This is a genomic window from Halalkalibacter sp. AB-rgal2 (assembly GCF_041821005.1).
Taxonomy (GTDB): Bacteria; Bacillota; Bacilli; order Bacillales; family Bacillaceae_D; genus Halalkalibacter.
Genome location: NZ_JBGUAV010000009.1, coordinates 1 through 57,671, shown reverse-complemented (window position 1 = coordinate 57,671; position 57,671 = coordinate 1). Strand labels below are relative to the sequence as shown.

Annotated in this window: 60 protein-coding genes and 1 riboswitch (1 of these 61 running past the window's edge); of the genes, 17 read left to right on the top strand and 43 right to left on the bottom strand. The window is 37.3% G+C overall.

Annotation, left to right across the window (positions count from 1 at the left end):
- Both ACERJO_RS09435 and ACERJO_RS09430 read right to left on the bottom strand, forming a co-directional pair.
- On the bottom strand, positions 1–829 hold the 5' portion of the coding sequence (locus ACERJO_RS09435; RefSeq protein ID WP_247106746.1) for a cache domain-containing sensor histidine kinase. The gene continues 923 nt to the left of window position 1, outside the view; only the first 829 of its 1,752 coding nucleotides appear in the window; the start codon lies at positions 827–829; the stop codon falls past the left edge of the window.
- A 13-nt stretch (positions 830–842) separates the two neighbouring features.
- Positions 843–2,426: a response regulator transcription factor gene (locus ACERJO_RS09430; protein ID WP_247106747.1), complete on the bottom strand. Its 1,584-nt coding sequence runs from the start codon at positions 2,424–2,426 to the stop codon at positions 843–845.
- 449 nt (positions 2,427–2,875) lie between these two features.
- On the opposite strand from ACERJO_RS09430, the gene hpaB reads away from it, so the two are divergent.
- On the top strand, positions 2,876–4,321 hold the full coding sequence (gene hpaB / locus ACERJO_RS09425) for a 4-hydroxyphenylacetate 3-monooxygenase, oxygenase component (protein ID WP_247106748.1): 1,446 nt from the start codon (positions 2,876–2,878) through the stop codon (positions 4,319–4,321).
- A gap of 132 nt (positions 4,322–4,453) precedes the next feature.
- On the opposite strand, the gene ACERJO_RS09420 is transcribed toward hpaB, so the two are convergent.
- Entirely contained in the window at positions 4,454–5,209 is a 756-nt protein-coding gene (locus ACERJO_RS09420) for a Cof-type HAD-IIB family hydrolase (RefSeq protein ID WP_373647324.1), read from the bottom strand.
- 126 nt (positions 5,210–5,335) lie between these two features.
- Between ACERJO_RS09420 and ACERJO_RS09415 the strand changes: the two genes are divergently transcribed.
- Positions 5,336–6,391 (top strand): lactonase family protein, encoded by a 1,056-nt coding sequence (locus ACERJO_RS09415; protein ID WP_247106750.1) that lies wholly within the window; start codon positions 5,336–5,338, stop codon positions 6,389–6,391.
- Between the two features lie 64 nt (positions 6,392–6,455).
- Here the strand turns inward: ACERJO_RS09415 and asnB (ACERJO_RS09410) are convergent, their stop codons facing one another.
- From asnB (ACERJO_RS09410) to ACERJO_RS09340, 15 genes are all read right to left on the bottom strand, one after another.
- Entirely contained in the window at positions 6,456–8,342 is a 1,887-nt protein-coding gene (gene asnB, locus ACERJO_RS09410) for an asparagine synthase (glutamine-hydrolyzing) (RefSeq protein ID WP_373647377.1), read from the bottom strand.
- 187 nt (positions 8,343–8,529) lie between these two features.
- On the bottom strand, positions 8,530–8,661 hold the full coding sequence (locus tag ACERJO_RS09405; RefSeq protein WP_247106751.1) for a YjcZ family sporulation protein: 132 nt from the start codon (positions 8,659–8,661) through the stop codon (positions 8,530–8,532).
- A gap of 154 nt (positions 8,662–8,815) precedes the next feature.
- The gene (locus tag ACERJO_RS09400; protein WP_373647323.1) at positions 8,816–9,706 is read right to left on the bottom strand and encodes an NAD(P)/FAD-dependent oxidoreductase; all 891 of its coding nucleotides are present in this window, start codon (positions 9,704–9,706) and stop codon (positions 8,816–8,818) included.
- Positions 9,707–9,933: 227 nt separating this feature from the next.
- Complete coding sequence (locus ACERJO_RS09395) at positions 9,934–10,368, bottom strand: peptidylprolyl isomerase (protein WP_247106753.1); 435 nt, start codon at positions 10,366–10,368, stop codon at positions 9,934–9,936.
- Between the two features lie 139 nt (positions 10,369–10,507).
- Complete coding sequence (gene lysA, locus ACERJO_RS09390; protein WP_247106754.1) at positions 10,508–11,827, bottom strand: diaminopimelate decarboxylase; 1,320 nt, start codon at positions 11,825–11,827, stop codon at positions 10,508–10,510.
- A 308-nt stretch (positions 11,828–12,135) separates the two neighbouring features.
- Positions 12,136–13,620, bottom strand: a complete 1,485-nt coding sequence (locus ACERJO_RS09385; protein WP_247106755.1) for a spore germination protein — start codon at positions 13,618–13,620, stop codon at positions 12,136–12,138.
- The gene (spoVAEA, locus tag ACERJO_RS09380) at positions 13,574–14,182 is read right to left on the bottom strand and encodes a stage V sporulation protein SpoVABEA (RefSeq protein ID WP_247106756.1); all 609 of its coding nucleotides are present in this window, start codon (positions 14,180–14,182) and stop codon (positions 13,574–13,576) included. The genes ACERJO_RS09385 and spoVAEA overlap by 47 nt, the downstream gene beginning before the upstream one ends.
- A 6-nt stretch (positions 14,183–14,188) precedes the next feature.
- Positions 14,189–14,542, bottom strand: a complete 354-nt coding sequence (gene spoVAE / locus ACERJO_RS09375; protein WP_247106757.1) for a stage V sporulation protein AE — start codon at positions 14,540–14,542, stop codon at positions 14,189–14,191.
- Position 14,543: 1 nt separating this feature from the next.
- The gene (gene spoVAD / locus ACERJO_RS09370) at positions 14,544–15,548 is read right to left on the bottom strand and encodes a stage V sporulation protein AD (RefSeq protein WP_247106758.1); all 1,005 of its coding nucleotides are present in this window, start codon (positions 15,546–15,548) and stop codon (positions 14,544–14,546) included.
- Between the two features lie 13 nt (positions 15,549–15,561).
- Positions 15,562–16,023, bottom strand: coding sequence for a stage V sporulation protein AC (spoVAC, locus tag ACERJO_RS09365; protein ID WP_373647322.1), 462 nt, complete (start codon positions 16,021–16,023; stop codon positions 15,562–15,564).
- Positions 16,024–16,259: 236 nt separating this feature from the next.
- Positions 16,260–18,167: an asparagine synthase (glutamine-hydrolyzing) gene (gene asnB, locus ACERJO_RS09360; protein WP_373647321.1), complete on the bottom strand. Its 1,908-nt coding sequence runs from the start codon at positions 18,165–18,167 to the stop codon at positions 16,260–16,262.
- 151 nt (positions 18,168–18,318) lie between these two features.
- On the bottom strand, positions 18,319–18,852 hold the full coding sequence (locus ACERJO_RS09355; RefSeq protein ID WP_247106761.1) for a 1,2-dihydroxy-3-keto-5-methylthiopentene dioxygenase: 534 nt from the start codon (positions 18,850–18,852) through the stop codon (positions 18,319–18,321).
- Positions 18,839–19,480 carry a methylthioribulose 1-phosphate dehydratase gene (locus ACERJO_RS09350; RefSeq protein WP_247106775.1) on the bottom strand — a complete coding sequence of 214 codons (642 nt, stop codon included), beginning with the start codon at positions 19,478–19,480 and terminating at the stop codon, positions 18,839–18,841. The genes ACERJO_RS09355 and ACERJO_RS09350 overlap by 14 nt, the downstream gene beginning before the upstream one ends.
- Positions 19,474–20,121: a 2-hydroxy-3-keto-5-methylthiopentenyl-1-phosphate phosphatase gene (locus tag ACERJO_RS09345; RefSeq protein WP_247106762.1), complete on the bottom strand. Its 648-nt coding sequence runs from the start codon at positions 20,119–20,121 to the stop codon at positions 19,474–19,476. Before ACERJO_RS09345 ends, ACERJO_RS09350 begins: the two co-directional genes overlap by 7 nt.
- Positions 20,122–20,126: 5 nt before the next feature.
- The gene (locus ACERJO_RS09340) at positions 20,127–21,314 is read right to left on the bottom strand and encodes a 2,3-diketo-5-methylthiopentyl-1-phosphate enolase (RefSeq protein ID WP_373647320.1); all 1,188 of its coding nucleotides are present in this window, start codon (positions 21,312–21,314) and stop codon (positions 20,127–20,129) included.
- 165 nt (positions 21,315–21,479) lie between these two features.
- Positions 21,480–21,586, top strand: a riboswitch (SAM riboswitch).
- 75 nt (positions 21,587–21,661) lie between these two features.
- Between ACERJO_RS09340 and mtnK the strand changes: the two genes are divergently transcribed.
- Both mtnK and mtnA read left to right on the top strand, forming a co-directional pair.
- Entirely contained in the window at positions 21,662–22,873 is a 1,212-nt protein-coding gene (mtnK, locus tag ACERJO_RS09335; RefSeq protein ID WP_373647319.1) for an S-methyl-5-thioribose kinase, read from the top strand.
- The gene (mtnA, locus tag ACERJO_RS09330) at positions 22,870–23,916 is read left to right on the top strand and encodes an S-methyl-5-thioribose-1-phosphate isomerase (protein ID WP_247106765.1); all 1,047 of its coding nucleotides are present in this window, start codon (positions 22,870–22,872) and stop codon (positions 23,914–23,916) included. Before mtnK ends, mtnA begins: the two co-directional genes overlap by 4 nt.
- 142 nt (positions 23,917–24,058) lie before the next feature.
- Here mtnA and sigF read toward each other — a convergent pair whose 3' ends face one another.
- The 5 genes from sigF to ACERJO_RS09305 form a co-directional block, all read right to left on the bottom strand.
- Complete coding sequence (gene sigF / locus ACERJO_RS09325; protein ID WP_247106766.1) at positions 24,059–24,826, bottom strand: RNA polymerase sporulation sigma factor SigF; 768 nt, start codon at positions 24,824–24,826, stop codon at positions 24,059–24,061.
- 12 nt (positions 24,827–24,838) lie between these two features.
- Positions 24,839–25,279, bottom strand: coding sequence for an anti-sigma F factor (gene spoIIAB / locus ACERJO_RS09320; RefSeq protein WP_247106767.1), 441 nt, complete (start codon positions 25,277–25,279; stop codon positions 24,839–24,841).
- Positions 25,280–25,630, bottom strand: coding sequence for an anti-sigma F factor antagonist (gene spoIIAA / locus ACERJO_RS09315; RefSeq protein ID WP_247106776.1), 351 nt, complete (start codon positions 25,628–25,630; stop codon positions 25,280–25,282).
- A 132-nt stretch (positions 25,631–25,762) separates the two neighbouring features.
- Positions 25,763–26,926 carry a D-alanyl-D-alanine carboxypeptidase family protein gene (locus ACERJO_RS09310; RefSeq protein WP_247106768.1) on the bottom strand — a complete coding sequence of 388 codons (1,164 nt, stop codon included), beginning with the start codon at positions 26,924–26,926 and terminating at the stop codon, positions 25,763–25,765.
- A 195-nt stretch (positions 26,927–27,121) separates the two neighbouring features.
- The gene (locus tag ACERJO_RS09305) at positions 27,122–27,322 is read right to left on the bottom strand and encodes an alpha/beta-type small acid-soluble spore protein (RefSeq protein ID WP_373647318.1); all 201 of its coding nucleotides are present in this window, start codon (positions 27,320–27,322) and stop codon (positions 27,122–27,124) included.
- Between the two features lie 183 nt (positions 27,323–27,505).
- On the opposite strand from ACERJO_RS09305, the gene ACERJO_RS09300 reads away from it, so the two are divergent.
- Together ACERJO_RS09300 and ACERJO_RS09295 are read left to right on the top strand one after the other, a co-directional pair.
- Positions 27,506–27,685, top strand: coding sequence for an H-type small acid-soluble spore protein (locus ACERJO_RS09300; RefSeq protein WP_247106770.1), 180 nt, complete (start codon positions 27,506–27,508; stop codon positions 27,683–27,685).
- A 295-nt stretch (positions 27,686–27,980) separates the two neighbouring features.
- Positions 27,981–29,543: an MDR family MFS transporter gene (locus ACERJO_RS09295; RefSeq protein WP_373647317.1), complete on the top strand. Its 1,563-nt coding sequence runs from the start codon at positions 27,981–27,983 to the stop codon at positions 29,541–29,543.
- 33 nt (positions 29,544–29,576) lie between these two features.
- Here the strand turns inward: ACERJO_RS09295 and ACERJO_RS09290 are convergent, their stop codons facing one another.
- The 4 genes from ACERJO_RS09290 to xylA all read right to left on the bottom strand — a co-directional run bounded on the left by ACERJO_RS09290 (position 29,577) and on the right by xylA (position 33,996).
- On the bottom strand, positions 29,577–29,726 hold the full coding sequence (locus ACERJO_RS09290) for a YycC family protein (RefSeq protein ID WP_247107451.1): 150 nt from the start codon (positions 29,724–29,726) through the stop codon (positions 29,577–29,579).
- A gap of 360 nt (positions 29,727–30,086) precedes the next feature.
- Positions 30,087–31,079, bottom strand: coding sequence for a Gfo/Idh/MocA family protein (locus ACERJO_RS09285; RefSeq protein ID WP_247107450.1), 993 nt, complete (start codon positions 31,077–31,079; stop codon positions 30,087–30,089).
- Between the two features lie 24 nt (positions 31,080–31,103).
- Positions 31,104–32,603 (bottom strand): xylulokinase, encoded by a 1,500-nt coding sequence (xylB, locus tag ACERJO_RS09280; RefSeq protein ID WP_373647316.1) that lies wholly within the window; start codon positions 32,601–32,603, stop codon positions 31,104–31,106.
- A 79-nt stretch (positions 32,604–32,682) separates the two neighbouring features.
- A complete protein-coding gene (gene xylA / locus ACERJO_RS09275) occupies positions 32,683–33,996 on the bottom strand; it encodes a xylose isomerase (RefSeq protein WP_373647315.1) in 1,314 nt (437 codons plus the stop codon).
- A 340-nt stretch (positions 33,997–34,336) separates the two neighbouring features.
- On the opposite strand from xylA, the gene ACERJO_RS09270 reads away from it, so the two are divergent.
- Together ACERJO_RS09270 and ACERJO_RS09265 are read left to right on the top strand one after the other, a co-directional pair.
- The gene (locus tag ACERJO_RS09270) at positions 34,337–35,515 is read left to right on the top strand and encodes an ROK family protein (RefSeq protein ID WP_306421258.1); all 1,179 of its coding nucleotides are present in this window, start codon (positions 34,337–34,339) and stop codon (positions 35,513–35,515) included.
- Between the two features lie 86 nt (positions 35,516–35,601).
- Positions 35,602–36,744, top strand: a complete 1,143-nt coding sequence (locus ACERJO_RS09265; RefSeq protein WP_373647314.1) for an acyl-CoA dehydrogenase family protein — start codon at positions 35,602–35,604, stop codon at positions 36,742–36,744.
- A 188-nt stretch (positions 36,745–36,932) separates the two neighbouring features.
- Here ACERJO_RS09265 and ACERJO_RS09260 read toward each other — a convergent pair whose 3' ends face one another.
- The 10 genes from ACERJO_RS09260 to ACERJO_RS09215 all read right to left on the bottom strand — a co-directional run bounded on the left by ACERJO_RS09260 (position 36,933) and on the right by ACERJO_RS09215 (position 45,588).
- Complete coding sequence (locus tag ACERJO_RS09260; RefSeq protein WP_373647313.1) at positions 36,933–38,234, bottom strand: pyrimidine-nucleoside phosphorylase; 1,302 nt, start codon at positions 38,232–38,234, stop codon at positions 36,933–36,935.
- 20 nt (positions 38,235–38,254) lie between these two features.
- On the bottom strand, positions 38,255–39,082 hold the full coding sequence (locus ACERJO_RS09255) for a purine-nucleoside phosphorylase (protein ID WP_247107444.1): 828 nt from the start codon (positions 39,080–39,082) through the stop codon (positions 38,255–38,257).
- 13 nt (positions 39,083–39,095) lie between these two features.
- Positions 39,096–39,911, bottom strand: coding sequence for a purine-nucleoside phosphorylase (locus tag ACERJO_RS09250; protein WP_373647312.1), 816 nt, complete (start codon positions 39,909–39,911; stop codon positions 39,096–39,098).
- A gap of 33 nt (positions 39,912–39,944) precedes the next feature.
- Positions 39,945–41,126: a phosphopentomutase gene (gene deoB / locus ACERJO_RS09245; RefSeq protein WP_373647311.1), complete on the bottom strand. Its 1,182-nt coding sequence runs from the start codon at positions 41,124–41,126 to the stop codon at positions 39,945–39,947.
- A 169-nt stretch (positions 41,127–41,295) separates the two neighbouring features.
- Entirely contained in the window at positions 41,296–42,186 is an 891-nt protein-coding gene (xerD, locus tag ACERJO_RS09240; RefSeq protein WP_373647310.1) for a site-specific tyrosine recombinase XerD, read from the bottom strand.
- A gap of 29 nt (positions 42,187–42,215) precedes the next feature.
- Positions 42,216–42,443, bottom strand: coding sequence for a YqzK family protein (locus ACERJO_RS09235; protein WP_247107440.1), 228 nt, complete (start codon positions 42,441–42,443; stop codon positions 42,216–42,218).
- A gap of 136 nt (positions 42,444–42,579) precedes the next feature.
- Entirely contained in the window at positions 42,580–43,053 is a 474-nt protein-coding gene (gene fur / locus ACERJO_RS09230; RefSeq protein ID WP_247107439.1) for a ferric iron uptake transcriptional regulator, read from the bottom strand.
- A 122-nt stretch (positions 43,054–43,175) separates the two neighbouring features.
- Positions 43,176–43,817, bottom strand: a complete 642-nt coding sequence (spoIIM, locus tag ACERJO_RS09225) for a stage II sporulation protein M (RefSeq protein ID WP_373647309.1) — start codon at positions 43,815–43,817, stop codon at positions 43,176–43,178.
- A 68-nt stretch (positions 43,818–43,885) separates the two neighbouring features.
- Positions 43,886–45,040 carry an endonuclease Q family protein gene (locus ACERJO_RS09220; protein WP_373647308.1) on the bottom strand — a complete coding sequence of 385 codons (1,155 nt, stop codon included), beginning with the start codon at positions 45,038–45,040 and terminating at the stop codon, positions 43,886–43,888.
- A 5-nt stretch (positions 45,041–45,045) separates the two neighbouring features.
- On the bottom strand, positions 45,046–45,588 hold the full coding sequence (locus ACERJO_RS09215) for an NUDIX hydrolase (protein ID WP_373647307.1): 543 nt from the start codon (positions 45,586–45,588) through the stop codon (positions 45,046–45,048).
- Positions 45,589–45,648: 60 nt separating this feature from the next.
- Between ACERJO_RS09215 and mciZ the strand changes: the two genes are divergently transcribed.
- Positions 45,649–45,864, top strand: a complete 216-nt coding sequence (gene mciZ / locus ACERJO_RS09210) for a Z-ring formation inhibitor MciZ (RefSeq protein WP_308446108.1) — start codon at positions 45,649–45,651, stop codon at positions 45,862–45,864.
- Here mciZ and ACERJO_RS09205 read toward each other — a convergent pair.
- The gene (locus tag ACERJO_RS09205) at positions 45,780–46,853 is read right to left on the bottom strand and encodes a DUF3866 family protein (RefSeq protein ID WP_373647376.1); all 1,074 of its coding nucleotides are present in this window, start codon (positions 46,851–46,853) and stop codon (positions 45,780–45,782) included. The genes mciZ and ACERJO_RS09205 overlap by 85 nt on opposite strands.
- A 70-nt stretch (positions 46,854–46,923) precedes the next feature.
- Positions 46,924–47,442 (bottom strand): TlpA disulfide reductase family protein, encoded by a 519-nt coding sequence (locus ACERJO_RS09200; protein WP_373647306.1) that lies wholly within the window; start codon positions 47,440–47,442, stop codon positions 46,924–46,926.
- Positions 47,443–47,605: 163 nt separating this feature from the next.
- Here ACERJO_RS09200 and uppP point away from each other — a divergent pair, with 163 nt between their 5' ends.
- The gene (uppP, locus tag ACERJO_RS09195) at positions 47,606–48,439 is read left to right on the top strand and encodes an undecaprenyl-diphosphatase UppP (protein WP_373647305.1); all 834 of its coding nucleotides are present in this window, start codon (positions 47,606–47,608) and stop codon (positions 48,437–48,439) included.
- Positions 48,440–48,575: 136 nt separating this feature from the next.
- On the opposite strand, the gene ACERJO_RS09190 is transcribed toward uppP, so the two are convergent.
- A complete protein-coding gene (locus ACERJO_RS09190) occupies positions 48,576–49,220 on the bottom strand; it encodes an SDR family oxidoreductase (protein ID WP_373647304.1) in 645 nt (214 codons plus the stop codon).
- 55 nt (positions 49,221–49,275) lie between these two features.
- Positions 49,276–50,223 (bottom strand): CobW family GTP-binding protein, encoded by a 948-nt coding sequence (locus tag ACERJO_RS09185; protein WP_373647303.1) that lies wholly within the window; start codon positions 50,221–50,223, stop codon positions 49,276–49,278.
- Between the two features lie 159 nt (positions 50,224–50,382).
- On the opposite strand from ACERJO_RS09185, the gene ACERJO_RS09180 reads away from it, so the two are divergent.
- The 4 genes from ACERJO_RS09180 to ACERJO_RS09165 all read left to right on the top strand — a co-directional run bounded on the left by ACERJO_RS09180 (position 50,383) and on the right by ACERJO_RS09165 (position 53,968).
- Positions 50,383–50,778 (top strand): GntR family transcriptional regulator, encoded by a 396-nt coding sequence (locus ACERJO_RS09180; RefSeq protein WP_247107432.1) that lies wholly within the window; start codon positions 50,383–50,385, stop codon positions 50,776–50,778.
- Positions 50,765–51,664 (top strand): ABC transporter ATP-binding protein, encoded by a 900-nt coding sequence (locus ACERJO_RS09175; protein WP_247107431.1) that lies wholly within the window; start codon positions 50,765–50,767, stop codon positions 51,662–51,664. The genes ACERJO_RS09180 and ACERJO_RS09175 overlap by 14 nt, the downstream gene beginning before the upstream one ends.
- Entirely contained in the window at positions 51,639–53,621 is a 1,983-nt protein-coding gene (locus ACERJO_RS09170) for an ABC transporter permease (protein ID WP_373647302.1), read from the top strand. Before ACERJO_RS09175 ends, ACERJO_RS09170 begins: the two co-directional genes overlap by 26 nt.
- Positions 53,622–53,698: 77 nt before the next feature.
- On the top strand, positions 53,699–53,968 hold the full coding sequence (locus tag ACERJO_RS09165; RefSeq protein ID WP_373647301.1) for a DUF2651 family protein: 270 nt from the start codon (positions 53,699–53,701) through the stop codon (positions 53,966–53,968).
- A gap of 45 nt (positions 53,969–54,013) precedes the next feature.
- Here the strand turns inward: ACERJO_RS09165 and ACERJO_RS09160 are convergent, their stop codons facing one another.
- Positions 54,014–54,562 (bottom strand): DUF2179 domain-containing protein, encoded by a 549-nt coding sequence (locus ACERJO_RS09160; protein WP_373647300.1) that lies wholly within the window; start codon positions 54,560–54,562, stop codon positions 54,014–54,016.
- A 202-nt stretch (positions 54,563–54,764) separates the two neighbouring features.
- Between ACERJO_RS09160 and ACERJO_RS09155 the strand changes: the two genes are divergently transcribed.
- Positions 54,765–55,799, top strand: a complete 1,035-nt coding sequence (locus ACERJO_RS09155) for a permease (protein WP_373647299.1) — start codon at positions 54,765–54,767, stop codon at positions 55,797–55,799.
- 14 nt (positions 55,800–55,813) lie between these two features.
- Entirely contained in the window at positions 55,814–56,770 is a 957-nt protein-coding gene (locus tag ACERJO_RS09150) for a TIGR03943 family putative permease subunit (protein WP_373647298.1), read from the top strand.
- Between the two features lie 60 nt (positions 56,771–56,830).
- Here ACERJO_RS09150 and ACERJO_RS09145 read toward each other — a convergent pair whose 3' ends face one another.
- Positions 56,831–57,340 (bottom strand): PTS sugar transporter subunit IIA, encoded by a 510-nt coding sequence (locus ACERJO_RS09145; RefSeq protein WP_373647297.1) that lies wholly within the window; start codon positions 57,338–57,340, stop codon positions 56,831–56,833.
- A 163-nt stretch (positions 57,341–57,503) separates the two neighbouring features.
- Between ACERJO_RS09145 and ACERJO_RS09140 the strand changes: the two genes are divergently transcribed.
- Entirely contained in the window at positions 57,504–57,587 is an 84-nt protein-coding gene (locus ACERJO_RS09140) for a YjcZ family sporulation protein (RefSeq protein ID WP_247107453.1), read from the top strand.
- The last annotated feature ends 84 nt before the right edge of the window (positions 57,588–57,671 follow it).

Sequence of the window (57,671 nt, the reverse complement as noted above, 5' to 3'; positions counted from 1 at the left end):
CCTCCTCAAGCGCTACACTTTCAGAAACCACACCAATGACTTGCCAATTTTCCATATAATGATCATGGTACGTTTCAGAAAAAAGCAACGAATCCGCTGAAACATACTTTTCCGAGAAAATACGATTGTCTGTTTCAATTTCATTTAACTCCGTACTGTAAAGGATTTCATTTTGCTTATTAACTAAATACACGTCTCCTTGAAACGTTGCATTTTCAAACGCTTTTCTGATCATTTCTGTATTTAAGTCTATTTTAACAATTTTGACTTTTGTATTACTGTGAAAGTGATTAAGTATCCTTACAATACTAAAAACATTCGTTTCAGGGCTATTTTCGTCAACTGTTCGTATAACTCTAGGCATATAAGATGTCGACTGTAACACGTCATGAATCCATTCCTTAGTAGCAGCACTTTCAGTTACGTTCCGTACACCACCTGCATACAAAACCGTTGGATTATCAGTATATAATAATATATTCTGGATGGAATTATATAGAGCACTGTACTTATAATTTCGCCAGACATTATCATAATCCTGAACATACTCAACGATCGATTCATAATCTTTTTCAAGGAAGTCATGTAATAGCTTATCCGTATATAATGTCGACGAAATACCTATAGCATCATTCACAACTCGTTCAAAGCTATCAGCCATATGCTCTACTGCTAATGTTAAATCTGCCTCCTTTTGCTTCTTCACATTACTAATTGTCACATGATAAAAAATAATATTCGTTAATAATATTGGAATAAAAACGGAGAAAAAATAAATGATTAACAATTTATTTTTTAAGTTAATATTATTCAGATGAAATTTCTTCATGGATAACCCTCTTTTATTTCGTATCACTTTCTTTAAGAATTTGATTTCGATATTCAGTAGGTGTCATTTTCTTAATTTTCTCAAACTGTGTTACAAAATAATCTGGACTTTGGAAACCAACCTTCTCAGCAATTTCATACACCCGTAAATTCGTTTGTCGTAATAGCCTCTTTGCTTCCTCTATCCTCACTTCTAGTAAATATTCCTTGAAATACATTCCGTAAGCTTTCTTAAATAATTGTCCCATATAAACTGGATTCATAAAAAACTGAGTCGCTATACTTTTTAAACTAATATTTTTATGGAAATTGGCTTCAATGTATTTTTTGACCTTTTGAATATCGCCCTTTCCATTCTGCTTTCTTAACTCTATTAAATAATTGGATGTTTCTACGACAAAATGAATAAACATTTCCTTTAGTTGTTCAAAAGTAAGTGAGTAGTGATGCCACCTTAACATGAATGGTAATTTTGTTAATTCACTCTCATCACCTTCCATGCTTCGAATTGTTTTTATCACACTATGAATACATCTATTAATCGATGTCTTAATCGCTTCTGGAGCAAATAACTTTGACTGAAACTCTTCAAACATGATATCGACCGCTGATAGAGCCTCACCTTGATTGTTCTCCTCAATTGCTGCCAATAGAGTGTGATAAATCGACGTCTCCATTTCAGTATGATTAATCGCTTTCTCTTCTATGTCTTTGAAAAAAAGTGGACGATGATTTAATATCGTATATTTATATTGCATCGTAACATTGGCTGTTTCAAATGAAATCGATACATTTTCAAGATTTTCTACTCGTTGTCCAATATAAAGTGATATCGCTTTCTCTAAACGTCGTTCCAATAATTCTTGTAATTTTTCAATAAAAATATCGAGTGAGTTCATGCAACGATAAAATAAAGCATCAGAAATCACCATTCCATAGCTATGACGTTGATGATTCCTTATAGGTAAAGGTATCTTATCTGATAATAGCTCTCCTATGACATGCTCGATTTTAATTTGTTCATTTTGAAACCATATATCTTCTTCCTCTTCAAGCGATGCTGTATTTACTTCTACAATTAAATAATAAAAACAACTTGCTTTTTGTGACTGTAAAATATCATGAAAGTCATGGACATATTCGCTTTTTCCACTTATTAATTCTTCTAATTTCGTTGAAATTTGTACTTTTTCATTATTTTGTTTCATCACTTTCTCTTCTTTTAGTGTTGTTGCTAGCTGCTTTAATGTATCTTCTAATTCTTCCTTTTCTATTGGTTTTAAAATGAAATCATATACCCCATACCGAACTGCTTTTTGTGCATATTTAAAATCACTATATCCACTTAGTATAATAAATTTTGTATTTAATCGTTTTTCTTCAATAACTGATCGTATCAATTCTAATCCATCCAAAACAGGCATTCTTATATCTGTTATAACAACATCTGGTTCGTATTCTTCTATTTTTTGTAGTGCTCCTTCACCATTATCTGCTTCTGCACATACTTCATACCCACAGTCCTCCCAATTAATAAGGTTCTTTAAACCAATTCTTACAAACTGCTCATCATCTACTAAAATGACTTTATTTAGCATTTTTTTGACCCCTTTCACGCAGGAAGACTTAAAACAACTATGTCTCTATTGTATTACTTTTCAGGCTGATTGAAAACGATTCCATAAATAATGTTACAGCATCCAGTTTCCTTAAATGGAAGCAAAACCTCCTATGAAGCAAGGCTCCTTAAGAGGTTTTATCATTTTCTTAACTATTTAGTGACAATTTCTTCAAATGTAATCGTTTGCAAGCGAAGAGTAATCATAAAAAAATATGTACAAATTATTATAATCAATTTAAAGGGTTTTCGAACTATAAAAACTTTAGTATTAACCTAATTAAATTAACAAATTTTCAACTTAACTATGGAAACATGGGTCATTTCAAGGAAATTGATTGCATGTGTTAGTGGTTAACAACATATAAATAGCTGAATCCTTTTTGTCTAAATATAATAAAGCACATCAAAAGTAAAGGTGTGGGTAAAATGACTCTCTTATCAGGTAAACAATTTATTAACCGCTTAGATCAAATGAATAATGACGTTTGGGTTGCAGGTGAAAGAATCCTAGGGAAAATCTCAGAACATCCAGCATTTAAAGGAATTTTAGGAACTAAAGAACACATCTATAATATGTATCACGATGAAGCGTACCAGGCGAAATTGACCTACTTCAACAATGGTATATACAATAAAATATCTTTTCAGACACCAAAAACGATTGACGATTTACAAAAAAGAAGGCAAGCAACTCAATTAATCGCTCGAACAAATGGAGGAACGATCGGCCGTTCTCCTGATTATATTCACACTGCTATTATGACATTAAGTCAGTCCAAGTCTTTCTTTGATACTCGATTTCAAAAAAACCTTTCTTCTGCATTAGAACGTGCAATCGAAAATGACCTATCATATACTCATTCATTCGTAAATCCACAAACAAATAGATCAACACACTATACTGAATACTTAAATGATTTAAAAGAGGAAGAGATTGTTGCAGCTCGAATGCTGCATGAAACAGAGGAAGGGATTATCATTCATGGAGCTAGATTGCTTGCAACACAGGGTGGTATAACGGATGAGATTCTCGTACTCCCTGCAGCAAGTACAATAATGGAACCGTGGTATGCATTTGCGTTCACCATTTCTTCCAACACAAAAGGCGTGCGTTTTTATTGTCGAGAGCCTTACTCGACTTCAACAAATAACAATTCATATAACTATCCACTTAGCTCAAGGTTTGATGAAATTGATACGGTCGTTGTCTTTGATCATGTTCTGATCCCTTGGGATCGTATATTCTTTTACAATGATTGCGAACGAGCTAAAACAGTTTTTCAACAAACGGATCTCAATATGATGCTTCTTTTCCAAGCAGTATCTCGACAAATTATTAAAACTGAATTTTTACTAGGAATCAGTGAAGCACTAGCTTCGTCTATAGCCATTACCCAATACCAGCATATCCAAGAAAAAATAAGCGAAATAATTGTAACGTTAGAAATCATGAAAGCTCTACTCTTTCGTGCTGAACAAAAAGCATCGCCTAATGCTTATGGCATGATGGTACCATTAGCAACTCCACTTATGACCGCTTCAACATTTTATCAAAAAATGTACCCTAAAATGACTGACTTCCTCCAGCAAATAGGAGCAAGCGGACTGATTTCTCTTCCTACTGAGGCTGATTTCGAACTAGATCCAACGTTATCCCTTGAGCATTATTTACGTTCTCAAACATCGGATGGAAAAAAGAAGGTTCAGCTTTCAAGATTAGCGTGGGACTTAACGATGAGTGCCTTTGGTTCAAGACAAACGCAATATGAAAGGTACTTTTTTGGAGACCCTATACGACTCGCTTCGGCGCTTTATCAAGCCTATCCAAAAGAACCATTCACTAATCATATTCATCATTTTTTAAAAGAATAGTTAAAAGTCAAAATACAAGCGTAAAGGCACTGAAAAAGTTTGGTTTTAACCTTTTTAAGTGCCTTTACCTTTTTCATATTTTAAGTGAAGAATAAGGTTGGCTTTTCTATTACTAAACTTTTTTAAACTTTTCTACAAGCACCACGTTTGAATCGCTTTCGCAACACCATCTTCTTCATGACTTGATGAAATCCAATTTGCAGCTTCCTTTACTACCTCTTGTGCATTTCCCATAGCCACACCCATTCTAGCCTCTTGAATCATCGCTAAATCATTAATACTATCACCTATTGCCATAACATTTTCCAAAGTGAACCCTAACTTATGACACACAAATTCTATAGCCTTTGCCTTGTTAACACCGATTGCATTAATTTCTAAATTAGTCGGGCTGGAATTTGTAATTTCTAGCGTACCTAATTTTGATAAATCTTCATATATTAGTTCTCTGATTCTATCATCTTCAATGTCAAACCCAAATTTCATCCATTCATGGGAATGAATATCTTCTGCCGGAAATACCTCGCGCCACACATTATCTACTGAAGCGGCCCAACAATATGTTTGGTGCTTCTCCTTTAAACGCCACATATATTCAACTAAATCTGAATCGAGGGTTTTTCGTTCAATGAGCTCAAGTGAATCGTCCCAAACCTCACTTCCATTAACCGTAATTAAATAAGAATTTAATGATAAATTTTCAATTAATGGATCCAGAGTCATTCTCGTTCTTCCTGTGTTAATGACTACATGAATCCCTTGATCTTGCGCAGCCTTGATTGCATTTCGGTTTTCATTAGAGATTTGATGCTCCTTATTCAATAGTGTTCCATCCATATCAATTGCAATTAATTTAATATTTACTTCTTTCTCAGCCTTCTCTGCCATGTTAAACCTCCACATTCCAATTGTTATCTACAACAGATACATTTATTGTAGAATAGGATCAATTATTAGGCAAATTCAAGTTGTAAATGGTATAGTAAAAGTAGAATTTCTAAGGAGGATGATATTGTGTCAAACGAGACAACCTTTGTAGCATACGTTGGTACATACACAAATGGAGAGAGCAAAGGAATTTATCGCTTATCGCTTAATCCTAAGGAAGCAACTATTCAAAATTTACAAGTTGCTGCTGAAATAGAAGGCCCAACATACTTAACGCTAAGTTCAACGAATTCACATCTATATGCAGTTGGAAAAGAAGGAGAACAAGGCGGAGTTGTAGCATATTCGATTAATGAGGATCATTCATTAACAGAGTTGAACCGACAGTTAAGTGTTGGGAGCTCTCCTTGTCATGTTCAATTAAATGAAAAAGATGACTTATTATTTTCTGCAAATTATCATAAAGGACAAGCAGATGTTTACCCTATTCTATCAGATGGTTCTTTACAGCCTTCCTATTCTACAGTAACTCATGAAGGTCACGGACCTAACGAAGCTAGACAAGAAAAGGCACATGCTCATTTTGCTGGTTTAACTCCTGATGGAAAATATGTCACCGTCGTTGACTTAGGAACAGATACAATTGCTTTATACAAATTACGTAACCAAACGTTAGAATTACATAAAGAAATGAGTGTTAAACCTGGATCTGGACCTAGACACATTCGTTTCTCAAACGATGGAAAATTTGCATACGTAAATGCTGAGTTAAGCTCAGAGCTCATTGTATTTTCATACGATAGCGAGCAAGGGTTACTAGAAGAAATCCAAACCGTATCCACATTACCTGAAGGCTTTACCGGTGAAAATACAGGAGGAGCTATTCATTTATCAAAAAATGGCCGTTTCATTTATGCTTCCAACCGTGGACACGATAGTATTGCTCACTTTACGATTGATGAACATACAGGTAAGGTTAAAAGAAATGCGATTACATCAACAGGTGGAGAACACCCTCGAGACTTTACCATTGACCCAAGCGGTAGATACCTCTTAGCAGCGAATAGAGATACGAGTAATATTGTCCTTTTCAATATTAATGACCAAACTGGTTCACTAACGTCAGCTAATGTTCAGGTGAAAGCACCAAATCCTGTTTGTGTGAAATTTCTCCATCAATAACATAAGGTATGAAAAAAGCGCACTGCCTGGGACATTCTCTCTGCTCAGTGCGCTTATCTCTCCTTTATAAGAAAAGTGCTTCTTCTGAATCACTCATGCTCACATCAGAAAATGCTTCTACTCCTTCAACATACAATTGATGCCAAACCATGAACACGATCACAGCCCACAGCTTTCGACTGAAATCTCCCTCACCCTTTCTATGTAGTTCAAGCATTCGAATAATAACATCCTTTTCAAACAAGTAATCCGTCTCACTTTTCTTAACTAGATGTAATACCCAACCGTACCATTCATTTTTTAGCCAATACCGAATCGGTACAGGAAAGCCTAATTTCCTACGCATAAATATGTGCTCTGGAATGATCTCCTTCATCGCATCACGAAGAATGTATTTCGTCGTATGATGAGAGATTTTATACTTCGTTTGAATTTGTCTTGCCACATCAAACACTTGCTTATCTAAAAATGGTACTCTTAACTCTACTGAATGAGCCATTGTCATCTTATCAGCCTTCACTAAAATATCGCCTCTTAACCAAGTATGAAGGTCAACGTATTGCATTTTTGCCACCTCATCATAGTGATGTGCCCGTTCATAAATCGGTTGAATATGATCAATCGATTCGTTCTCTCTCTGATAAGAACGTAATACGGCTTTTTTCTCAGATTCACTCATAATATGTGCATTTCCTAAGAAGCGACGCTCTAATTCTGTTGTTCCACGTTCAATAAAACCGCGTCCCTTTACCCCTTCTGGTAGCATTTTCGCGATTTGCTGTAATAACAGCTTGCCCTTCTTAGGAATATATGAAAACAGCTTCAATGATTCTGGTTCTCTGTATATATTGTAGCCAGCAAATAATTCATCAGCTCCTTCACCTGAAAGTACCACCTTCACATGCTTACTTGCTTCTCTAGCAACAAAGTAAAGAGGTACAGCAGCTGGATCAGCAACAGGCTCATCCATATGCCATAAAATCTTAGGCAATTGCTGTAAATATTCTTCAGGAGTAATCACATAATCAATATTTTCTACATTTAATGCTTCAGCCGTTTTCTTTGCCACATGAACCTCACTAAAACCTTCAATTTCAAAACCGACACTAAATGTTTTAATGAACGGATTCACTTCCTTAGCTAATGCAACGATTGCAGTCGAATCAATGCCTCCAGATAAAAAAGATCCTACTGGGACATCACTACGCATATGAAATTGTACAGATTCCCTTAACACATCCAATACTTTTTTCTTTTGCTTTTCATACGAGTCATTAGAAGGTGCAAAGGTAGGTTTCCAATACGCTTGTACATCTACTTTTCCTTGCCATGTCTTTTTCATGTAGTGACCAGGTTCTAATTTCATGATGTTCTTAATTAAAGTATGCGGCTCAGGTGAGTACTGAAAGGTTAAATAATGCTGTAATGATTGCGTGTGTACTTGAACCTCCTTAAAAACTTCTACTATAGATTTCATTTCAGAAGCCATATATATGTTTCCTTGATTCTCTAAATAAAAAAAAGGCTTAATACCAAAATGGTCACGCGCAGCAAACATTTCTTTTTTTACTTTATCCCAAATAACAAAGGAAAACATACCTCGTAGCTCTTTTACAGCCTCTTCTTCTTTTAAACTATATAAAGCTACAATTGTTTCAGTATCAGAATCCGTTCTAAACGTAATGCCCTGTTGCTTTAAATCGTTTCGTATTTCTATATGATTATAAATTTCACCATTAAACACTATCGTGTAACGACCATTTTCAAATGTAAGTGGCTGTTGCCCTTTTTCTAAGTCAATGATGCTTAAGCGTCTAAAGCCTAATTTAATATATTGATCTCGATAATAGCCGACTTCATCTGGACCACGATGTGTGATCACAGTTGCCATTTTCTTTAATTGTTCATCCGTAGGGAGGTTTGTCCCTATTACACCAACAAATCCACACATCATTCATCATTCCTTAAATGTTAAGTTAAGTCTATACTCTCCAAATAATGGGTATCTTATTCGAGAATCCATTATAGAATTAACTTTCATCTCATAACTAAAATAATGAATAACAATTAAATCACACTATTTTTTGACCATTCAAAAAAGTGCTTGGCGTTTATCGCCAAGCACACGTTATCATTCATTAGCACCATGCTGAACCAACAATAATTAGCAAGATGAACAAGACAACGATTAATACAAATCCACTGCCTTTACCATGAGATGTTCCAGCAACTGGCGCACCATAGCCATAGCAATCATAGCCGTAACCCATTCGAATCTCCTCCTAAATTGAATGTCAGAAAACCAATTTAAGGTGTATTGATTTTTCTGCTCATACTAGCATATGCATAAATGATAAACAGGTTCGACTAAATAAACGTTCAATGAATATTACAAATATTTGGTGACTAAAGTGGGCTTGAAGACTACCACTCTTCTTCTACGAGCTCTTTATTTAAATGCACGCCAGCTTCATAGCCTTCACTCGCTGCACCAACTAAACCGGTAAAACGTTTGGCAGCATCACCAATGATATAAAGACCTCTTTGTATCGTTTGTCCGTGCAGGCTCGTCTCATAGGAGCCATTTTTCTTCAATTTAACTTGTAGATGTTCGGGAAGGATCATCTGCTGTTTTGCGTTGGTTTTCAGCAAAAACGCCGCATCACAAGTAATCACCACTCCGTTTGAAAGAGCTATTTGCAATTCATTTCGTTCTCTAAAAAATCCCGAAATCTCCTCCTCCATGATCGGTATTCGTCTATGTTTAAGCTCATCATAATCTTTATTAGTGAAGGTTCTTGGCCCGCCAGTTAATATTTCAATTTCGTTACTCCATTGCCGGATTAATTTTACATACTCAATTAATTTATCCCCGTTACCTATAACCGTTAATTTCTGGTCTCTAAGCTCCCATCCATCACAATACGGACATGAAAACACATATTTTCCATACAAATCCTTTAACCCATTAATGTTAGGAAGCTGCTCCTTTAAACCGCTTGCTACAATTACCTTCTTTGCACTAAACTGAAGACTTCCGACCTCAATTGTAAAAGTTGAATGGCTTTGCTGTAGGTTAATAGCCGTTCCGTAACAGAATTGGACTGTCTTGTATTTCTTCAATTCTTTTTTAGCTAATTGGCGTAATTCTTTTGGTGAAATAGCATCTCGTGTTAAAAAACCATGTGACGATTGAACGACTAAATTTCGTGCTTGTTCATTATCTATAACTAAAACAGAACGTTTAGCTCTGCCTAAAACTAGAGCAGCTGAAAGTCCACTCGGACCCCCTCCAATAATCATAACATCAAACATATGATTGCCATCACTCCTTAAAATCAGCATATAAGAAGTATTTCCATTATAAAGATAAACCATAAGTAACTATTACGTCATATACTTTTTCAGTACTCTCCTACGTGATGGGATACGTTTTCACCTCAATAGGTTAGGCTACAGTTTTATCATATACATTTTGCCCAACAAAAAAAGGTTTGTTCCATACGATCGAGATCGATCATATGAAACAAACCTAAACTAAATTATTCTTCCCACACTTTAACTTCTGCCATTACATCACCTTGTTTAATGCGATAAACAGACTCTAAACCTTCTACAACTTGTCCGAACACAGTATGTACTCCGTCTAAGTGAGGCTGAGGCTCATGAACGATAAAAAACTGACTACCACCCGTATCTTTCCCCGCATGTGCCATAGATAACGAGCCTGCCACGTGTTTATGAGGGTTTCCTTCTGTTTCACATTTAATTGTATATCCTGGACCACCCGTTCCATTTCCAGTTGGACAGCCTCCTTGTGCCACAAAACCAGGAATGACTCTATGAAAGGTTAATCCATTATAATATCCTTCATTCGCAAGCTTTTCAAAGTTTTCAACCGTTTTTGGCGCTTCATTATCGTAAAATTCAATGACAATTTTTTCGCCATTCTCAAAAGTAATACTTCCTTTTTTCATATGTAAAATCCTCCTCAAATATTGTTCATCTTATTTTACATGATTTAAATAAGAAAAGCGACTAATCAGTATTTGACCTATTAAAGAGAAAAGGAGGTGAAAACGTCATTCTTTTTCATCTCCTTCATTTTTAAATTCACTATTTCAACATATGATTAGGTAACGAAAGGTCATTCCTCACAAGATCTGGATAACTTTCTCGCTCAATAACTTCTACCGCTTCTCCATTCTCAACAAATACAACAGCAGGTCGTGGGATACGATTATAATTGTTAGCCATCGAATAACCATAGGCACCTGTACAAAAAACAGCTAAAATGTCTTCATGCTTTGCTTTAGGCAGTGGTAAATCCCAAATGAGCATATCACCACTCTCACAGCATTTACCAGCAATTGAAAAAGTATCAGTCGCGTCTTCATTTGCTCGATTAGCTAACACACCTTCATACTCAGCTTGGTATAGCGCAGGTCGTAAATTATCACTCATTCCACCATCTACAGCTAAATAGTGTCGAACGTTTGGAATTTGTTTTTGTGAACCAATTGAATATAAAGTAGTACCAGCATCACCGACTAATGAACGTCCTGGCTCAATCCATATTTCCGGGATCACCATACCAGCATTTTTAGCTTTTTCCTTCACAATAGTAGCCATTTCTTTTACATAACTTCCGGGTGGTAATGGTTTGTCACCATCCACATAGCGAATGCCAAACCCACCTCCAACATTCATAACCGAAGGAACAAAATTATACTGCTCCTTTAAATCTTCTAGTAAATCAAACATTTTCTCAACAGCCATGACAAATCCTGATGTTTCGAAAATTTGCGAACCAATATGACTATGCAACCCTAGTAATGTTAGAGATTCATCGTCTTGAGAACGTTTAACCGCTTCATGAATTTGCCCACTAGTAAGATCAAAACCGAATTTAGAATCTTCCTGACCAGTTGAAATATAATCATGAGTATGTGCCTCAACACCTGGAGTAATTCTTAGTAAAATTTGCATGTGTGCTTTTCGAAGCTTACAAATTCGACTTAACTCCTCCAATTCATAAAAGTTATCAACGACCACACAACCAATTTTAGCCTCAACTGCCATTTCTAATTCTTCTATACTTTTATTATTGCCATGAAAATGGACACGTTCCATTGGGAATTCAGCTTCAATTGCTGTATATAACTCACCACCTGAAACGACATCCAAGCTCAAGCCTAAATGATTAGCCAATTCGAACATTGCAATTGAACTAAACGCTTTACTAGCATAAGCAACTTGATACGGAATATTGGCTTGACGAAAAGCCTCCTGAAACTGATGAGCCCGTTCACGAATAAGAGCAACATCATAGACAAACAACGGTGTTCCATATTCATCAGCTAAATCAACCATATCGACGCCACCGACTTCTAAATGACCTTTTTCATTCACTTGACTCGTACCATGTCTATACATACAGTTCTCTCCTTATTATCAAAAACGATCGAAATATCGACCTCAACTTTATCACAGAAAAGTAGAATATTCAAATAAGAAAGAATCATTAACAATCTTTCCGCAAAAGTTTCATTCGCAGTCGCTTCAATAGTTTTAAGGTTAGATGAAAGTACTCTTACTAAGTTGCCGCACTTCTCTTAATTCGCTAAGACTCAACTTGATTATGCTTCTACTCAATTAGTAATGTCTAAGCAAAAAAACATCACTAAAGAAGGCATGCCCCTTTAGTGATTCTCTTCCTGCGTGAGTAAACTAATTGAAGTACTTCATTCCGATCGTTGCTTCACAACATTCTGTGGATGAACAATTGACGGTCTAAAGCGTAATGTTGGTACAGATGACCTGACTAGAATGTGCCACATCGCAGGTGGATCGAATGGGAGAAATGGCCATAAATATGGTTTATTAAATGTCTTAATGATCGTTAATGCTATCATAAAGACCGTTAAACCAATGACAAACCCTGGCAACTTAAAGAACGCAACTATTAGAATAAGTAACACTCTAACCATTCTAAAAGCAATCCCCAATTCATAGCTTGGCGTTGCAAACATCCCAATCGCGCCTAAAGCAATGTAGAGTATAACTTCTGGTGTAAAATAACCGACCTCAACAGCTAATTCTCCTATTAGTATGGCAGCAACTAACCCAAGTGCAGTCGCCAATGGTGATGGTGTATGAACCGCAGCCATTCTTAAAAGCTCGATTCCTAATTCTGCAAATAAGATTTGTACAACAACCGGTATATTATTCATTTCTTCAGGCCCAATAAAGTCTAAACCAGCAGGCAAAAGCGACGGCTGCATAACCAATAATAACCAGAAAGGCAAAATAAGTAACGAAAACATAATTCCAATAAATCGGACCCACCTCAATACCGTTCCGATCATAGGTGCTTGACGATACTCTTCTGCATGTTGTACATGATGAAATAAAGTAGTTGGAGTTATAATAACACTTGGGGACGTATCAACCAATATAATGATATGACCCTCCAATAAATGGTCAGCTGCAACATCTGGTCTCTCTGTATACCGCACAAGAGGAAATGGGTTCATCCCCTGCTTAACCATATATTCTTCAACAATCTTATCTGCCATTGAAATGCCATCAATTTGGATAGCCTCAAGTTCTTTTTTTACTATTTTAACCATTTTTGGATCAGCGATGCCCTCTATATAGGATATACACACATCCGTCTTTGAACGAGTTCCAACCTTCAAAATTTCATTTCGTAAGCGCTCATCACGAATTCTTCTTCTTGTTAAACCTGTATTCAAGATGATATTTTCCGTATAGCCATCTCGCGCTCCACGTACAACTCGTTCAGTATCAGGTTCTTCAGGACCACGACCTGGATAATCACGGACATCTATTACGATCGCTTGCTTTTCACCTTCAACTAAAATAGAAATTAAACCTGATAACATTTGTGTTGCCGCATCTTCAAGTGTATCGACAAATTCAACTTGAACATGAGGCAAATGATTAATAACTGTTTGCTTATAATCTATAACATCAGATTTTTTCCCACGTGAATCGAGTAGCATTAGCTCACGTAAAATTTCAATAATGAACAGGTTATCACAAAGACCATTGACAAAATAGATTTGCAACTCTTTATCAAATACAGTAAGCTTCCTAACACCTACATCAAATGATTGATCAAAACCTAGACGTTGCTTTAGTAGTTCTTCATTTTTCCTAATTTCGGGTGATATCGGTGTTTGCTTTTCCTTTGTTTGACTCATGATATCCGCTCCGTTCTAAAATAATCTCTACTGCTTTCTTTGTTATAGGTGCTCCTTTTTCAACTGAATCACGTCCAGCCATCTTTCCTATATCACCGATACCGATAATAATCGGAATATTTAATTGATCCAACACATATACGGTATCTCCATTTATTCTTCCTTTTTCTAAATCAGGGAGACCCTCCTTATCTACTCCGAACTCTGTTAAATAGCCAAACCGATCTATGCTCACATTTACGTCTGACCACTCTGAACAATGTGTCGATGAAGCTACCGCAATTGCTCCAATGACTTCAATGTTTGGGTGCTCGGCAACAGCTTTCATCGCTTTCTCTCCCGGTCCTAATTCTCGATAACCGCAATCATCAAACATGACCAAAACAGGGTCAACTGGCGTTTCAAATATGTAGGAAAGCAATTGCTCACCATTAAGCGTGCTCGGATTTCCTGCTGATCGACTAATACAGCGCCCACCTAAATCTGAAGCGACACACTCAACCGCTTTACGAGCTGCTTCATCCCCATCAGTAATAAAGATGACTTTCCGCTTCAATACCATGTCCATTCATCCTCTCGGTTTAAAGAAAAGAGCGACTAAAAAACTAAATAGAATAGTTGAAGAAATCCCGACCGACGTTACTTCAAAAACGCCCATCCCAACTCCGAAGAATCCATATCGTCCTCCTTCAGACATAGCTCCATGTACGAGTGAGTGCCCAAAGCTTGTAATCGGTACTGTCGCTCCAGCACCTGCAAAGTCAATCAATCGATCATATAGATGATAACCATCCAACAAAGCTCCTGCTACTACTAACGTGCTCAATGTGTGTGTTGGTGAAAGTTTTCCTATATCCATTAACATTTGACCAATAAAACATATCGTTCCACCGACAAGAAATGCAGCAACATACTCAAACATGTCAATCCTCCCATTCAAAGGAGACAGCATGTGCAATACTAGGTATGGACTCACTTTGCTGCATCATAAGCGGACTTAATAATGCACCTGTTGCCACAACAAGCATTTTTCTAATCGCACCTCGTTTCATTTCACTGAGTAAATGACCAAACGTAACAACTGCTGCACACGCTGCTCCACTACCACCAGAAAAAACAGGCTGCTCTTGATCAAATATCATAATGCCACAATCTTCATGGTTATTTAGTGAAATATGATCTTCTTCCAATAGTCTGTGCAAAATTCCACTTCCTACTCGTGATAAATCACCTGTTACAATAACATCGTAATAAGATGGATCACGCTTCATTTCCTTAGAATGCTTAAGAATAGTGTTGGCCGCTGCCGGAGCCATAGCAGATCCCAAATCATATGGGTTTTTCATACCTAAATCAACAACTTCTCCAACTGTCGCACTCGTAATTCGAATTTGACTTTTAACTGAACCGATGACCATCGCACCAGCTCCTGTTACAGTAAAAGTAGCTGTATCAGGACGTTGCCCACCGAATTCGGTAGGGTTTCTAAATTGTCTCTCAGCTGTAGCATTATGACTACTGACAGCGACTAGTACTCTGTCAGCTACGTTCGTATCCACAAACAATGCTCCCAACGCAATCGCTTCAGCTACCGTTGCACACGCTGAAAACAACCCGAAGTAAGGAATCTCTAATTCACGAGCAATATAATTAGAAGTAACAATTTGATTCAGTAAATCTCCGGCTAAAAAATAGTCAATATCTTCTTTTTTCTTTTCTGCTTTTTTTAATGCATAGTCAATCGCATCTTTCATAAGTTGTCTTTCAGCTAATTCCCAATTATCTTGACCGGCATACAAGTTTTCATACACTTTGTCAAAGCTATCTTGAATGGGTCCTTTACCTTCTTGGGGTCCTACTGCTGTACCAGTAGACTGAACATAAACAGGAGCATTAAATAACCACGTATTTTTCCCTTTTCTTTGCAAGTAAACACGCTCCTTACGAATTAATCAACATTGAAACCAACAACCTTGTTAAGGCAACCACATACGCTGAAACTACTCCAAATGCTATAACAGCACCGGTTAGTTTAAACATATTTGCCCCAATCCCGAATACGAGGCCTTCACTTTTGTGTTCAAGTGCTGAACTTGTCATCGCATTAGAAAATCCAGTAACTGGAACAAGTGAGCCTGCACCGGCATATTGCCCTAAACGATCATACACACCTACCCCTGTTGCGAGTGCAGCTAATAATATTAACGTTGCCAGCATGGAACTCATTGCCTCTTCTTCTGTAAAAGGTAAATAAGTCATGTAAACCTTACTCAACCATTGACCAAATGTACAAATGAGACCGCCTATAATGAATGCTTTTAATCCATTTTTTAAAACGTGCTTTTTAGGCTGGTATAATGTTATGTTTTTTTTATACTGTTTCTTTTCTCCTTCTGTTAGCACATACAGTTCCCCCTTACCTTCGATCAATTAAATAGTAATGTTAGTATGATAAAATTATTTTAAGAACATACATTAAATTGTTAATCTTCATTTCTAAACGCAATTACGTACGGAGCCTATCCCCCCTGAATCGACTTACACCCATTTTGATTAATCTTCTTAGAACTTTTTTATTTTTACCTTTTAAAAAAAAGAAGAATAAAAAAGGTTGCATTCACCTTCTTTACCCTTCCTTTTTAACTAATACTACAAAATGGTTGCTGATCTTCATCCTTAACATCTGTTAACCACTTTTCAATGTCATATTTCTTTTCTATGAAAACTTGATGCCAAATAATAAAACAAATAACGGTCCATAATTTTCGACTATGATCAGCCTCTTCACGAGCGTGTTCATAAAGAAGTTCTCGAACAAACGATTTATTAAGTAAATAAGATGCCTCACTTTCTCGAATGAGTTCCTCTACCCAATCAAACCACTCATTGCGTAACCACACACGTAAAGGAACAGGAAAGCCAAGCTTTCTACGAGCAACTACATGTGCAGGAATACGATCAGCAAATGCCTTTCGTAACAGATACTTCGTTGTACCTTTAGCTGTTTTAGCTTCGGGTGGCAATTGCGAGGCTACCTCAAATACATATGAATCAAGAAAGGGTACTCTCAATTCCAATGAATGGGCCATCGTCATTTTATCAGCTTTCATTAGAATATCACCACGTAACCAAGTCATTAAATCTATATGCTGCATTCTTTGTATCGGGTCTTCTCCAACACTTTCTTGGTAAATAGCATCTGTTATTCTTCCATTTGTATATATTGAGTTATATGATTTTAATAATTTCATTTTTTCTGTTTCTTTAAAAATAAACGCATTACCAATATAACGATTCTCTAACGGAGTAATCCCTCGTTCTATCCAACTTTTCCCTTTTACTCCTTCTGGTATTAGGTAAGCCAATTTGGCCAATACAGGCTTCAAAGCTGTTGGAACCTTGTTAAATGGAGATAGACTAATTGGTTCCCTGTAAATCGTATATCCTCCAAATAGTTCATCCGCTCCTTCACCAGAAAGGACCACTTTGACATGTTGACTTGCCTCTTTCGCAACAAAGTATAGCGGAACAGCAGCAGGATCAGCAAACGGATCATCTAAATGCCAAAGAAGTTTTGGAAGCTCCTCTTTATAGGAATGTGCTGATAAATATGAAACGTGATGTTCGATATCAAGCTCCTTTGCTGTTTTTTCTGCTACATCCACTTCACTATAACCATCTTCTTCAAAACCTATTGAGAAAGCTTTAATACCAGGGTGATGTTCACTTGCCAAAGTTGTGATAATCGTAGAATCAATTCCACCAGATAAAAAACATCCTACTGCTACATCACTTCTCATATGCTTCTCAACTGAATCACAAACAACATTTTTTATATCTTTTATCCAGTCATCTTCCGTTTTATATGACGTAGTCAAAATAGGTTTCCAATAAAACTCTTTTTGCAAAGGTTTACCAATTTCTTTTATCGCAACCATACCAGGCTCTACACGTAGAATCGAGTCAGTCATCGTATAAGGCTCTGGTACATATTGGAATGAAAAATAATGATGAAGAGCTTGTTTATTAAGGTTGCCATCCTTAATTCGTTGAGTTATACATTTTTTTTCTGAAGAAAAAATAATGCTCTTTTCATCTTCATGATAATAGAGCGGCTTGATACCAAAACGATCTCGGCTAATAATCGCCTGATTCTTCATCTTATCCCAAATAACAAATGCGAACATACCTCTTAGCTTCTCCACAAACTGCATTCCAATCTCACTATAGAGAGCAAGTATAACCTCGGTATCTGAAGATGTTTGAAATTCTTTTCCTTTTTCCTTTAATTCGTCACGTAACTCAATATAATTATAGATCTCACCATTAAATACAATTGAATAGCGGTGATCCTCATAAGTGAGTGGTTGATTTCCCCCTTCTACATCAATAATGCTCAATCTTGAAAAAGCCATCTCCATATAATCTCCTTTTAAGTAACCAATCTGATCTGGACCACGATGATGAATATAGCGATTACACCCCATCATCTTTTTATAGGAGCCTTTTTCAGCTTGTCCACTAATTCGAACAACAAAACCACACATGTGCATCTTCCCTTCTTCATCGAAAGCGTCATTTGATCATAAAACGAATAGAACTCGATAAAGGTTACATCACTACAAATCTTTTCTGCATGGTCATAGGTAAAAACGCCTTTGAGATTTTTTCTCAAAGGCGTTTTATTCTACGGTCTGATTAAAGCTTATATTCTTTTTCCTCATAAGGATGAGCAACCCAACCTTCAGTATCAATAAATAGACGAACAGCAACAACTTGACGATCATCCATTAACGTGAAAAAGTGAGGTGTGTACTCTGGAACAGAAATCACATCACCAGCTTCTAGTTCAATGTCAAAATAACCATTTTCACCTTTTACAATGAAAATACCATGACCTGCTGTAATAGCACGAACTTCATCATCAGTATGAGTATGAACGTTCTCAAACTTTTTCAAAAGTTCCTCTAAATTAGGAGTACTTTCAGATAACGAAATGACATCCCAGTTCACATAGCCTCTACGTTCACCTAATGAGCGAATATCGTCATCAAAGTTATTTAAAATTTCCTGCTTATCTTCATCTGATAAATCAAAGCGTTCCTTTAAATGATCTGGTAGCTTAGACATATCCCATTTTTCATACAATACTTCTTGACTTTCGAGAAATGCTTTCACCTCTTCTGTTCCTTGAATCACTTCATTCGTGTTACGAATTTTAATAACTGCCATTTTTAATAACCTCCTTTAAATTTGCTGCTTTTGCATGAAGCAGCTTCATTTGATATGAAAATAAAAATTCACAAGCCTCTAGATGACGCTTGGCCTCAAACGCATTACGTCCCCACACAGTAATACCATGATTACGAATCAGGACGGCCTTTGTGTCGGGTTCAATCACGTGACTAATAGCCTTACCCAGCGTAGGAAGGTCACTATAATTTTCAACGATAGGGATCGTTAATTGACCATCTTCCGCCCAAATTCCAAATGCTTTAATAAGCTCGACTCCTTTGAATGTAATAAATCCTTGTTCAAAATAGAGCTCAGATATTAAGTTATTATCTAGCGTATGTACGTGCAGGCTGCAACCAGCATCTGTCTTTTTATACACTTCTAAATGTATGACGGTTTCAGCCGATGGCTTACCTTCATCGGTTAAAGGCTCCGCATCTTCATTAACTAGAACAAAATCCTCATTTGTTTCTTTGTACTTATCCTTGCCACTTACCGTTACTAAACATTGAAGTGGCTCATCCTGTACTTTAATTGATAAATTTCCACTCGTTCCTGGAAACCAATCTCTTACTGCTAGTTCTCTTTTAATACTTGCAAGTTCATTCCAATGCAAAATCAAGATTCGAGCCCCCTTTCGTTCAACATTTCTATACAATCATGAAACGTAACAAATGGTGCATGTTTCAGATTCAATTGTTGACATTTTTCTAATAATAAATCTCGTGCTAAAACGAAATCAGCTTGTTTTGCCGCTTGTAAATCGGTTATCGAATCGCCAATGACAATAATATCTCTACCTTTTGCTTCCTTACGAATAATAGAAGGCTTGCAGCAACCGCAATCATTCTCACAAAAAGCGTCACATTCATGAGGCCATTCAATTTTGATTGTCTCCTCATCAAAGCTTGCCGAATTACAATAAACCGGTAATTCATATGCCTTTAATAAAGGATAAACAAAGAAATCAATGCCACCACTTACAATGATCAATTCTATTCCTTGCTCCTTTGTATAAGCGACAAAATCGTCAAAGCCTTCGCGAATCTTTGCATCAGCTAAAATAAAATCGATCAGCTGTTGCTTCGAAGAAGATGGTAGTAAGCGGAAGAGCTGCCCGACACCTTGCTGGATCGAGATTGTCTCTTCTAAAATTTGATCCTTGATTTCATTCCACTCAGGAGGAGCAAATTCCTTCATAATTGCAATAATATTATCGTTCGTTGTAATCGTCCCATCAAAGTCACAAAAAATAACAGGCTTCATTCTTTTTACGCTCCTCCCCAAAGCTCAATTGCTTGACGGAGTTCCGCTGAATGTAAGGCTGCATCCTTTAATGATTGACCTTGCATAACCGCATTAATTGCTTGTCGAAATGCTTTTCCACCAGCAGGTGCCCCTCCAGGGTGACCATGAATTCCTCCGCCAGCATTAATCACACTATCGATCCCAAAGTCTTCGTATAACTTCGGTGTTAGACCAGGATGAATACCAGCAGATGGCACGGGAAAGGCCCGATGAAACAGATCTTTATCGGTCAATTCACGAGCAATTTTAATCGTTTCTTCCTTGGCCATCGCGACAGATCCATAAGGAGATGGGAATAAGACAAGATCCGCACCAGCCATACGCGAAAGTTTTCCAAGAAGAAGAGAAGGTGATAAACCGTAATCCGTTGATGAAATCATCGCACCTGAAAATGCAGGATGTGCCATTATAGGCAGTGGAATGTCCGGGTCCTCTGTTAATTCTTGTAGCACGTCTAACCCATATGAAAAGACGTTGAATAGAAGTAAATCTGCGCCTGCATCTACAGCCCGTTTTGCTTGCTCCTTCAACTGAAACGTACGGCCTGTAATATTTGCTGCATATAGTGTTCTTTTTCCTGTTTCCACTTCACTTTCCGTGAGTGCTTCTTTGCAGACTCTAATTCGCTCAGTTAAAGGTGTCCGTTCATTTTCAAACAGTATTTCATCGTCTTTGACGATATCAACACCACCAAGTGCTTGACCTTTCATCTGTTCCTTCAAAGAAGATAAATCTCGGCCGATTACCCCTTTGAAAATGCTCATCAACAATGGACGATCATAAGCTCCAGAAAGCTTACGAATCCCTTCTAGCCCTACTTTTGGTCCAGGATATTCTTTCTTTAAATTTTCACCAAAGGAAAGATCCACTAATTTCACTTTACCATCCAAAGAGAGCTTTCCAAATACCGTTGTCAAAATAGCCGGAATATCATTCGTGAAATTCAAACTTGGGTACCCAATCGTTATGACTGATTTTTCATCTAAGATTTCTGTTTTAACAACTCGCCCTTTATGCTTTTTTAATTGTTCTTGTTCGACTGAAGGAAGGTTTGTCCATGATCCAACCGTTAATCCAACCGCAATCGAATCGGCTTTTTTTTCAATATTCGTTGTTCCATCTATTAGGTAGGTTGCTAGTACCTCACCCATATTTGCCACCACCTATATATCAACAGATATGTATTCGTTCATTAATTAAAAATTATGACAGTATTCTATTTTTTCGTCAATCTTTTTACTTTTCAAACAATCTGAATTGACAAACTATATTGAAAAAGTGTAACATGACCGTATATTAAATGACTATGAATAACACTCTTATCATGAGAAGGCTGAGGGATTTGGACCGATGACGCCCGGCAACCTGCATTACGCGAAGGTGCTACTTCCAACAGAATGAAATCCATTCTGAAAGATGAGAGGAACGAACAGTTCTGTTTCAATCCTCTTGATAAATCAAGAGGATTTTTCATTTGAATGAGCGAAAGGGAGGAAAGATGATGACTATAGATACTGTTAGATATGAACCTTTTACAATTGAAACGGCAATAGCCTATAGTAAACAAATCGGTCTATTTACACAAAATGATGTTTTAGAAGCTGAGGAAATTGGGGATGGTAATCTCAATCTTGTTTTTCGCATCCAAAATAAAGAAGCGAATAAATCAATTATATTGAAGCAAGCCTTACCATACGCAAAGGTGGTCGGTTCTAGTTGGCCATTAACACTTGATCGTGCGCGTATCGAAAGCGAAGCATTAAAACACGCCTATGAAGTTGTACCAGAGTTTACGCCTCGCGTTTATCATTCTGATCATACATTGGCTGTCACTGTCATGGATGACTTATCTCATCTACAAATAGTACGAAAAGGATTAATTGAAGGAAAAGTTTATCCTCGTCTTGCACGGGATATCGGGACTTTTTTAGCGCATACTTTATTTTATCATTCTGATTTTGGGATGAATCAACAAGAGAAGAAGAAATTAACGTTACATTTCAACAACCCTGAGCTTTGTAAAATTACAGAAGATCTTGTCTTTACAGACCCATTCTTTGACCATGACACAAATAATATTCCGAGCAAATTAAGAGAGTTTGTCGAAACAACGCTTTGGTCAGATAAGACATTAAAAAGAGAAGTTGCTTCTTTGAAACACCTTTTCTTAACAAAAGGAGAAGCGCTCATTCACGGAGACCTTCATACTGGTAGTATATTTGCTTCAACTGAGGAAACAGTTGTCATTGATCCTGAGTTTGCTTACTTCGGCCCAATGGGTTTTGATATCGGCGCCTTTATTGCCAATATTCTACTAAGCTATCTATCTCAAGAAGGTCATATTGAAAATGATCAGACAAGAAATGAGTATCAAGACTATTTACTAAGTGTATTAATAGAAACATGGAACATATTTGATGTAGAATTCGGTGCATTATGGCAGGACAATAGTCAAGATTCATTTATGAAAGTAGATGGTTACTTAGATGATGTACTTAAACAAATTTTTCAAGATACTCTTGGCTTTGCTGGTTGTAAAATGATTCGTCGAATGATTGGATTAGCTGGTGTTGAAGACGTTGAAGCTATTGAAAATGAGGAATTACGCTTGAACGTTAAACGCTCTGCTATTACATTAGGGAAAACACTTATTATGAACCGATCACAAATAACATCCATTAATGAACTAAAGAAGGTTGTGACACAATGACAAAAGCAGTAGAACCGATTCGTTCGGTTGAATGGAATAACAATCATGTTAAACTGCTAGACCAACGACTATTACCACAGCAAACCGTATTTTTAACGTTAACAGCGATACAAGATATTTGGGATGCTATCTTTGAATTAAAAGTAAGAGGTGCTCCAGCCATTGGTATTTCTGCTGCCTATGGGTTATGTTTATGGTCTCAAGCATTTGAAGGAGATGACTTCCAGACCTATTTAGCTTCACTCCAAGAACAGGCCACCTACTTAGAATCAGCAAGACCAACTGCTGTCAATTTATTTTGGGCTATTAGACGGGTTGTTAAGGTAACTAAATCAGCCAGCACTGTATCAGAGGCAAAGCAACTACTATTAAATGAAGCAAAGCTTATACAGGAAGAAGATGAAGCTGTATGTAGAGCGATTGGCGAACATGGCTTAGCTTTATTTGAAGATGGAGATACCCTTCTTACACATTGTAACGCAGGTGGTATTGCAACAGCTCGATATGGTACAGCTCTTGCTCCATTTTACCTTGCAAAGGAGCAAGGAATCACATTAAATGCTTTTGCTTGTGAGACTAGACCTGTCTTACAAGGAGCACGACTAACGGCATGGGAATTACAAAACCTTGGTGTAAACGTCACTCTAATTACAGACAATATGGCAGCACATACAATGAAATCAAAAGGGATTAACGCCGTCATTGTCGGAGCAGATCGAATTGCAGCTAATGGAGATACAGCTAATAAGATTGGAACATTCGGTATTGCTTTAATCGCTAAAGCCTTAAATATTCCATTCTATGTCGCTGCCCCACTTTCAACAATTGATCTCGATACAGCTTCTGGCGATGAAATTGAAATTGAAGAGCGACATGCTGATGAAATTAGAACGATTAATGGTCAGCAAATCTCCCCTACTGATATACAAGTATATAATCCTGCTTTTGATGTAACTCCATCTGAGTATATTACAGGTATCATAACAGAAAAAGGAGTTATTAGTGGTGGAAATTATATCGACGGGTTAGCTAAACTGTTTTAAATAGATAAGAAAAACGCGACAGTGTCTTTTCTTTAAAGCGGCGTGTGAGTTTCCCAACACCCTCTATGTTTTTCCCCATTTGATTAGAAAATTAAGGCTTGTCACAAAAGTATCAAGTCATTTTTTGCGACAAGCCTTATTATTATGGTTCACTCATTTCGTTTTTCATTTGTTCCAATATTTTCTTTTCTAACCTTGAAACTTGTACTTGTGAAATACCTAAACGGTTTGCAACCTCAGACTGAGTCTGATCTTTATAATACCGCAAATAAACAATTAATCGTTCACGTTCGTCCAAATCTCGTATCGCTTCCTTTAAAGCGATTTTATCAAACCATTTCGTTTCTGTTTGATCAGCTATTTGATCAAGAAGTGTAATCGGATCGCCATCATTTTCATAGACAGTTTCATGGATTGATGATAAGGATTTGCTCGCTTCTCCAGCAAAAACAACTTCTTCCGGTGAAATATCTAAATACTTAGCAATTTCATTAACCGTTGGCGTTCGTCCTAGTGTCTTTGTCATGTCATCTTTTACTTTGCGAATTTTGTTACTTAATTCCTTAATCGAACGACTTACCTTTACCGTACCATCATCTCGTAAAAAGCGTTGAATTTCCCCTATAATCATCGGTACAGCATAGGTTGAAAATTTCACATCATAGGAAAGATCAAATTTATCTACCGATTTAATTAATCCAATACACCCAATCTGGAACAAGTCGTCAGCCTCATACCCTCGATTCATAAAGCGCTGAACAACAGACCATACGAGGCGCGTATTACGATTAACAATCATATCCCTTGCCTCTTGATCCCCAGCTTGACTTTTCGCTATTAATTCCTTTACTTCCTCATCTGTAAAATGAGATCTTTGCTGCTTTTTTTGCTGTTTAACCTCCACATCCATAGTCAAAACCCCTTAATTACACATAGCTTTGCTATTTGTAAGAGTTTTCTTCAAATATACGGTTGTTCCAATCATCGGTTCTGAAACAACATCAACATGATCCATAAAGTTTTCCATAATCGTAAAGCCCATTCCTGATCGTTCAAGCTCTGGCTTTGACGTATATAATGGCATTCTCGCTTCTTCAATGTCTTGTATTCCTAATCCTTCATCACGAATAATGAGTTCAATGGCATTCTCGACTAATTTAACATGAATATATACGAGACCATTTGGATCGTTATGATATCCATGAATAATCGCATTCGTAACAGCTTCAGATACAACCGTTTTAATTTCCGTTAATTCATCCATCGTCGGATCAAGCTGAGCAATGAAAGCAGCAACCGTTATTCTAGCAAATGATTCATTTTGACTAACAGCCGAAAATTGTAAGTCCATATGATTTTTCATTTATGCCACCCCCAAAGTCTGTAACGCATACTGCTCGCTCTCTTCTAATCGAATAATTTTAAATAAGCCTGAAAGTTCAAACAAGCGTTTAACAGCTGGTGAAATGGCACAAACAACCATTTCACCACCCACTGCTTTTACTTGTTTATACCTGCCTAATATGACGCCAAGACCTGAGCTATCCATAAATGAAAGTTGCTCTAAATTTAAAACGATATGCCTCACTTCATGTTGTACTAGCTTATTCTCTACTTGCGTTCGCAACTCCTCTGCCGTATGATGATCAAGCTCTCCAATGAGGCGAACAAGTAATACAGCTCCTCTTTCCTCTACACCAATTTGCAAACTCAACATGATCACTCTCCCTCTAGGTTCAATTTGCACAAAAGATGTGCTCCTTTGCTAGAGAAATTCTCCTTATACTCTGTTAATTCCTGTTCCATGACAAAACTAGTGCTTTTTCGAACAAAGAAGTCAATCTCCTTAAGAAGATACAGCAAATTTCCCAATCGTTCGTTTAAAGATCGTCCACCACGAGGCCTCCTGTACATCGCTCTCTGCTAATAATTTCGTTTCGTTTAACAGTTGTCCTTCTTTTTCAATGTAAAGAGTTCCAATAACAGCACCTTTCTCAATCGGAGCACGTAAATCGTCATTCAACTGTATGCGTTCAACAACATCATCTATTTTTATTCCTTTTTTCGTTAAAAGTGATACCGATTCAGCAGTCATTGCTGCAACCTGCTTCTTATCCCCTTTGCTAACGTTCACATCAGCCATCACATAACCACGGTCATATAATTGATGTGTTTCATATTGACTAAACGCATAATCTAGCATCGACGTAATTTGAGCGTTTCGTTCCTTTGGAGAAGGGGCACCCATTACAACCGTAATAATTCTCATTCCCTTTTTCTCCGCTGTAGCTGCTAAGCAATATTTCGCCTCTTGAGTAAAGCCCGTTTTCAACCCATCTACTCCTGGATAGAATTTCACTAGCTTATTTGTATTTACAAGCCAAAAAGGGTCTTCACTATCTTGACGCAAATAATCTTCGTAAATCCCTGTAAAATTTGTGATGTCTTCATATTTTAATAATTCTTTTGACATGATCGCCAAGTCATGAGCTGATGAATAATGTTCATCGGCTGGAAGACCATTGACATTTACAAATCGAGTATGCTCTAATCCTAAATTCTTCGCTTTGTTATTCATCATTTCAACAAATTCTTCTTCTGTCCCAGCAATATGCTCAGCCATTGCAACAGATGCGTCATTACCTGAAGCAACTGCGATCGCTTTCAGCATATCACGAACAGTCATTTCTTCACCCGGTTCTAAAAAGATTTGTGATCCACCCATAGAGGCGGCATATTCACTTGTACGGACCATGTCATCATATGTAATCGCTTCACGTTCAAGTGCCTCCATAATTAATAGCATCGTCATGATTTTAGTCATACTAGCAGGTGGTAATTTCTCGTCTTTATTTTTCTCAAATATAATTTCACCTGTATCTCTTTCAATAACAATTGCTGAGGTTGCATTTTCTGCTAATTTCACTTGTTTCTCGGCTGCAATAACTGTCGGTGCCCATAAACCGATGATGATACTGACACATACAATACTGGATAGAACTTTCCTCATCTCCATCCGACCTCCAATTTTATTTTCATTGTCGTACTCACAACCTTTGTGACACTTCACCTAAGTTTGCTCTTTCCATCTTTACCATTTTTTCAATCTTTATACCTTTCATTTTTTACTCTTCACTTGAAAGAGCAAAACAGCTCGGAAGGATTATGCCTCCCGAGCTACGCCATCAATATAAAAGTAACTAAATTATTTTGAAAAGCCACCCATTTGTGACTCAGCTTGTTGTACCAAGCGCTTAGTAATTTCTCCACCAACTGAACCATTTGCGCGAGAAGTTGCGTCAGGTCCAAGTTGCACACCAAATTCTGAAGCGATTTCATACTTCATTTGATCCAATGCCTGTTGAACACCAGGTACTACTAATTGGTTACTGTTGTTGTTAGCCATATTATCTCACCTCACTTTGTTGTGTTCATCAATAGCTTGCTTCCACTCCTTCAATCTATACTTAGTGAAATTTGCCAAAATCATTTTTATTGAAGTTCAAACTTCACTTTGCTACATAAATCTCTTCGAAGTACGTAAACTATCGTTGAAAACCTATTTCATAAAGAAAGGATAAGTATAATTATGGAAATGAAACGAATCAAACAAATTCTTTCATCAACTGCTGATGTAGACGTCACTTATAATGGAACTTCCGTTTGGATTGATGATTTCAATGAATCCGATCATACAGCAGTTGTTCATTTACGCGGCCCCCTTGAAGAACGTACGATTGTACCAATAAATGAATTAAGCGAAGAATAAAAAAGTTGACATTCAAGCTAAATTCCATCATAGATCACAAATTAATATTGATTCAGGAACAAGAAGTAGATTGATCAAAGAAAAATCCAATGATCATTAATATTCTCAAGTAAGAATATTTTTTTGGGTTTTTCTTTTTTTGTTTGCTTTTTTAGAATGAACCATACATACTCCATTGAAATGATCAGACTATCCGTTGATCTCATTTGTTTCATGTTAAAATAAATAAGGTACAATAATTAAATAGTCACTCACAAGCTAATCACGTCTGTTTTTCATACTGGAGGATGTAATAATGGAAAATTTGGATTTCAAAAAAAAGTTGACGATTATGGTTGCTGTCATGTCTGCACTTCTTTTTGCTGCTTTAAACATGACAATTGTTGGGACTTCATTACCTAAAATCGTTGCTGATATTGGTGGAATGGATTTTTATAGTTGGGTGTTCACGATTTATATGCTAACAGCTAGTACAACCGCTATACTAGTTGGCAAATTATCTGATATTTATGGCCGCAAGCCATTTATTTTAACTGGAATTGCCATCTTTACAATTGGTGGCTTATTAAGTGGCTTTTCAAGTACGATTATTCAACTCATTATCTTCAGAGGCATTCAAGGTTTTGGAGGCGGCATGATTATGTCATCTGCTTTCACAACAATTGGAGACTTATTTTCACCTCGTGAACGAGGGCGCTGGCAAGGATTAATGGGTGGTGTATTTGGGGTCTCTAGTTTAATTGGTCCAACATTAGGTGGTGTCATTGTCGATAATCTTAATTGGTCTTGGGTATTTTGGATTTTTCTACCTGTTGGTGTTTTGGCATTCATGATGATTCTCAGACTGTATCCTCAAGTTGAGAAAAAAGCAGGCGAAAAAATTGATTATTTCGGATCAATGACATTAGCTGTTGCTATCCTTTCATTATTATTAGCAGTCAGCTGGGGTGGGAACGATTACGGATGGACTTCCATTCAAGTCATAAGTATGTTCCTATTATTTATCGTATCATTCTCGCTTTTTCTTTGGATAGAGCAGCATGTACCAAGTCCTGTTGTTCCTCTCACCTTATTTAAGAACCGTATCGTTTCTGTTTCAAATTTAGTTTCTTTTTTATCGGGAGTTGGCATGTTTGGAGTCATTATGTACGTTCCTTTTTTCGTTCAAGGTGTGTTAGGTCGTTCGGCTACGGTTTCTGGTTTGACAGAAATAGCTATGACCCTGTCGATGGTCGTCTTCAGTACTATTGCCGGGCAGCTCATTACGAAAACCGGGAAATATAAACACTTTGCTTTAATTGGTTTTCTGCTATTTTCTATTGGCCTCTTCCTTAATTCTACTTTATCAACTGAAAGCTCACTCGTAACACTCATTTTTTACTTAATGATTTGTGGTATAGGTCTTGGCTTAACAATGCCGATTTTCACTTTAACCGTGCAAAACGCAGTCGAACATCGATATTTAGGTGTCGTAACGGCAACTTCTCAACTTTCAAGACAAATGGGAGGAACGATTGGCGTCGCTTTACTTGGTACGATTTTAAATGCACGTATGGGGAAACAGTTAAGTGAAATGAGTATCCCAACTTCATTAGAGGGAATATCTAGTGATACCTCTCAGCTAATGAATCCTAGCTTATTAATGGAGCCAGGGGAAATTGATTTAATCCGAAGTCATGTACCGGAAGAGTCCATCACCATCTTTGATGAACTTCTTTCTTCCTTACAAGAAATGTTGAGTGCTTCCTTATCATCTGTATTTCTTACAGCTTCCATTATAATAGGCTTGGCCTTAATCGTGACATGCTTCTTAAAAGAAATCCCACTTCGAGAATCCAATGAAGAAAAGTCGATGTGAGGATAGCTACACTAGCTACTCACATCGACTTTTCTAATCGTCTCGATCATGTTCAGACTTTTCCAATTCAGCCAATTTAGCTATTAAAATATGCTGAGGCATATGCATAATTTGCTCTAGTGGGAGCTTTAGCTTTTCTGCCAATTTTTGCGCTGTTTCTGCCGAGATTTGATGTGGTCTCATGAATGGGCCTCCTTCCACTTGTTCCAAGGGCACTGTGCCCTTTAAGCAATGAGCGAAACCGTTACCTGTTTTGAAAAGAATTAATCCGAATGGGCTTTTCATATCAATCAAACGACGAGTGCAGCCATTGCTAATTAAAAGTACTGAAAAGGTCGTTTTGTACTTTTTCAGTGTCCTCTTTATTCCTTTTATTTTATCATATTTCTCGTGTTCACATTAAGATAACAAGCTATAACTTTTTTATATTGCCATTACAACATTTCACGAAGACTGCTCCTGCTTTCGAACCCACTTATATTAGAAATAGCAAAACAAGACTACTGAATGACGAATATATTCAGTAGTCTTTTCATGAGTGTACTAAATCATTATCCGATGGCCTGACCTTAATGATTCATAACAAGCATCAATGACTTTCATATTACGGATAGACTGCTCACCAGGATAAAAAGGCTCCTGACCTTCTAATACTGCTTTAGCAAAGTGTTCTACCTGGTTTTTGTATTGATCGTCTAGTATCGTTTCCGTCCGTACATCTCCACCTGCTTCAACGATGATAAGACCCTCACCTTCGTTAACAACATCTGGTCGATACGCTCTCGGAACACGGATAACACCTTTAGAGCCTATCACTTCATACTCATTACGATTTGTCATATCAAAGCTACAATCAAACATCGCATTCACACCATTGGCCATTTTCATATGAGCAAAAACAGATAAATCGATTCCACGTTCGGGCTCCACTTCGCCATGTGCTTGGATACTTAATGGTTCAGTTCCTAATATATGGCGTATTGAATGTACAGGATAGCAACCTACATCAAATAAACTACCTCCACCTTTTTTAGCATCTGCTCTTATATTGCCAGTGCGGTCTTCTAGTAAGAAAGAAAAACTCCCTTTAATGAGTTTCACTTCACCAATTTCTCCTGAAGCAATAATTTTACGAACTCGTTCATGTTGACTATGAAACTGATACATGAATGCTTCCATAAATGTAACACCTTGATTATGACAAACATTTACCATTTCCTCAGTATCATCAGCCGTAAGCGCAGCAGGTTTTTCACATAATATGTGCTTTCCTTGTTTTGCTGCTTCAATCACCCACTTTTTGTGTAAATGATTTGGTAATGGGACGTAAACCGCATCAATATCAGGATCTGCTAACAGATCTTCATAGCTATCGTATATGTTTGATATAGATAACGATTCAGCTACTTCGGATGCCCTTCCACTTGAACTTGCAATTGCAGCTACTTCGCCATTTCGCGAGCGCTGAATTGCAGGTATCACCTGTGTTTGACCGATTTTAGCTGTACTTAAAACTCCCCATCGTAACGCTTTCATGAAAGTCCCCCCCAATTAATCTTCTTATTTGCGGAAGCTCACTAATTGTTCATTTAATGTTTTAGTCTGTGTATAAACACTTTGATATAATGCAAACAATTGCTTATATGCTTCCACATGTTCTTGATTTGGTTCATACGTTTTTTTCACTTCCAGCCATTCATCCGCACAGTCGGCAAGTTTATCATACCAACCACAACCATATGCCGCAAGCATAGCTGCACCAACACCAGGACCTTGCTCAGTTTCTAGTCGCTCCACCTTCGTATTAAAAATATCCGCTTGCATTTGTAACCAAGTTTCATTTTTCGCACCACCGCCAATTGATAACACCTTATCAATTGGCTTACCTGCATCACGAAATAATTCGATCGATTCATTAAGCGAAAACGTAATTCCTTCCAAAACAGCCCGAACGAAGTCCACTCGTTTATGAGAGGCATCCATTCCAATGAAGCTAGCTCGAATACTCGAATCTGCATGTGGTGTACGTTCACCACCTAAATATGGTGTAAACAACAGCCCATTAGCCCCTGGTGGAACATGATCAATGTTTGCTGTTAATTGCTCAAATGGTTCGTCTTTAGCAAACACATCCTTAAACCAGCTTAAACTATGACCCGCAGTTAAAGTGACGCCCATCGTGTAAAAAGCATTTTCTTGACCATGGTTAAAGTAATGGACTTTTCCACCAAATTCCTTCTCACCGTTCTCCTCATACGAAAGAACAACTCCGGACGTACCGATGCTACACATCGTTTTTCCTTCTGACAGTATACCAGAACCAATTGCTCCACACGCATTATCAGCACCACCTGCGAATACCTTAGTCGATTGTGGTAAACCACTATCAAAAGCAAAATCTGCGGTAATCGTCCCCACACATTCATGTGATTCAACTAATGGTGGACAAATGGATAAATCAATATCAAGCTTATCGGCAATTTCAGAACTCCATTCTTTCTTTTGAATATCTAAAAGCAATGTACCAGCAGCATCAGAGTATTCACTGTGTAACTGACCTGTTAGTCTAAAACGTAAATAGTCTTTTGGAAGTAGAAAAACAGCTGTTTCTGCCAAATTCTCAGGCTCATTCTCTTTTACCCATAATATCTTCGGTAATGTGAATCCTTCTAATGCTGGATTTTTCGTTAATGAAAGAATTTGTTCCCTTCCGACAATGTTATAAATATCCTGACATTGCTTTGTTGTACGAGTGTCATTCCATAAGATAGCTGGACGAATGACTTCATGATTTTCATTTAGTAAGACAAGTCCGTGCATTTGTCCTGAGAAACTAACCCCTTCTATCTTCGCCGCTTCTTTTGGATTTTCCTTCACTAGTTGAGACAAAACATTCGCTGTTTTCTCTACCCACTGCTCTGGGTCCTGTTCACTATAGCCTGACTTTTCTTGAATCAATGGGTACGATTCGGAATATTCAGCTACTACATTGCCTTTTCTATTCATTAATAATACTTTAACAGCACTTGTTCCTAAATCTACTCCTACTACATAACTCATTTATTCTTCCTCCTTTTTATGCTTGAAAAGGCTGTCCATTTGGTATACGGTTCCCATTGGACAGCCCCTTTCTTCATTACTAAACGTTCAAGATATATTGATTTAAAACAGCCTTAATCTTTTCTTGACGACCTGATTTATTTTGAATTGGATCTAATCCTAACGCATATTCTTCAAGCTTATGGAAATCTGCTTTTCCTTCAACGAAATCTCGGCCAATTCCATCATTGAAAGACTCGTATCGATCTGCAAGAATCGTTTCAAATACTTGGTCTTCAATTAACTGATTAGCTACTTTCGCACCAATCGCAAAGGCATCCATTCCGGCAATGTGAGAGTGGAATAAATCATCAGTATCAATCGATCCACGTCTAACCTTCGCATCAAAGTTCAACCCACCAGAACCTAATCCATCATTTTTCAAAATCTCATACATAGCAAGTGTTGTTGAATAAAGGTCTGTTGGAAATTCATCTGTATCCCAGCCTAATAATGTATCACCTTGGTTCGCATCAACTGATCCTAGAAGACCATTTACTCGAGCTAAGCGTAGCTCATGCTCAAATGTATGTCCTGCAAGAGTAGCATGATTCGCTTCAATATTAAATTTAAAGTGTTTATCAAGATCATACGTTTTTAAGAAACCGATTCCTGTTGCTACATCGAAATCATATTGATGAGTTGTCGGCTCTTTAGGTTTTGGTTCGATTAAGAATTGACCATCAAATCGAATTTCCTTTGCATAATCTACAGCTAAATGGAAAAAGCGTCCTAAATTATCAAGCTCTAGCTTCATATCTGTATTAAGTAATGTTTCGTATCCTTCACGTCCGCCCCAAAATACATAGTTTTCTGAACCTAATTCTTTTGCAACTTCTAAACCTTTTTTCACTTTTGCTGCAGCATATGCAACGACATCCGCATTATTTGAAGTAGCAGCCCCTCCAACATAACGAGGATGTGTGAACATATTAGCCGTGTTCCAAAGTAGTTTCACTTTACTTGTTTTCATGTAGTTTTGGATCATTGCAATGATTTCATCAAGATTTTTATTCGTTTCTTTTAATGTATCCGCCTCTGGTGCAACATCAAAGTCATGGAAACAGAAATACGGTACACCTAGCTTTTCGAAGAATTCAAATGCAGCTTCTACACGGGCCTTTGCTAAATCCATTCCACTTAAATGATCCCAAGGGCGAACCGCTGTACCTGCTCCAAATGGATCGCCTCCATCACCTGTGAACGTATGCCAATACGCAACTGAAAAACGCATTAAATCTTCCATTTTTTGACCTTGGATCATTTCATTTGGATTATAATACTTAAATGCAAAATCATTTTTAGACTGAGCACCTTCAAATTGAATGTTTGAAACATTTTTAAAATAACTCATGAACCATTCCCCCTAAAATAAGATCAAATAACAATGCGAACGCTTTCACTATTGCTACTTGTTTGAATAAATTGATCATAGCACACAAAACTTTGTTTGTCTATTGGATAAACTAAGTTTATACTAGAGAAATAGAAATTGTTCTGAGTACACTTATATGTCAAAATATAAGAAAGGAAAAAGAGGCTAGAATATAATCAATGTGTTTAGCTAGGAATCTAAACATTGTACGAATAGTAAAGGATCATTCAGAAGTAGTTTATTCCCCCCTCGTACATTGGTTCTGATTCTCATATATTAAAACACAGTTGTCTCAGCCTCTCATAAAGGTGATGAAATGATGAACCAATCGATGAATCAACAGCTAGTTAAAATAAGCAATAAATCGCTTGTCCTACAAACAATCATATCTGAAACACCAGTGTCGAGAGCAAGCATCTCTCAAAAATCGGGATTAAATAAAGGAACGGTTTCTTCTTTAGTTAATGAGTTAATTGAAGAAGAGCTTATATATGAATCTGGACCAGGTGAATCTAGCGGCGGTAGACGCCCGCTCATGCTACACTTCAATCAAAAAGCAGGCTTTGCTATTGCTATAGATCTTCAAGTTAACCGACTTCTTGCTGTGCTTACCAATTTACAAGGTGAAATCATAGTCGAACAAACGATTAAACTAGCAGATAGCCATTATTCTGTCGTTCTTTCTAACCTCCATTCAATCATAAAACAATTAATGAAGAAAGCTCCTAATAGTCCATATGGTATTGTTGGAATTGGCGTAGGTGTCCCGGGTATTGTTAATAATAGTGGGATGATCGTTCATGCACCAAATCTCCACTGGAAAAGTATTGAGTTAAAGAAAGAATTAGAATCTACCTATGAAATCCCTGTTATCATTGATAACGAAGCGAACGGAGGAGCCTATGGTGAAAAGAAGTTTGGCGCAGCGCAACAAAGCGAAAATGTGATTTATATTAGTGCAGGAACAGGTATTGGAGTTGGAATCATTCTAAATAATCAGTTGTATCGTGGGATTAATGGTTTTTCTGGCGAGATGGGACACACAACTATACAAGCTGGTGGTCGTAAATGTGTTTGTGGGAACAAGGGATGTTGGGAATTATACGCTTCTGAACGAGCATTACTTAAAGAAGCGAAAAAAGTCTATCAACAAGGTCATATAGATTTAGAAGATCTCATTAAATATGCCAACGAAAAAGACAAACGAGCCCTAACTATCATTCATGAAATAGGTTTATATTTAGGTTATGGCATTAACTCGATTATGAACACATTCAACCCCGATGAGATCATCATCGGAAATCGTCTTGCTAGTTTAGAGCCTTTTTTACAGGAGCCAATTGAAGAAGTAACGAATCAAAATCGCTATCAATTTCAACAGGCAAATCTTCACATTCGTTTTTCAACATTGGCCACACATTCAACTGCTCTAGGAATGGCTGCTTTTGTATGTGATGCCTTTATTCGTCCAAAAGAAGGCCTGAGCTTTTTGAGCTAATTAGACTAGTGGATATGCCTATTTGCTTCGTGATTCCTACAAGCTTATGGTAAGATAAGTAAAAGGAAACAGTAGGAGTTGAAACAATGTTATTACACCATTTAGTTCAAGCAGAACGAAAAAAACGATTACGAGAAATCGTGGCTATATTTGCTGATCGTGCGAAAGAACATGATGAAAAAAAAACATTTCCATTTAAAAATATAAATGAACTACAAGAGGTTGGCTACCCTTCTTTAAGTTTACACACATCATTAGGAGGACAAGGTTTGACATTAACTGAATGGCTAGAACTCCAAGAGATCCTCGCCATCGCTGATGGCTCCACTAGCCTTTCAATCGGTTGGCATATTGGTATTACATCGGAACTACATGATAAAAATTGGCCTGAAGAAACATTAGATGAAGTGGCAAGTGATATAACTACCAAAGGTGCTCTATTAAATGCAGCTGCAACAGAACCAGAAACAGGTAGCCCTACTAGAGGAGGTAAACCTACAACAAAAGCGGTCCAAACTGAAAATGGCTGGCTCATCTCTGGGCGAAAAAGCTTCACCTCAATGGTACCAGCACTAGACTATATTCTCGTTTCAGCTACACTCGAAACAGGTGAAGTCGGTAACTTTCTCGTCAAGAAAGAGTTTAAAGGTATTTCCATTGATGAAACATGGGATACAGTTGGTATGCGCGGAACAGCAAGTCATGACCTTATTTTAAAGGACGTCGAGGTTCCTTCCCATTATTATGTTGAAACATTTACTCCTGGACAAAAGAGTCCTGCAGGCTGGCTCTTACATATTCCAGCTTGTTATTTGGGGATTGCGCAAGCAGCACAATACGAAGCTGTTCAATTTGCTAAGACCTATTCTCCAAACAGTTTAAATGGGCCGATTAAAAATATACCAGCGGTTCAAACTAAAATTGGAGAGAATGAAGCTGATTTAATTCAAGCACGTCACTTACTTTATGGCGTTTCTTCGAAATGGGATCATGCAACCGATGAGGAGCGAATGTCGATGCAGTTAGAATTAGGAGTCGCTAAATTTCATGTCGTCAATTCTGCTCAGAAGGTTGTTGATCGAGCGATGCGAGTAGTTGGTGCTCACAGTCTATACAACAGTAGCAAGCTACAACGATACTACCGGGATGTTAGAGCAGGTATTCATAATCCTCCAATGGATGATCGAACGATACAATTACTTGCTCATGCTCAACTGAATGAAGAGTGATTGATAATAGTTAGCAGCTACCTCCACTATCACATTTCTTTATAATTAAAGCCTAATGAGTGAACCTATCTTCTCATTAGGCTTTTTTCAGTAATTAGGATATTATGCGCGGATGTCGTTTTGCTTAAGTCGAAATCGAATACAATTAGGACAATGGCTCCGCACAATGATTTAAACAACAAAAAGACTTACATGAGTTCATCATAAATAAGATTAGGTGGAGCGACTTTTTCCTCGGAATAACCATAGGCATTCTCAACGATTTGTACGACTTGTTCAAAAGAACAGTCGTTGACATGCAACGTCGCTAAATTATCACCTTGTTTAACATGATCACCAAGCTTCTTATGTAGCTCTATTCCGACTGCAAGATCAATTTTTGATTCTTTTGTCGCTCTTCCAGCCCCTAGTTGCATCGCTGCTACCCCAATTTGTTCTGTATCGATTGTTTTTACATAACCCGTATATTGAGAAACAACTTGCACAAGCCTATTCGCAACAGGCAATTTTGAAGGATGATCCACAATAGATGGGTCACCCTTTTGTGACTCAATAAACCTTTTTAACACATTTAGAGCTTCCCCATTTTCAATCACTTCTTCTAGCATCTCTCGCGCTTTCTTTAGAGACTTAGCCTTCTTCGCTGCATACACCATCTGACTTCCAAGTCTCATACATAGCTCGTATAAATCGTTAGGCCCTTCACCTTTTAATAGACCAATCGCTTCCTTGACTTCTAAAGAATTACCAACTGTATACCCTAAAGGCTGACTCATGTCAGAAATAATAGCCGTCGTTCTCCTGCCGAGTTGCTCGCCAATTTCCACCATTGCCTCCGCTAATTCTCGAGCCTGGTCATATTCCTTCATAAATGCACCGCTACCTGTTTTCACATCAAGCACAATCGCATCAGCACCTGATGCAATTTTCTTACTCATAATAGAGCTTGCAATTAACGGTATCGAATTGACCGAAGCTGTTACATCTCGCAGTGCATATAATTTCTTATCTGCAGGAGCCAAGTTGCCTGTTTGTCCTACCACTGCCAGTTTATTTCGATTAACTAATTCAATAAATTCAGATGGTTTCATTTCAACAGAGAAATGAGGAATCGATTCTAGCTTATCGATTGTTCCCCCTGTATGACCAAGCCCTCGCCCAGACATTTTAGCAACAGGAACTCCTACAGCTGCGACAAGTGGTGCTAAGGCGATTGTTGTTTTATCACCAACACCACCAGTAGAATGCTTATCTACTTTGATCCCTTCTATTTCAGAAAGATCAACTTGATCACCTGTCTCAACCATCGCCAACGTTAACTCAGCTCTCTCTTTCATTGTCATATCTTGAAAATAGATGGCCATTGCAAATGCAGACATTTGATAGTCAGGAATCGAACCATTCGTATATTCATTAATAACATATCGAATTTCTGCCTTTTCTAATTCTTCTCCATCTCGCTTCTTAGCAATGATATCAACCATGCGCATGAATGATCACATCCTCTACTCTACAGCTCAACTTTTGCTACTAGCTCACGAACTAATTTAATAAAGGTCGGTTTCGTTTTATTAGCGACTTCAACGACTTCGTCATGGGTTATCCCTTGAATTTCTTCACCTATCGCCATATCTGTAATACATGATATGCCGATTACATTCATATTTGCGTGCCTAGCGACAATGACCTCAGGTACAGTGGACATTCCGATTACGTCTCCACCTAGCTTACGGAGCATAATTAATTCGGCTCCACTCATGTAAGTCGGACCTGTCACGCCAGCATATACACCTTTTTGAATTTGAATGTTTAATGACTTAGCCGTTTTTTCAACAAACGTAATAAGTTCAGGTGTGTAAGCATGGCTCATATCTGGAAAACGCGGACCCAACTCATCAAAGTTAGCACCAATTAAAGGGTTGTCACCAGTCATATTTAAATGATCCGTTATAACCATTAAATCCCCAGGTGAAAAGCTTTTGTTCATTCCACCACACGCATTCGTAACAAGTAAAAGTTCCACACCTAACGCCTTCATCACTCTTACTGGAAACGTCACTTGCTGCATTGTATAGCCTTCATAATAATGAAAACGACCTTGCATAGCGATGACATCTTGTCCCTCTAATGAACCTATAACTAATTGTCCAGCATGTCCTTCAACTGTTGAGACAGGGAAATGAGGAATATCCTCATAATTAATGCGGACAGCGTCTTCTACTTCATTCGCAAGCTCTCCTAATCCTGAACCAAGTATTAGCCCAACTTTTGGTGTATGTTTCATTTTTGCTTGAATAAATTCCGTTGATTCGTTAATGGCTTCTAATAATGTCGTCATTTCAACATCTCCTCTACATTGAATGTACAATTGCTTTTACTAATGCTAAAAAATCTTCCTTCACTTTTTCCGTCGTCTCAATAACTTCTTCATGTGTTAACGGCTGCGGAAGAATTCCGGCTGCCATATTCGAAATGCACGTTATACCAAGTACTTCAAGTCCAATATGACGAGCAACGATAACCTCAGGTACGGTGGACATCCCAACGGCATCACCGCCAAGCTCTCGAATCATACGAACTTCCGCAGGTGTTTCATAAGAAGGACCGCTATTCGCAACATACACACCTTCCTGCAACGTAAGATTTAACTTCTTTGCTTGCTCACGGGCAATATGACGTAACTGGTCGCAATACGCATTTGACATGTCGGGAAATCTAGGGCCTAAATCTTCATTATTTGGTCCAATTAACGGATTTTGATTCATTTGATTAATCTGATCTGATATTAGCATTAGATGTCCTGGTTCAAAGGATGTATTCACTCCGCCTGCTGCATTTGTCACAATTAACTGTTTGACACCGAGTTGCTTCATCACTCTAACTGGAAATGTCACTTCGTGAGCTTGATATCCTTCATATACATGAAAACGACCTTGCATAGCTACGACATACTTATTTTGCAGCTTTCCAAATACGAGCTTTCCTGCGTGCCCAGACACAGTCGAGACTGGAAAGTGAGGAATTGAACGATAAGGTACATCTATCGCTTCTTCAATTTCATCTGCGAGTACTCCTAATCCTGACCCTAAGATAAGTCCAATTGTAGGACTATCTCTCACTTGATCTTTTAAAAATTGTGTTGCTCGTCCAATACTTTCCTTGTCCAATTTTTCCACCCCTTGCATTTATTCTACTATCACTCATAGTTCTGACAAAAAGCTAATACCGTATTTCGGCATTGTAATGTTGAAATTGTCAGCAATCGTCGCACCGACATCTGCAAATGTTTCCCGTGTACCTAAATCATTACCTCGCTTCTGTCTTTTCGAGTAAACGAGTAATGGCACGAGTTCACGAGTATGATCCGTACCAGGATAAGTCGGATCATTACCATGATCCGCTGTAATGATTAACAAATCATCCTCGGTTACGTGTTCGATCACCTCAGCTAATTGTTGATCATACGCTTCTAATGCTTGCCCATAACCAATCGGATCTCGGCGATGACCATATTTCGCATCAAAATCAACTAAGTTCACAAAGCTTATTCCAGTAAACGAATTTTTCATCGATTCAACGAGTTTTTTCATCCCATCATCATTGGATATCGTCCGTACCGACTTCGTTATTCCTTCACCATCGTAAATATCAGAAATTTTCCCGATCGCAATCGAATCAAAACCAGCATCTACCAATTCGTTCATAACCGTACGAGCAAATGGCTTTAGCGCATAGTCATGACGATTAGGTGTTCGTACCCAATTGCCGTTTTCCCCAACAAAAGGGCGGGCGATAATTCGACCAATCATATATTGCGGATCAAGTGTAATGGCTCGTGCCTTTTTACAAATTTCATACAATTCTTCAATCGGAACAACATCTTCATGTGCAGCCACTTGTAATACAGAATCTGCAGATGTATAGACGATGAGCTTACCCGTCTTTACATGTTCTGCACCTAATTCTGCAATAATTTCTGTACCTGAGGCAACTTTGTTTCCAATCATTTTTCGTCCCCACGCTCGTTCTAATTGTTCAACAAGCTGTGGAGGAAACCCTTCAGGAAACACTCGAAACGGCTCTTTAATATGAAGACCCATTAACTCCCAATGTCCCGTCATCGTATCCTTACCACTTGATGCTTCCTTCATGAGGCCGTAATGCGCCAATGGTGATTCGACTTTATTTATACCTTGTATCTCTCTAATATGTGCTAAACCAAGCTTTGCCATATTTGGCATATGTAGTCCACTCATTTTTTCTGCAATGTGACCTAACGTGTGTGACCCTTCATCACCAAATAAATGAGCATCAGGAGCTTCTCCAATGCCGACGGAATCTAATACAACTAAGAATACCCGCTTAAACGTATAATTTGACAAATAGATTTCCTCCTTCTTCAATCTTATATTTACTAACATACCCTAATACAGGTTAAAAACTCAATTCAAACACTACTTTTCATGACAATTCATCATCATTGTCTGATGTCTGACAACTTTATCGTACAGAGCTAAGCTAAACAACGAATCCCGTTTAGCTTATGATCCTTTACGCTCGTGGATGATATTTCGTATATACATCTTTCATTCTATTTTTCGTTACATGTGTATAAATTTGGGTTGTAGAAATATCGGCATGTCCAAGCATTTCCTGTACGGCACGTAAATCAGCCCCATTCTCAAGTAAGTGAGTTGCAAATGAATGCCGTAGTGTATGTGGTGTAAGTTCCTTTTGAATACTTGCACTCTCAGTTAATTGTTTGAGGACTTTCCAAAATCCTTGTCTACTTAAAGGATTTCCATGTAAATTAACAAATACATAATCGTGACGCTTCTTCTTCATTAATTGTAATCTACTCTTTTCAAAATAGGTTTGTAGCGCAGAAGTTGCAGCACTTCCTAATGGTATAATTCGCTCCTTATTCCCTTTACCGACACAACGAACAAAGCCCATTGTTAAATGTGTATCTGTAACGGTTAAGCGAATGAGCTCAGAAACCCTCATTCCAGTAGCGTATAATGTCTCTAGTAAGGCTCGATTGCGAATCGAAAAGACATCATTACCCTTTGGAGCTTCTAATAGTGCTTCAACCTCAGTAGTAGAAAGGACTTTCGGTAATTTTTTCACCGCTTTCGGAATATCCAGGTGGACAGATGGATCTTGATCAGATAACTTCTCGCGTAGGGCAAATTGATGCAATGCACGAATAGACGCAATCGTACGAGCTATGGTTGTTTCGGCTCGACCTTTTTCCTTTAGTTCATATAAATAATAAACAATGTGTTGTCGAGTAATTTGATTCAAGCTAGATATATTCTCTACTTTTTCCATGTAATGAACGTATTGTGATAAATCCCGCTTATATGAGAGAATCGTATTATTAGCTAGTCCTCTTTCCACCTGTATATAATGAAGAAATTGAGCTATTATATTGTCCAAATGATATCGCTCCTATCATAACTAAGATGTTATTCTCCTTCTTGATAGAAGAACCTTAATCTCTCAAAAAAACTCGAGACATGACCTTCCTCCGGTTGAAAGACTTTAACAGCCTTTCCTTCCGGCTCATCATACCGATGGTAACTCTCATATTCTTGACTTACCCATAGAATACCATAATAGAACAATAAGGTGCATCCCATAAAAAGAATAAATACTTTTAACGTTTGTATGACCGCTTGTAACCATGATCTCATCTAATTCATCTCCTCTTAAACAAAAGGTTCCTGTTACAAGCTATGCCAAAATAAGAAGGAATTATACTAGTAAATACAGCTATTCAAAAAATCTATACCTTATTAACAGTTAAAAAGAGCTGACACTTATAAATAGTCAGCTCTTTCCCTCTTTGCTCGTATCCGTTTCTTCATGTTCATGGCACCTATGACAAATACCATGAAACGTTAAACGATGATCTTTAATTTTAAAATTCCAATCACGTTCAACAATTTCTTCAACATCTCCTAATAAATCCTCTTGAATTTCATCTACAGCTCCACATTCAATACATACTAGGTGATGGTGAAAATGATCAGCTCCCTCTTGACGAAGGTCAAAGCGAGAAACACCATCTCCAAAGTTAATTTTATCAACAATCTTTAATTCTGCTAATAATTCTAATGTACGATAAACTGTAGCTAACCCAATTTCAGGTGACTTTTCTTTAACGAGGAGGTATACATCTTCTGCACTCAAGTGGTCCTCTTCATGTTCAAGCAAGACACGAACAGTTGCTTCACGTTGAGGTGTTAGTTTATAGCTCTGTGAGTGTAGATGCTTTTTTATCCGTTCAAGTCGTTTCTCCATCGTTATCTTCCCCCTCTCAAACCCTTAAAACCTCCTCTTATTATAATCATTCAAAAAAAGAGTGTCAATTGATAATAATTCTTATTTATAAAATTATAATTATTATCAATTTATATTAATTATTACATTGGATTTGAAATGATTAACCTCATTAATACAGGAGAAACATATGCTTCAAAAGCTGACGCGAATGAAAGCATCGCTCCTACACATAGGATTAACAACGTATATTTCATAAATTGAGGAAAAATCGGCACGTTCGTTCTTTTCATAAACTGCTGCCTAATCATTTTTAAACAAAAAGAAATACTAGCTGTCCCAACTATAATAAATGCTGGCACTAATATAAAATTTTGTGGCATGATCGACACAAATGAAATTAAAAAACCTGTCATTCCCATTTGGTTCACTAAAAATCCAACTGTAAACCCGACTACAGCACCCTTTAAAAAAAGTAAAACGAGAATAACAGGTAAACCGATTATCGATAACCCGAGTATCCACATAAGACCAAAGTATTTGGCATAATGTGCATAGCTTTGTGAAAAGATCGTTGATGATTGAGCCAGCTCCCCCTCGGTAACATGTCCAAAAAATTGATTAACGTACATATATAAATCGTGCTTTTGTGTTAAGCTCAAACTATTAACTATAATAGCTCCAAATACAATTCCCATTAAAAACAAAACCGTCGTAAACACATACATCGTTCGATTTTCTTCGAGGTGCATCGAGATCATTTCACGAAGACCATACCTCATCATAACCATCCTCCCTTGTACACTTACTACACTCTATGAGTAATAAGGAGAATCTATGACGTAAAACTTTTTTAATCTATTATCTTTCCAAATGTCCCCCCACCGCCTGCACGAATAACTAAATCACTTGTGCGAGCAAGCATAATAGACTCTACTATTTTCGGTGAAACCACTTGCTCCAGCTCTTTTTTTGAAGCATTGTGAATCACATTCATATCTGTACCAAATGCAGCTCTTAACCTATTTAATGTTTTTCGGCCTACTTTCGGGATAAATTCCAGTGGTATTTGATGCACATATGAAGGACGGCAAACCTTTGAATGGCCTAATGATAACTCTTTAATTCGTTCTGAGACCCCTTTTATAATCGACTCACTATGACATATAAGGCATCTTCTTCCCGTCATTGGTTGCGAGCAACTCGCACATATTGTTTGATAATATTTCCCAAGCAAAGGGTCTAATCCATAATTAGCAACTATTTTACGTCCATCAACTTCTTTTAACGCTAATCTCAATTCTGAAAAGCTCGGCTCCTTCATCTGTATCATTTGATATTCCCTAGCCATTTTCTCCAAGGAATGAGCATCTGAATTCGTCAGAAAAGGATAAGATTGTAGCTCAATCACTTGCTCAGCCATTGCCGTATCACTGCTCAATCCTAATTCAACCGCATCAATTAGTGAAGGTTGTAATACTTCCGTTAAGCTACTTATTACCCCTTTTCCGTACAGGCTTTTAAACGGAGTAAAAATGTGTGCCGGTACAAACAAGCCTTCTAATTCACGAACTTTTTCTTGAATCGTTACTGCCTTCTCATAAATTCGCTGAGAGCTTAAAGTAGCGTTTTTCATTCGTTTTGACAACCAATAAGAAAACGCTCTCATATTTTCAAGTGTGGGTAAGTAAGCAAGTACATGAATAGGACCATGACAATTCTCATCATAAATTTCTATTTCAGTGCCTAAAAGAAGTGTCACGTTTGAAAATTGAATACCTCCATCCGCACGTTCATATGCCACTCCACTACGAATTTGTTCTTCAATCTGATCGAGAATTTCACCAACGTGGCTATCAATTACCCCTATGACATCAATTCCTTTCACATGCTCAGCATAATGGATAATATTTTCCAAAGTCAACGAAGAAGCAGCGGTTATTTTCACCGCTGCATTTGATCGTGTACGACCAATATGAATATGTAGATCCGTAACATAATGATTCACAAAAGTCATCCTTTCTTTTCATACAGCCTTGCATATTGAATCGCGTACATCGTTTTAGCATCGTGGATTTTTTGCTCTTTAATTAATTTCTCAGCCTCTTGTAAATCAATCTCCAACACATCGATGAATTCATCCTCATCTGCTTGACTTTGACCAATTTCAAGATTTCTTGTCACATACAGATGAATTAATTCATCTGCAAACCCTGGTGAAGTGTAAAAGGAGCCAATAAACGTTAAAGAGTTAGTCTTATAGCCTGTTTCTTCTTCTAATTCTCTCATAGCAGCTAACTTCGGCTCCTCATTTTCTTCTAGCTTTCCTGCAGGAATCTCAATAATCGACTTTTGCAACGCTTTTCGATATTGCCTCACTAAAACAAGTTTTCCATCCTCTTTGATTGGTAATACAGCAACTGCACCCGGATGTTTGATAACCTCTCTTATACTCGTACGTCCATCCGGCAATTCCACCTCTTCAAGCTGAAGATCAATGATTTTTCCTTTATAAATCTCGGTCGTTTTGATCGTTTTTTCATTTAAATGGTCCATGTCTCTCCTCCAGTTCTTTTTCTGTGACTCTTCACATAAAAGTGTATCATAAGAAAGGATGTGACTGGACCGTTGAAGGTGTATATTCACAATAAAGGTCTAACAATAGCAGGAAAAGTGTGGGAAGTACGTGCCAAGTTAAAACAATTACAGCATTCATTTGAAACGGTAGAGCATTATATTGACAGCTGTTATGATTCTATGCCAAATCGCAAAGCTTCTGCCACAGCACAAAAAAAGTGGGGATCTTCCGCAAAAGTCCGGCCCATCGATTGAATCGGTAAAGGTGACGCCTTAAGTGCTTCGTCAACCCACTCATCTACATGGATCGTTGAAAAATAAAAATGGTGGTCGCTCGCATATGGCTCTCTTCCAATTAATTGCGACTTAATAATCTTTAATTTCTCTTGATCCAAAAATGGGAAAGGTATATTAGCTGGCTTAAATGTAAATTCACATAGCGTCGTTAACGTATGATGACTTAACCCGAAATGTCGACTTCGTTTATCAATGAACGAAATTCTCGGAATCCAAATTGGCTTACCTTGTAATGCACTTACGATATGAGACCAATGCGCTTGTACCATACCAGCAAAACCATAATAGCTACCACTCCCAACAACACCTGGTCCAACGGAAATCATTAAACAATCAACTTCGAGCACATTGTAGGCAAACTGTAGGGCAGAAGCCACTGTAATTGCCTCATAATCCCCACCAAAAGCCTGTCCTACCGTTATCGTTATAAGTGTATGAGCTTTTTTAATTTCGCGTAATTGATCACTTATAAATAAAGGCAAGGAAGCCTGGTCGTCAATAATGACACACAATCTCTTTTTCGGATATTTGACTTTAAGTAGGGAAAAGGCAAGAGGAATCATACTATGTAACTCAGCCAAAAATACGGGTAGTCCTGCTAATGAAAATGGCTTTTGAAATAAGGCATGATAGTCACTCTCTTGAGATTCAATTGTTTGAACACTATGCTGACAAGGCGTATAGCGAGCTTTCATTATATGTCCTTCATTTTCAGCTTTCCAATGCAAAGCTTTATGCCGATGTGAGACGACAATATCCCAACCACCTGTTCCTAATTGTAAGTCCGTTGCCGTAACGTTTACAATGACTGTATCGCCTACTTCGGCTTTGGAACAAAGACGTTTATAAAGGATTGCCTGTTTAGCGCCTTTGTCCGTTCTTAGCTTTTGAATGTGCTCATCTTCAAAAGAAATCTCTTGGATCGTTACTTCTATTTCTCGGTACATCCTTTTCACGCCTTTAACGTCCTAATATATCCTATAGTATTCCTCTATTTTCACATTATATGTTATTCATTTATAAGAGAGGCTCGATTTCTTCTTCGATCATTTCATAAGTAACCTCACCTAAGAATACTTCTGTAATTTCACCCTCTCTACCAATGACATACGTAATTGGCATTCCATGCTTTGCTCGTAAGCGTTCTAGGAGCTCTCCATCCTCATCAAAAAAAACAGGTAATGTTAGATCAATCTCTTCAATAAATTGAGCAGCATCATTCAGAGTGCGTTCTGTAGTTTGCATGTTAACTGTTACTATGGATAGGCCCTTTTCAGCGTATTCATCTTGTAGCTCCATTAATTCTGGCATTTCATCGCGGCACGGCTCACACCAAGATGCCCATAAATTTAAGACGATAACATCACCTTGGTAATCATAAAGCTGACCTTCATCCTGCTCATACATAGGTAACTGAAAATCTTCCATCACCATTCCTTTTTCATTACCATACTGCTGACGGTCAGCAAAAATGATAACCGCAATAGCAAGTATTACGCAAGCACCTAGTATCATTTTCGTTCTTAGCTTTTTCATATGAATTCCTCCGTATTTGATCATCTAGTGTCATTATAAGAAGGAATGCGCTCCAATAGCAATAAACACATATGGCAATTAAAAGAATTCTTTTCGAACAATCAAAAGTTTGCTAGAATAAAACAGTTCAATAAAAAATTCCTAGTTTGAAAGGACGGTAAATATGTCTATCATTGAAGCGATTATCTTTGGAATCGTTCAAGGAATTACGGAATTCCTTCCGATTTCAAGTACAGCACATATTATTATTACGCAAATGATTTTTAACTATCAATTTCCAGGGCTTTCTTTTGAAATCTTTCTCCACCTAGCATCTGTTCTTGCTGTTGTTATTTATTTCAGACGTGATTTAATTGAAGTGATTGTTGGCTTCTTTCAATACTTTACAAATAAAAGTAAAGAAAACCGAACTCAGTTCTTCTTTGCGATTTACATCGTGGTTGCAACAGGTATTACAGGAGTTCTTGGAATGCTACTTGAAGGCTCAATCGGTGAATCACTCAAAACACCTGCAGTTATCGCTGTTTCCTTAACGATAACAGGTATCTTTCTCATTATTATTGAACGAATTGTACGCTATGGAAATCGAAAAGAAGACGAAATGACATTTATAGATTCGATGATTGTTGGCTTAGGGCAAACGTTAGCTGTTTTTCCAGGTATCTCTCGATCTGGCGCAACGTTAATAACGGCCCTATTTATCGGCTTAAACCGTGAAACGGCCGTTCGTTACTCTTTCTTATTAGCCATCCCAGTTATTCTTGGGTCGACAGTTTTAGCCATCGGCGATTTTACACAAGGCTCATTAGTAGCGGATATCGGAATTGTACCGTTAATAATTGCTTTTATCGTTACATTTATTTTTTCTTGGATTGGAATTGTATGGCTAATCGGCTTTTTGAAACAGAGTAAATTGATTTACTTTGCTATTTATTGCTTTGTTGCTGCTATTTTTGTCTATTTCTACTTATCTCCAGACACGATTATGGAAGTGTAAGAAAATATGTGTTAACAGCATTTCTCTACTAAGACACACCTCCAAACACATTTAGATTATTATTTGTTCTAATTATGAAAAAGAGTCTTAAAAGTTCACTTTGAACCTTCAAGACTCTTTTTCCTATTCAAAGTACCTACACATTCGCTAACGCATCACTAATAGGAATGTCCCCATTAAGAATTTCAAATGTTTGACCAAATGTATTCTCTCTTTCGATGACATCAGCTAACACAATCGCTACATCTTCTCTTGTGATCGTATTATCACGAACCTTTATTTCTTCCTCTAATTTTATCTTGCCTTGAGCAGGTTCATTCACTAAGCTTCCCGGACGAACAATCGTATATGTTAATTTTGAGCGCATCAAGTGCTCATCAGCTAGCTTTTTTGCTACTAAATAATGTCGAATGCGATCACTTTTATCAGGATCAACGGTTCCCATCGAGCTTAGCATCACGAATCGCTTTACTCCATATTTCTCAGCCGTATCAGTGACCTTAATCGCTCCCCATAAATCAATCAAAATCGTTTTATCAGCACCTGTGTGGCCACCAGAACCGGCAGCAAACACAATTGCATCAATCTGATGTATCGTAAACAAATGATCAATGTTTTGCTCTAGATCTCCTACAACGGTTTCAACAGCACCTAATTGCTTTAATTCATTTGCTTGTTCCTCGTCACGAATCATCGCAATAGGACGATAGCCCTTTTCTGATAGTTTCGTTAAAGTATGTCTTGCTACTTGTCCATTAGCTCCCACTACTAGTACATTCATCTAATCGCTCCTTCATAAATAGCATTCTTTTAACTTTTCCCTTTATATTTCCAACTTAAACATGAAACGTTTTTTTAAATTGGTCAACGAACTCGTCGTTTAAACCTGCCCCAATTAAAATAAGACAAGGTTCGAATGTTTGATCAACTGCCGTTAACTGCATGCGACCTGATGAATATTGGCAACTATACAATGTTGGGTCATTCTCCACATACAAATACCCTTTTGCACGTAACAATACCGATTGCTTTTTCAACCAATTTTCAAGCATGACTTTATTTAATGGTGGAATGTCTGTTATATTTACCGCTTGAAATGGATGATCATGATGGTCGTGATGGTGGTTTAAATCGTTCACATCATGACTGCTAGATTTCATTACTGTGTAACGCTTCTCAAATAACCGTTCTAATGACACTTGACCATATGTCGCTTCTATTATATTTACTTGTTCTTGTTTCAATTTTTGTATCCGTTTTTTTACTTTCTCTTTCTCTTTTTCATCGATTAAATCGATTTTATTCAAAATAATTAGGCTACTCGTACGTATTTGATCCTTTAGCATTTCTCTAATTTCTTTAGAACTTTGGAATATGCTTTGAAATTCCAGGTAACGACTTGCATCCACTGCACCTAAAACTTGGTGAACATTCACATAATTAATAACATTTGGATGAGCTAGAGCTTCAACGATTTCAACGGGATTAGCAATACCAGTCCCTTCAATGAACAATACATCAATATCTTCACGACTTGTTACAAGCTGTTCAATTTCTAATCTCATGTCGTCTTGAATGGTACAACAAATACAACCATCCAACATCTCAATCAATTCTTCGTCCTTGAACAGCTGCTTTTCAACATTTTCTGAACCAAGTTCATTCAATAAAATGGCTGGAGTTAACCCATCATCCTTCGCTTTCTCAACCATTCGTTTTAATAGTGTTGTTTTTCCACTTCCTAAGAAGCCTGTTAGAATATAGGTCGAAATTGATTTATTCATGAACGTTCCCTCCCTCCATATTAAATTAGCATAGTTCTCGCACTTGCTCAAACGAGAACCGTTACGTTTTAAAATTATAGTTGCATAGACGCACCAACTGTATTATTATAAATAATACAGTTAACCACCTCGGTATGACTCTCATGAAAGGAGGACTTTATGTTTCAATTAGATATTCGTAGTCGGAAGCCTATTTATGAACAGCTTGTCAATAAATTAAAGGAATTAATTATGCAAGAAGTTTATCGGTCTGATGAACAATTACCTTCTGTCCGAATGTTAGCTCAAGAATTAACCATTAATCCAAATACAATACAAAAAGCATATAACGAGCTTGAGCATCAAGGTTATATCTACTCTATACCTGGAAAAGGAAAATTCGTTGCCCCTAAAACGGAAACGATTAATGATGAAAAGGTGAAAAAAATGAAGCAAGAGATTATTAAGCTTATAACGGAAGCACTTTATTTAGGAATGAATAAAGATGAGCTTGTATCATTAATTAACGATGCCGAACAATCACTCAAGGGAGGCGATCTTCATGATCGAGATTAAACACCTACATAAAAAATACGAAAAGTATGAAGCGATCCAGGACGTTACGTTAACTGTTCAAAAAGGATCAATTTATGGATTGCTCGGTTCAAATGGTGCAGGGAAAACAACATTGCTAAAAATCATCTCGGGCATATACAAGCAAAACAATGGGTCAGTCTATATAAATAATCAACCGATTTATGAAAACAATGAATTAAAACAACGGCTTATTTTTATTGCGGATCATCTATATTTCTTCCCAAATACGACAATTAAGCAAGCTGCTCAGTTTTACTCACATATGTATAAACATTGGAATGAAGAACGCTTTCAACAACTTCGTCATGTGTTTAACATTGACATCAAAAAAAAGGTTCACCAACTATCGAAAGGGATGCAAAGACAAGTCTCTTTTTGGCTTAGCTTATCAACCATGCCAAATATACTTATACTTGATGAACCATTTGATGGCTTGGACGCAGTCATGAGACAGAAAATTAAAAATTTGCTCATTCAGGACGTCGCTGAACGGGAAATGACAATTCTAATCTCTTCTCATAATTTACGAGAAGTTGAAGACCTTTGTGATTCAATAGGAATTATGTACAATGGTGAAATGATTATGGAAAAAGAGCTAGATGATCTAAAATCAGACATTCATAAAGTTCAAGTAGCATTCAAACAGGAAGTGTCTCATCCATTTAAAGAGAATGTAGATGTTCTATATGAAGAAAAGCGTGGAAGTGTGCGTCTCTTTATTGTTAGAGGGAACCAGATAACCATCGAGGAACAGATTGCTTCATTACAACCAGCCATTTTTGACCTTCTTCCGCTTACACTCGAAGAAATCTTTATTTATGAAATGAGGGATGTCGGCTATGCTATCGAAAATGTTCTCGTTTAACCGTGGGATTTTAAATTATAATATTCGTCATATCGGCTGGTTACCACTTGCATACTTCATTTGTTTGTTGTTTACCATGCCTATTCATTTACTATTTGAATATTCAAATGCAACACCACAAAGACCATTTGTACCTCCTGAATCATTATTTGATATGTCATATGGCTTTCTATACTTTTTGACCTTTGTTTTACCAGTATTATTAGGAATCTTTTTATTTCGTTACATGCAAGTCAAATTATCAAGTGACTTTATCCATAGTCTTCCGATACGACGAGAGCAGCTCTACATCCAAAAAATCATAACTGGTACCGTTTTTTTAGTTGTTCCATATGTGTTGATCGCTCTAATTCTACTAATGATCGGGTGGTATATTCCAGCACCGAACCTACTTTCAATTTCTTCGGTTAGTGAATGGCTTGCCATGATGATACTCATGAACCTTTTTGTGTTTTATATCACTGTTTTTGTCGGGATGTTTACCGGTATCTCTGTTTTACAAGGAGCACTCACCTATATTTTATTCATTTTTCCCGCAGGTATCATTGTGTTATTTCTATATAATATTTCATTTGCCATGTACGGACTTTCACTAACGTATCATCATTATGAGTCTTGGGTGCCTTTTACCGTCTTACCTAGACTTACGTATGAGGACGTATCAACGACAGAAATAACTGTTTATGCTCTAATCGGTCTAGCTGCCGTTATCAGCTCATACTTTTTATATCAAAAAAGGCATGCTGAGGCGGCAACGTCAGCGATTTCATTTTCACCTTTAAAGCCGTTATTTAAATATGGTGTGACATTGTGTTTCATGCTATTAGGTGGATTGTATTATGGCTATGTCGGGAGTGACTGGAATTGGATTCTTTTTGGTTATTTCATTGCATCGGTCATTGGTTATTTCATTGCTGAAATGATTATCCAAAAGTCTTGGCGAGTCTTTCATAAGTGGAAAGGGTATATTGGATATATCGCCGTTGTTTTGGTGATAGGAATCGCTATTCATTTCGACATTACCGGTTACGAAAAACGGATACCAGTAGCTGAATCCGTTAATCAAGTCTTCTTTTCTGAGCAAGGTTATTTGTATCATTATTCAGCGACTGAAGCTTCATATGGCGAAGAACCTTCAAGTCATTATTATGAAGAACCTGAAGTCATTCAAGCGATTATAGGCTTACATGAGCAACTTGTTCGTGACAAAAACCACCTAATGAATTTCACACATACGTATGATGACCAAACTAAACGCTTTACATTTGGTTATCACTTAGAAAATGGGAGAACAATCCTAAGAGAATATTCATTTCCAGCTTACGCATATGAAAAATGGCTAGAACCGATTATCGAATCAAATGAATATAAAAGAAATCACAATCCAATTTTGAACGTTGATACAAATCATATTCAATCAATCAGTGTAAATAACCGACATATTCGGAACCATTTGCAACTACCTTATCTCTATATTAATGAAGCAGATCATATCCAACGTATACATGATGCTCTCATTCAAGATATTAGAGAAGAAACGATTCATGATACGTTAAACCCCAACTATTGGGAAACAGATATAACGTTCAATTTAAATAATGGCAGAGTACTATCGCTAACTTGGAATAAATCGTACACACAATTCGATCAATGGTTAGAGGAAAATGAGCTACAATCGCAAAGCAGATTAACATCCGAGCATATTCATCACGCCATTGTAATCAAAAGTGACTATTTCCCTTATGAAATATTTGATACGCTTCACTCAAAAAGTGATTTGAGCTTACTCTCCATTGACTATTTTGAAATTGATTCTTCTGATGAAATCGACGAGCTACTCCACGATATTCATCCTTATGAGCACAGCTCTTATTATGTCGTTTTATTTTCTGAGAATAAGGTATTAGAGGAAGTGTTCTTTCTTAATGAGCAGGAGGGACAAAAGTATATAAATTAATCCATTCATATTTGAACCACTCCGCGAATATCCTTTTAGAGTGGTTCAAAATTCATCCTTAGGAAGGAGGTATCATCATGTGGGAACTTCTATTATATGCAATGGTTGCTCCAATGATGACAATCATTCTTTCTCTTGTGTTTGCATGGAAATATGACGACCTATTTGCTGCGCCGATGATCACATTTATTCTTTTTAATTTACCGACCATTTTTATTTCGATGAATTATTCGATTGGTTGGTACATATTTTTTGGATGGTCCATATTCTATACATTTCTCTCCTTATTCATTTCTTTGTTAGTATGGTTACTACGAAAACATCAACAAACATCGACTTCATTATAAAAATAGATCAGTAAGGTTTTAAGTACCCTTACTGATCCATTACTTTTACTGTGCTTTTACCGCTTCCTTCTGTTTTCTTCTTTTCTTCATTGCTTTCGTTATATATCCTCCTCGGAAATTACGAGGCTCGTAGGACACGACAAAAGCACTCGGTTCATACGTACTTACAATCTTAATAAACTCTTCTTCACGATCTCTTCTTGCTGTACAATCTAAACGGTATCGTCGAGCGTTATTCATTCCTTCCACTTCAGCTGATGAAACGCTAAAACCTTCATCACGAAGATGTTTCGTTAGCTCTTCATTTTTATTCATAATGTTAACCTCAATCGTAACATACCCAATCGCTAGCTTTTGTTCAATAATTTGCCCTATATATAATCCAACGCCAAACCCTATTGCATAGGATGCCATGTTTAAATAATTTGATAAATCACTAAAAACAATTCCAAGTGCGACAACATAAATAAACCCTTCTAAAATACCAAGTGCTGCAGCCTTTTCCTTCATCCCCTTCACCATCATGATTGTCCTTAATGTAAGAACTGGAACGAAAAGAAGCTGTGCGATGAAAATAATAATCGCTTGTAGCATGAAATCTCACCCCTTCTGTTAAATTCAACTTACGTAGTCTAACAGGATTTTCTTCATCAAGCTACCTAAATTGATAATATTTTTTTGGAAATATTTCAAATATGTTTTCAACTTGATGACATTTTAAAAAAATTATCCCCCAAGAAAAAGTTATATGTTAGAATTATTCCTACTATGTTTCTATTAGAAGGAGCTCATCACTATGAAATCATTAAAAGGAACCCTTCTAGGTTTCGCTAAGGACTTAAGTGGATTTATTCTCCTTATCTTGTTCCTTATTCTCTTTTTTAATATAGATTCTTTTAAAAATGAACAAGTTGGCATAACGGTTCCTGATACGTGGTTGCTCATACATATGAACTTCCTAAGTATTGTCTTAGAAGCAGTTCCATTTATTCTATTAGGCGTTTTCGTTTCAGCCTTGATCCAAATTTATGTAAAAGAAGAAATTATCCATCGTTATTTACCTAAAAATGCTTACGCAGCCCTTTTACCGGCAGCGATTATGGGGGCGATCTTCCCTATTTGTGAATGTGCGATCGTTCCAATTGTAAGACGTTTAATAAAAAAGGGAATGCCCCTTCACGTAGGAGTGGTTTTCCTAGTAGCTGCACCGATATTAAATCCGATAGTTGCTGCTTCAACCTTTTTTGCATTCCGAACTGATCTATCTGTTCTCTATGCACGAATGGGACTAGCATTTATTCTTTCCATTCTCATTGGTGCGATCCTTTATATCATTTTCAAAAATAAAGATCAATTGAGATGGACAAAGGACGAACTTGTTGGGCGACAGGTAGTTGTAGACCCTATCTACCCTAGGAAGATGAATCGTATAAAACAAACGATGTACCATGCAGCTGATGAATTTTTCTTAATGGGTAAATATTTAATTATGGGAGCCTTTGTCGCTTCTTTGTTCCAAACATTACTTGATCGTGAGTTCCTTCTAGCTATCGGAACTAACGAATGGAGTTCTACAGCAGTCATGATGGGATTTGCCTTTTTAATCTCTCTTTGTTCTGAGGCTGATGCGTTTGTCGCTGCATCATTTAACAATACATTCTCAACAGGCTCATTAGTTGCCTTTTTAGTATATGGACCAATGCTTGATTTAAAAAATACGTTTATGCTATTTGCCTTTTTCAAAGTACGCTTTGTCGTGACCTTTATGACTGTCGTTACGGTTGTTGTATTCGCCGCAATGATTGCACTTCAATATCTCCAAATCTTGTAAGGAAGGTGTTGTAAATGAAAAATAATCAATCTGATACTGGATTTCACGCCTATATTCGTGGAATTATTCTAATAGGTTTTGCTTTACTTATGCTTGCATTTTTAATGACGGGTAATATTACGTATTACATCGCACCGACAATGTTCCCGCTTATTTATTTTGCCACTGCCGTCTTCTTAATACTTGGTATTCTACAAATTATTAGAAGTACCAAAAAAGGGCAGGAAGAGGAACAGCTTTGTGATTGCGGTACCGATCACTCTGTACAAGGACCGTTTTTTGTTAAGCTAATTATTTATACGATTTTCATCACCCCGATTGTATTAGGTTTCGTTTTACCAGACCGTTTATTAGACAGCTCAGTTGCAGCGAATCGTGGTGTTCAATTTGGTTCTGGTTTAGTTGAGACGACTCCAGTAGCACAAGAGCCTGCAAACTCTTCATCAACTTCACGAGCAGAAGCATTTCTTGATGACCCGGAGGCCTACTATGCTGAATTAGAAAACCATGAAGGAGCAGATTCTATATCTAATGAAGAATTTTACACCGAAGAAGGATATAACCAATATTACAGCGAGCTTGCTTCAGAGTTATTAGAAGAAGACACCGTTATTGTAACGGAAGAAAATTATTTAGACGTCATGACGATTCTTGACCTACATTTAAATGATTTCATTGGGAAATCAATTGAAACGGTCGGGTTTGTTTTTCAAGAAGATGACTTTGACGATGACCAATTTGTCGTAGCCCGATTTGGAATGACATGCTGTATTGCCGATGCCTCTGTTTACGGAACGATGGTTCGTTCAGATGAGCCTCTTGAACTAGATAATGATACTTGGGTACGCGTAAGTGGCATTATTGGAGAAAGTACGTATGGTGAGATGCGAATTCCACAAATCATGTTACGTGGCTTCGAAATTATCGAAGCACCTGATAGCCCTTATGTATACCCTCGGTTTAGTTTTTAAAGCCATTTCTTTTAGGCCACTGAAACATACAACCTTTTCAGTGGCCTAATGATTAAAATGTTAAGATGATTTGATTGAGACGGTTAATACCTCTGTCGCTCCTCCAATGACATCTATATGCGACTCTTTACTCATTTGCGCTATTTTTTCCACATTCGTAACGACTACAGGAGTGATCGTACTCGTTGCCTTCTTTTTAATTACATCGATATCAAACTCGACAAGTGTATCACCTTTCTTAACGTGATCTCCCTCTTTCACCTGTGTGGTAAACCCTTCTCCTCCTAAATGAACCGTGTCCAGGCCAATGTGAATAAGTATTTCTAAGCCACCTGCTGTTTTCATTCCTACCGCATGTTTAGTTGGAAAGACTTGTACAACATATCCATCAACAGGGGCTACAACCTTACCTTCAGTTGGAGCAACAGCAAATCCATCTCCCATCATTTTCTCACTAAAAGTAGGATCTGGTACCTCTTCAATCGGAATTAATGTGCCTGTTACTGGGCTATAAATCTGTTCTTCGGTAGGCTTCGTTTCTTCTTTTATTCCAAACAATTTTTTTAGCATTTTCAGTGCACTCCTTCATGCGTTCAAGTTAGTCTTACTATACCCTTTATTAACATAGCAAAACGTACAATTTACCATCGTCCTTCACTTTTTCCGCTGTTATCTATTCATCATTTTTTATTTAACATAAACTATAGGGAAGTAAAGAAAGGAGCTGAGGACAATGAGTTACGGTTATAACGGATTTACGTTAATTGTCGTTTTATTCATCCTCTTGGTTATCGTTGGCTCTGCATATGTTTGTTAAAAGAACCGCGTAGCGGCTTTTCTCTGAATTCACTTACACCCACCTTAATTAAGTCTCTAAATACTTTATAAATTTTGTCTTTTC

What these genes read in the sequence shown, in the direction of transcription:
- spoVAE (WP_247106757.1), bottom strand. Translation starts at nt 14,542, where the DNA reads ATGTTTGAGTATGTTGCTGCATTTCTTGTCGGTGGAACGATATGTTTT.
- ACERJO_RS09200 (WP_373647306.1), bottom strand. Translation starts at nt 47,442, where the DNA reads ATGAAAAAGCTAAGAACGAAAATGATACTAGGTGCTTGCGTAATACTT.
- ACERJO_RS09305 (WP_373647318.1), bottom strand. Translation starts at nt 27,322, where the DNA reads ATGGCTAACAACAACAGTAACCAATTAGTAGTACCTGGTGTTCAACAG.
- ACERJO_RS09405 (WP_247106751.1), bottom strand. Translation starts at nt 8,661, where the DNA reads ATGGGTTACGGCTATGATTGCTATGGCTATGGTGCGCCAGTTGCTGGA.
- xylA (WP_373647315.1), bottom strand. Translation starts at nt 33,996, where the DNA reads ATGAGTTATTTTAAAAATGTTTCAAACATTCAATTTGAAGGTGCTCAG.
- spoIIAB (WP_247106767.1), bottom strand. Translation starts at nt 25,279, where the DNA reads ATGAAAAATCATATGGACTTACAATTTTCGGCTGTTAGTCAAAATGAA.
- ACERJO_RS09400 (WP_373647323.1), bottom strand. Translation starts at nt 9,706, where the DNA reads ATGTTTGATGTTATGATTATTGGAGGGGGTCCGAGTGGACTTTCAGCT.
- ACERJO_RS09270 (WP_306421258.1), top strand. Translation starts at nt 34,337, where the DNA reads ATGAACCAATCGATGAATCAACAGCTAGTTAAAATAAGCAATAAATCG.
- ACERJO_RS09170 (WP_373647302.1), top strand. Translation starts at nt 51,639, where the DNA reads ATGCTATCGAAAATGTTCTCGTTTAACCGTGGGATTTTAAATTATAAT.
- ACERJO_RS09260 (WP_373647313.1), bottom strand. Translation starts at nt 38,234, where the DNA reads ATGCGCATGGTTGATATCATTGCTAAGAAGCGAGATGGAGAAGAATTA.
- ACERJO_RS09180 (WP_247107432.1), top strand. Translation starts at nt 50,383, where the DNA reads ATGTTTCAATTAGATATTCGTAGTCGGAAGCCTATTTATGAACAGCTT.
- asnB (WP_373647377.1), bottom strand. Translation starts at nt 8,342, where the DNA reads ATGTGTGGATTTGTTGGTGTAATAGGGACAAACCTCCCTACGGATGAA.
- ACERJO_RS09430 (WP_247106747.1), bottom strand. Translation starts at nt 2,426, where the DNA reads ATGCTAAATAAAGTCATTTTAGTAGATGATGAGCAGTTTGTAAGAATT.
- ACERJO_RS09340 (WP_373647320.1), bottom strand. Translation starts at nt 21,314, where the DNA reads ATGGGTGAGGTACTAGCAACCTACCTAATAGATGGAACAACGAATATT.
- ACERJO_RS09160 (WP_373647300.1), bottom strand. Translation starts at nt 54,562, where the DNA reads ATGCTACAAGCGATTATTATTTTCATCGCACAGCTTCTTTTCGTTCCA.
- ACERJO_RS09255 (WP_247107444.1), bottom strand. Translation starts at nt 39,082, where the DNA reads ATGACGACATTATTAGAAGCCATTAACGAATCAACGGAATTTATTCAA.
- ACERJO_RS09290 (WP_247107451.1), bottom strand. Translation starts at nt 29,726, where the DNA reads ATGAGACCACATCAAATCTCGGCAGAAACAGCGCAAAAATTGGCAGAA.
- ACERJO_RS09235 (WP_247107440.1), bottom strand. Translation starts at nt 42,443, where the DNA reads ATGAGATCATGGTTACAAGCGGTCATACAAACGTTAAAAGTATTTATT.
- ACERJO_RS09155 (WP_373647299.1), top strand. Translation starts at nt 54,765, where the DNA reads ATGAAATCATTAAAAGGAACCCTTCTAGGTTTCGCTAAGGACTTAAGT.
- ACERJO_RS09285 (WP_247107450.1), bottom strand. Translation starts at nt 31,079, where the DNA reads ATGAAAGCGTTACGATGGGGAGTTTTAAGTACAGCTAAAATCGGTCAA.
- mtnK (WP_373647319.1), top strand. Translation starts at nt 21,662, where the DNA reads ATGATGACTATAGATACTGTTAGATATGAACCTTTTACAATTGAAACG.
- ACERJO_RS09300 (WP_247106770.1), top strand. Translation starts at nt 27,506, where the DNA reads ATGGAAATGAAACGAATCAAACAAATTCTTTCATCAACTGCTGATGTA.
- xylB (WP_373647316.1), bottom strand. Translation starts at nt 32,603, where the DNA reads ATGAGTTATGTAGTAGGAGTAGATTTAGGAACAAGTGCTGTTAAAGTA.
- fur (WP_247107439.1), bottom strand. Translation starts at nt 43,053, where the DNA reads ATGGAGAAACGACTTGAACGGATAAAAAAGCATCTACACTCACAGAGC.
- ACERJO_RS09420 (WP_373647324.1), bottom strand. Translation starts at nt 5,209, where the DNA reads ATGGCAGAGAAGGCTGAGAAAGAAGTAAATATTAAATTAATTGCAATT.
- spoVAEA (WP_247106756.1), bottom strand. Translation starts at nt 14,182, where the DNA reads ATGGTATTGAAGCGGAAAGTCATCTTTATTACTGATGGGGATGAAGCA.
- lysA (WP_247106754.1), bottom strand. Translation starts at nt 11,827, where the DNA reads ATGTATAGACATGGTACGAGTCAAGTGAATGAAAAAGGTCATTTAGAA.
- ACERJO_RS09265 (WP_373647314.1), top strand. Translation starts at nt 35,602, where the DNA reads ATGTTATTACACCATTTAGTTCAAGCAGAACGAAAAAAACGATTACGA.
- asnB (WP_373647321.1), bottom strand. Translation starts at nt 18,167, where the DNA reads ATGTGTGGTTTTGTTGTTCGAATTAGTGGACAAGCTGAAAAAGGCTCC.
- ACERJO_RS09355 (WP_247106761.1), bottom strand. Translation starts at nt 18,852, where the DNA reads ATGGCAGTTATTAAAATTCGTAACACGAATGAAGTGATTCAAGGAACA.
- ACERJO_RS09140 (WP_247107453.1), top strand. Translation starts at nt 57,504, where the DNA reads ATGAGTTACGGTTATAACGGATTTACGTTAATTGTCGTTTTATTCATC.
- ACERJO_RS09165 (WP_373647301.1), top strand. Translation starts at nt 53,699, where the DNA reads ATGTGGGAACTTCTATTATATGCAATGGTTGCTCCAATGATGACAATC.
- spoIIM (WP_373647309.1), bottom strand. Translation starts at nt 43,817, where the DNA reads ATGATGAGGTATGGTCTTCGTGAAATGATCTCGATGCACCTCGAAGAA.
- hpaB (WP_247106748.1), top strand. Translation starts at nt 2,876, where the DNA reads ATGACTCTCTTATCAGGTAAACAATTTATTAACCGCTTAGATCAAATG.
- ACERJO_RS09145 (WP_373647297.1), bottom strand. Translation starts at nt 57,340, where the DNA reads ATGCTAAAAAAATTGTTTGGAATAAAAGAAGAAACGAAGCCTACCGAA.
- ACERJO_RS09190 (WP_373647304.1), bottom strand. Translation starts at nt 49,220, where the DNA reads ATGAATGTACTAGTAGTGGGAGCTAATGGACAAGTAGCAAGACATACT.
- ACERJO_RS09175 (WP_247107431.1), top strand. Translation starts at nt 50,765, where the DNA reads ATGATCGAGATTAAACACCTACATAAAAAATACGAAAAGTATGAAGCG.
- ACERJO_RS09395 (WP_247106753.1), bottom strand. Translation starts at nt 10,368, where the DNA reads ATGAAAAAAGGAAGTATTACTTTTGAGAATGGCGAAAAAATTGTCATT.
- ACERJO_RS09205 (WP_373647376.1), bottom strand. Translation starts at nt 46,853, where the DNA reads ATGTACCGAGAAATAGAAGTAACGATCCAAGAGATTTCTTTTGAAGAT.
- sigF (WP_247106766.1), bottom strand. Translation starts at nt 24,826, where the DNA reads ATGGATGTGGAGGTTAAACAGCAAAAAAAGCAGCAAAGATCTCATTTT.
- ACERJO_RS09345 (WP_247106762.1), bottom strand. Translation starts at nt 20,121, where the DNA reads ATGAAGCCTGTTATTTTTTGTGACTTTGATGGGACGATTACAACGAAC.
- ACERJO_RS09185 (WP_373647303.1), bottom strand. Translation starts at nt 50,223, where the DNA reads ATGAATAAATCAATTTCGACCTATATTCTAACAGGCTTCTTAGGAAGT.
- uppP (WP_373647305.1), top strand. Translation starts at nt 47,606, where the DNA reads ATGTCTATCATTGAAGCGATTATCTTTGGAATCGTTCAAGGAATTACG.
- ACERJO_RS09150 (WP_373647298.1), top strand. Translation starts at nt 55,814, where the DNA reads ATGAAAAATAATCAATCTGATACTGGATTTCACGCCTATATTCGTGGA.
- ACERJO_RS09310 (WP_247106768.1), bottom strand. Translation starts at nt 26,926, where the DNA reads ATGAGGAAAGTTCTATCCAGTATTGTATGTGTCAGTATCATCATCGGT.
- mtnA (WP_247106765.1), top strand. Translation starts at nt 22,870, where the DNA reads ATGACAAAAGCAGTAGAACCGATTCGTTCGGTTGAATGGAATAACAAT.
- ACERJO_RS09295 (WP_373647317.1), top strand. Translation starts at nt 27,981, where the DNA reads ATGGAAAATTTGGATTTCAAAAAAAAGTTGACGATTATGGTTGCTGTC.
- ACERJO_RS09385 (WP_247106755.1), bottom strand. Translation starts at nt 13,620, where the DNA reads ATGAGTCAAACAAAGGAAAAGCAAACACCGATATCACCCGAAATTAGG.
- ACERJO_RS09215 (WP_373647307.1), bottom strand. Translation starts at nt 45,588, where the DNA reads ATGGACCATTTAAATGAAAAAACGATCAAAACGACCGAGATTTATAAA.